Here is a 47385-nt window from a genome sequence, read left to right as displayed (position 1 = left end):
ACCTCGCGCGAGGTTGCTGGGCCGCCGTCGGGTAGCAATTAGGAGCGGGCGGCTGCTAGGTCGTTGCGGAATGCGCGGCCTGCGGCACCCAAGTCACCGGCAGACGTGATGAAGCGGAAGCCCTGCTCCTTGCGCAGACGCGCCTCTTCGCCGTCGCCGCAATGGATTCCCGGGATCACCCCGGCGGCATCGGCGGCCGCGCGGATCCGCACGAGCGCCTCGGCGTGGGCCTCATTCGGCTGCCCGGGCAGGGCACCGACTGCGAACGCGAGATCAGCCGGACCGACATAGACCCCGTCGATGCCGGGTACGGCGCAGATGTCCCCGACCGCAGCCAGGCCCTCCTCGTTCTCGATCATGACGAACAGCAGCGGCCGCTCATCGTGCGTGTCCTGTACCGCACCGTGCATGATCTCGACGGTCGGCCCCCACGAGCGATCCCCGCCCCGCGATGGATAATCGAGCGCGGCCACCGCGGCCTGCGCCTCGTCGACCGAGGACACGAGCGGGACGATGATCGCCTCGACTCCCGCGTCGGCGAGCGCCCCGATCTCCGTGAATCGGTTCGCCGCGACCCGCGCCGTCACGAGCGCGTCCCCGCTGGCGCGCACGGCATCGGTCAGCCGCAGCACATCGGTGGGGCGGACGAGACCGTGCTGCAGATCGAGGCAGACATAGTCGAACCCGGCCGCCGACCCGATCTTCGCCAGCTCCGGGCTCGTCGACATCATCCACAGGCCGTTGTAGATCTCGCCCGCGCGCAGGCGGACCCGATGATTCTCAATCGCAGCAGTCATGACTGCATCGAATCACGTCGTGTTCAACTTCGCCGCCGCTGCCCGCAGTATGAGCCGACAATTCCGGCGTATCGTCTAGCGAACCAAAGCGGGACGTTTCGGGTCGAACGTCCAACCGGGAATCAACGACTGCATCGCGATCGAGTCGTCCCGGGCACCCAGTCCATGGTCGAGGTAGAGTCGATTGGCCGCTTCCAAACGGTCACGGTCGAGCTCGATTCCCAGCCCGGACGCTTGCGGAACCTCGATCTCACCGTCAACGATCTCAAGTGGCTTCCGCGTCACACCCTGTCCGTCCTGCCAGATCCAATGAGTGTCGAGTGCAGTGATCTCTCCGGGTGCTGCGGCTCCCACCTGTGTGAACATAGCCAACGAGATATCGAAGTGGTTGTTCGAGTGAGAACCCCAAGTGAGCCCGAAATCGTTACACAGCTGTGCCACTCTCACTGAGCCGGCCATCGTCCAGAAGTGCGGATCGGCCAAAGGAATGTCCACCGATCCTTGCCGCACGGCGTGCTGCATCTCCCGCCAGTCGGTTGCGATCATGTTCGTTGCTGTTCGCAGGCCCGTCGCCCGTTTGAACTCGGCCATCACCTCTCGCCCGGAAAAACGTCCTTCCGCACCACACGGGTCCTCCGCATAGGCAATGGCGTCGGCCATGCGCCTTCCGTAGCGAATCGCATCGTCGAGCATCCATCCGCCGTTGGGGTCCAGGGTGATGCGTGCCTCGGGGAATCGGTCCTTAAGCGCGAGAACGGTCTCGACTTCGGCGTCGCCCTCGAGCACACCGCCTTTGAGTTTGAAGTCGCGAAAGCCGTACTTCCCCTGAGCAGCCTCTGCGAGCGCAACCACGGAATCGGGATCGAGCGCCTTCTCTCTTCGGAGTCGATCCCAACCAGTGGCGTTCGATTCCCTGATATAGCCGAGATCCGCGGCGTCGGGATCGCCGACGTAAAACAGGTACCCGAGCATCGGGACGCTCGCCCGCTGCTGCCCGTCACCGAGGAGCTCAGCGACAGGCACCCCCAAATACTGGCCGTGGAGGTCGAGAAGGCAGGATTCGAGTGCTGTCACCGCGTGAACAGCTGTCCGCAGATCGAATGTCTGATCTCCCCTCCCTGCCGCATCTTGAGGTCCGAAGACTTCTCGCGTCTCTCGCAGGAGAGTGCGATAGAGGGATACAGGACGGCCAATCAGACTTGAGGCTGCTTCCGCAATGGTCGCTCGGATAGTCTCACCACCGGGCACCTCGCCCAGTCCGGTGCGGCCATCGCTGTCCGTCACAATGGCGATGTTCCTGGTGAAGTAGGGGCCGTGGGCTCCCGAAAGGTTCATCAGCATCGAGTCGTGTCCCGCGATGGGAACGACTTCGATATCGGCAATGGTGGGACTAGTGGTGGTGTTCATGGGTTCAACCTCGTGTGATTTTGCCGTCGATCTGACGGGGTACAGACCATGGATTCGAATCCTGGACAGGTTCGGGCTGCAACGCCACAGGCACGGACTGGTATGCGACTGGACGCAGGAAGCGTTCGATCGCCAGACTACCCACTGATGTAGTTGCCGGCGCCGATGTAGCAGGGAACGGACCACCGTGAACCATTGCATGACCGACTTCGACGCCGGTTGGCCAGCCGTTGAACAGAATTCGTCCGGCCAGGTCCTCAAGTACAGGCATCAGACTGGTCACCGCAGCGTTATCCGCCTCCGAAGCGTGAACCGTCACCGTCAGTTGACCTTCAAGCTCGTCAAGAGCTTCAGCCAGCGATTCGACATCCGAGTACCGAACAATCACCGAGGCAGCACCGAAGACCTCATTGCGGAGGACTGGGTTGGAGCGCAGTTCAGCCAGATCTGCCGAGAAGACCACCGGCGCTGGGGCGTTCTCGCCTTCGCCGGGGACACCACGACCAACAGTGGATACATTCTCCTCGTTCTCCAGATCGGACACTCCCTCTGCAAAGGCCTCCGCTATGCCCGGAGTCAGCATCGTCTGCCCGGTCTGTCCGTCGAGCCCCGCGGACACGGCTGCCACGAATGCATCGCCGCGTCCGCCGGCGGGAACGAACACGAGGCCAGGGGCGGTACACAATTGGCCACTGGAACCGGTCAGCGACCCGATAAACTGCTCAGCCAGCTCCGGCGCCCCGGATGATTCGGAGTCCAGAGCTCCCTCGAACATGATCACCGGGTTGATGGAGCTCATCTCAGCGTAAACCGGAATCGGGACCTCCCGCGCCGCCGCCGTCGCCGCCAGCGACAGACCTCCTCGGCGGGAGCCAGTGAATCCGATTGCCCTGACCAAGGGATCAGCAGCGAGTTGCTGGCCGATTTCGGACCCAGAGCCATAGAGGAGAGAGAAGACCCCGGAGGGCATATCGGACTCGAATACCGCTTCGGCGATCGCCTGCCCCACCAATTCACCAGTTCCGGGATGGGCGTTGTGCGCCTTCACAATGACAGGACAGCCAGCAGCCAGCGCTGCAGCCGTGTCGCCGCCTGCAACAGAGAACGCGAGCGGGAAATTGCTGGCGCCGAACACCACGACCGGGCCGAGCGGCACGCGACGCTGACGAATATCGAGACGTGGGGCGGGAGAGCGCTCGGGCTGTGCAGGGTCGATGCGAACGCCGTGGTAGTTGCCCTCTCGGACTACGTCGGCGAAGAGGCGAAGCTGTCCGACGGTACGACCGACTTCGCCGTTGAGGCGAGCATGGGGAAGACCAGTCTCCGCCATAGCCCGGCCGACGATCTCCTCGCGCTTGCCATCGATCCTCCGGGCAATGGCTTCAAGGAAGGCCGCCCGTTCATTCGGATTGGTTGCACGGTATTCGCGGAAAGCGTCGGCCGCAGCCTGAGTGGCCCGCTTGACCTGCGTCGCATCGAGCTTGCTGTATTCGGGATCGAGTGAAGAGTTGGTGCTAGGGTCGATGGCCTTTGTTGTGCCGTTAGTTCCCGGCACAGACTGCCCTGCGATGATCGATGTTCCTCTGAGTGCCTGTGTCATGACGTCCTTTCTCGACGGTTGGCTGGTCAGCGGCTGGGAAGGATGTCGGCTTCGCGGATAAGAGCTTCCAAGTCAGCCAAATCCTGCGGACGAAGATCTTGCAGCGGGGTGCGAACCGGCCCGGCGTCTCGGCCGATCGCCTTGAGCCCGGCTTTGACGATGGACACGCCGTACCCTTTGGCTCGGTCGCGGATGGCGCCATATGGAAGGACGAAGCGATTCAGCTTCTCTGTCACCGCGGCGTGGTCGAAATTCCTCACGTCCCGGTAGAAATCGAGGGCGAACTCCGGTACGAAGTTGAACATCGCCGACGAATAGGTGCTCATGCCGAGCTGCAACAGCGGCAACGCGTATGTCTCTGCGGTCGGGAGCCCGCCGAGATAGAACAGGCGGTCACCGTTCTTGGCGACGACCTTGGTGAGATGCTCGATGTCGCCGATAGCGTCCTTGAATCCGATGAAGTTGGGGTAGTTGTCCGCCAGCCTGGCTACTGTGTCGGCCGCGTAGATGGCATTGGCCCGGTTGTACACGATGATGCCGATCGTTGTCGCTTCGCAGATCGCGGCGACATGGTGGTAAAGACCGTTCTGATCACACTCGGTCAGGTAAGGGGGCAATACGAGTGCGCCTTCGGCCCCAACGGCTTCGGCGTCCTTGACGTTCTGAACCGCCTGAGAGGTCGAACCAGCTGCGGAAGCGAGTACCGGGACTTCGGGACGAGTCTCGGCGACCGCGAGCTCGACCACGCGTGCAGCCTCCCTCGGGGTGAGGCTGAAGCCCTCACCTGTGCCTCCGGCGGCGAACAGACCGGCCACATTGAAACTCGACTGCCAGGACAGATGCTCCCTATACCGGTCTTCGTCGACTTGGAAATCGCTGTCGAAGGCTGTGACGGGAAACGAGAGCAATCCTTCCTTCAGGTGCGCTGCCAGGGCTGTGGGTGAGAACTCTGCCATAGTTATGTCCTTTATTCGTTCGCTGATATCGCAACTGACTCTACGAACGCTCAACCATGCATGTCCAAGCCTATTTAACTATCGAATAATGCTGTTATTGCATCGTTCGTCATCTTGACTCCACCTGTATGACATACAGTAAGTTGTCATACATCTAGATTCTGGCCCGCCGCCCAGGATTTACTTCACTCCAGCCGCAAAGGACCGTTATGACCTACCAAGCCGACTCCGTCACTTCGCTCACTCTCTCCGCGATTCCACTGCCCCTCGCTACTCCCATCTCCGACGCTAAGGTGTTCACCGGCCGACAGAAGCCGATGACCGAGGTCGCCATGCTCTTCGTCGAGATCGAGACTGCACAAGGTCATACGGGCATCGGCTTCAGCTATTCCAAACGGGCAGGCGGTCCAGCACAGTATGCCCACGCAAAAGAAGTTGCCGAGGCAGTCATCGGAGAAGACCCCAATGACATCGATAAGATCTATGTCAAGCTCCTCTGGGCAGGAGCCTCAGTTGGGAGAGCCGGACTCGCTACCCAAGCGCTGGCAGCGATCGACATCGCACTCTATGACCTCAAAGCGAAACGAGCCGGCTTGCCCTTGGCCAAACTCCTGGGAGCCCATCGCGACTCAGTGCGTACCTACAACACGTCTGGGGGCTTCCTCCACGCGTCCATCAACGAAGTGAAGGATCGCGCCTCACAGTCCATCGAGGAAGGCATCGGTGGGATCAAGATCAAGGTCGGACTTCCGGATTCCGCAGAGGACATCCGTCGCCTCGATGCAGTCGCCGAACACATCGGGAGCACGCCGCTGATGGTCGATGCTAATCAGCAGTGGGACCGGCCCACCGCACTGCGGATGGGACGAATACTCGAGAAGTACAATCTCGTGTGGATCGAGGAGCCGCTCGACGCCCACGATTTCGAGGGCCACGCCCGCCTCACCGCGGCATTGGACACACCGATCGCCACCGGCGAAATGCTCAGCTCGGTGGCAGAGCACAGACGCCTCATCGAGAACCGTGCATGCGACATCATCCAGCCAGACGCTCCGCGAGTGGGTGGGATCAGCCAGTTTATGCGCCTGCTCCATCTCGCAGACGAGGCCGCTCTCGATGTCGCCCCCCACTTTGCGATGGAGATCCACGCTCACCTTGCAGCCTGTTATCCGCGTGAGACCTGGGTAGAGCACTTCGACTGGCTCGATCCCCTGTTCAACGAACGAATGGAGATCGCCGAGGGCCGAATGATCATTCCAGACCGGCCAGGGCTGGGAATCACCCTCAGCGAGCAAGCCCGACGCTGGACCACAGATTCGGTCACAGTCAGCTGACGTCGCGACCCCAGCGGTCGAGGAACTGAGAGACTGGGACCATGGCCTCGAATCTGTCCACCGCCGTCTCATCGACCCTCCGCTCGGAGATCGTTTCCGGCTCACTGCCCCCTGGGTCACGGCTGCCCAGCGAGGCTGCGCTCATCGAACGCTTCTCGGTGAGTCGCACGGTGATCCGCGAGTCCCTCGGACGCCTGCGGGCCGAGGGACTCATCCGTTCGGTCCGCGGCAGCGGCAGTTTTGTCCTGGCCCAGCCTCAGGTGCCGGGGAGATCGCCGTCCGGCACCGAATTAACACCTCCGATCGACCACTCCTCGTTGCTGGAGTTCAGAATCGCAGTCGAAACCGAGGCCGCTGCGCTCGGCGCGAACCGCAGGACCGCCGCCGAGCTGGAGGCGATCGCAGGAGCTCTTCAAGCCCTTGAGGCCTCAGGCGCTGATCCCGCTGCTTCACTGCAAGCTGACCTCGACTTCCACCGAGCCGTGGCCGAGGCGAGCCACAACACCTATTTCACGACTGCTCTCGATACTCTGGGTCCGGCGATGATAGCTATGCCTGACGAACGCCTCCGAGCTCAGCCCCAGCACATGCATCGGGTCACTCAGGAACACCATGCCGTGCACGACTGCTTCATCAGTGGAGATGCCCTTGGTGCGGCAGCAGCTATGCGCACACACCTGACCCAGTCACTGCTCCGTCTTCGCGCCGTCGACGACGAGGGAGCGTGAATCCGTCACCGCTCCGCCAGCCTGGTCGAGCCCACCTGTACGAATGGATGCCACCACACGATGCAGAGCCTCATTCGGCGATTCAGGATCCCAGATGGCTCGCAGCTCAACAATTCCCGGTGGGAGGTCGACGACATCGACATAGGTCACTCCCGACATCTGCAGCTTCCGCATCGACGAAGGCACAAAGGCGATGCCGATTCCAGCGGCTACCAGGTTGAGCATGGAGGTCATCTGACTCAGCGACTGCACCACCAGGCTGTGATCGATTCTGAAGTGACGGACAACAAGATCATAGAAGTATCGCGCCAATCGGGGAGAGTGCATGATGAGGGGCTGTCCCTCAATATCGGCGGCTTTCACCGGCTGTCGCGACTCCAGTAATGCGTGTCCCTCAGGAACCGCGAGCACGAGGTCTTCCCGCTGGAGCAGCATTGCCGCAAGTGGCTCTACGTGGTCCGGCGGTCGTCCGATTCCGAGGTCAACCTGCCCCTCGGTGATCGCTTTGATCTGTTCACCGGTGACCATCTCGGTCATCGACAGATCAACTCCGGGCAGACAGCGAGCCAGCCCCGAGACCAACGGTCCCAGCAGAGACATTCCGCTGCCAGTCGTGAACCCGAGAGAAACGTGTCCCTCGACGCCCGAGGCAATAAGTTGAGCCTGCTCGGGCGCCCGGTCGGCCAGCGCCAGCAGCTTCCTCGCCTCCTTGAGGAACTGCCTGCCAGCCGGTGTCAGCCTGACGCTGCGGTTGTCGCGATCGATCAGCTCAACGTCAACTGACTTCTCAAGCTTCTGCACCTGCCTGCTCAGAGGCGGCTGCGTCATCGACAGACTCTCGGCAGCCTTCCCGAAATGCAATTGTTCGGCGACCGCGACAAAGCAGCGCACCTGATCGAGAGTGAACATCCAACCGCCCTTGCTCGACTGCGTTTCGACCTGCACTAGACTCCGAATACAATACCCTAAGAGCATCAAATGATGTTTATTAAGGCTTGGACAGAACTACTTCGACTCCAATAGTGTCGGTCCCAACCACCTTGGAAATGTGACCCGAACAACTTCACAATGTCGGCTCGCCTCCCTCGCAACGAGGAGTCGGAGGACGGGAGCAGACACCGGGAAACGTCAGGTCACGAAGACAGTCGAGACACGAGAGTGACCTTCCAAGACATCTCCAGCAGGGGACACGGTTTACAACCAACTGAGGAAGTGACATGAAAAAGAAGCTGGCAGCACTCATCACCGCTCCGATTCTGGCCCTGTCAATGACCGCCTGCTCAGACGGCGGCACAGGCGACGATGGCGGCGTAGATGTCAATCGGGTACGAGTTGTACTTGGCTCGAGCTCCACAACTGCGGATACGTACCAGAACGCCCACGCGTTCACTGAAAACGTCGGTCAAGCCCTAGACGTGAACATGAAAGCGGATGCCATCGGCGCAAACAAGGCATTCCAGGCGCTTGATAAGGCCAAACCCGACGGAAGCACGATCATGTTCTTCCATGACATGGCATATCTGTCAGTCAAGTACGGCAGCCAGCCGGAGAAGTTCGGCCTCGACAACTGGACGGTCGGCCCCGTGGTATCGCTCAATCCAGGAGCAGCATTCCTCGCTAAGCACGACGCTCCTTACAATGATCTGGTTGAAGCGGCCGAGTGGCTCAACGACAATAAGTCAGAGACTCTGACCTTCGCCGTCGAAGCCGGAGGAACTTCCGAGCTGTCACTCGACGCGTTCTACCTCTGGGTGGCAGACAAGTACGGCGATGACGTGGCCGAGCGCATCAAGGTCTTCGCCACCGGATCCGACGAGGAAAAGAACCAAGCACTTTGGTCCGGCAATGTTGACATCATCTACGGTTCCATCGGCGGCAACGAGCAGTACACGAAAGATGATGTCGAGGACAAGGTCAAGGAGAAGTTCCTCGCGATCACTGCGAGCGAGCGAGTTGAAGGCTTCGACATTCCGACCTTCGCCGAACAGGGCATCGAAGTCGACGGAGAGCCTTTTACCTTCGACAAGGAGTTTTTCGTCCTCATGCCCAAGGATGTTGAAGACTCGTTCGCATCGGCACTTGACGATGCTACCGCCGAAGCAGTCGAGACCGACGCCTATGTTGACGAGCTGTCGAAGAATCATTTCCAACCGAACTATGTCCCACTCGACGAGAGCACCAAACATGTTGAGGAGAAGCGCGACCGGCTTGAATCCATCATCGATCAAGCCCCGGACTTCGACGATCTGGCCTCCTGATCGGCTTCTCGTGCGGCCCCACAGCTGGGGCCGCACTTCCATGCAAATCCACAAAGCCGTCGTCAAGGAACCACGCACATGAGCAATTTTCATACGCTCGACATCGATTTCAGCAATTATCATCTCGTCTTCCCATACGCGATCGGCACCCTACTCGTTGTTCTGCTGCTCGCAATGGGCATCAAGAAGACGGTAAGTGCAGTCTCTGCCAGGTCCGCTGAATCAGATGCGGCAAAAGCGCGATTCAGGTTCTTCGATGCCGACTTCGATTGGAAGAAGCTCTTCGGCACCCTGGCTTGCACTGTCGCGTACGTTCTGCTGCTGGATCCGCTCGGCTTCCTCTTCTCCAGCGTTCTGTTCGTCTTCGTCATATCACTGGTGTTCAAGCCGAAATTCACTCCGCGCGCGCTGATCGGACCGGCCGCCAACGCTGTCCTGACCCCGCTCGTCCTCTGGCTGGTGTTCGGCCAGATGTTCGACATCACCCTGCCCTAAGGAGCACTCATGGAACTCTTCGAGATATTCACTCCCATGGCGTTCGTGCTCGTCATCTTCGGTGTCTTCGTCGGCATCATCTTCGGCTCGATCCCCGGCCTCACCGCAACTATGGCGCTGGCGGTGTTCTTGCCACTGACCTTCGGCATGGACCTAGGAGAAGGTCTGGCCCTGCTCATCGGACTCTATGTCGGCGGCATCAGCGGTGGCATGATCCCGGCGGCGCTACTGAAGATCCCCGGCACACCATCGTCGGTGGCAACGACATTCGATGCATATCCGATGGCGCAGAAGGGCTATGCGGAGAAAGCCCTGAAGATCGGCATAGTCGCCTCAATCATTGGTGGCTTCATCAGTCTTGTGGTCCTCTATTTCTTCGCTCCAGTGCTCGGCACCGTGGCGATCAACTTCACTCCCGTGGAGAAATTCCTCATCATCCTGTTCGCGCTGACGATCATCGCCTCGATCTCCGAGAAGAGCATGCTCTCAGGCATCTTCAGCGGCATGCTAGGAGTCTTCGTCAGCCTCATCGGAGTTTTTCCCACCAACAACGAACTACGCATGGTGCCGTCGTTCCTCGAGGACTACCTCTGGGACGGATTCTCCCTGCTGCCGGTGCTCATCGGACTGTTCGGCATCTCTGAGATACTTCGAAATTCCGAACAGGGCCTGAAGACCGATACTTCCAAGAAGATCACCCTCAAGAAGGCGAAATCGGATCCTGAAGCGAAGTTCACCCTCAAGGAGTTCAAGGGTCAGACGGTCAATACGATCCGCTCGTCGATCATCGGAACCATCCTGGGCATCCTTCCAGGTGTCGGTGGCAGCGCCGCCTCGCTTATGTCTTACTCACAGACAAAGAACTTCTCCAAGCAGCCGCAGAAGCTCGGCAAAGGCTCGAACGAAGGCATCATCGCCAGCGAAGCTTCGAACAATGGCCTCACTGGCGGCGCGTTGGTTCCCCTGCTGTCCCTGGGCATCCCAGGCGACAGCACGACAGCAGTGCTTCTCGGCGCCTTCGTCTTGCAGGGGATCCAGGTCGGGCCGCTTTTCATCGGCGACAACCCTGACCTGTGGGATGGCATGATCATTGCCCTGCTGATTGCGAACATCGTTATGTTCCTCATGATGTTCACATCAATCCGCTACTTCGCCAAAATCATCGAAATACCCAAGCACGTTCTGTTCCCAATCATTCTGGTGATGTGCGTGGTGGGCTCGTTCGCGATCAACAACGGCGTGATGTTCGATGTCTGGACCGCGCTGATCTTCGGGGTGCTCGGCTTTGTGTTTATGAAGATCGGAATCCAGATCACCACCTTCCTCATCGGATTCATCCTGGGAAGGGACCTCGAGTCGAACTTCCTCGACAGTATGCAGGCGTCAGGAGGAGACCTCTTCGTCTTCTTCACCCGAAGCCCCATCGACTTGGCGCTTTGGGCTCTCATCATCGGTTCCGTGGTCTTCGGCGTCATCAGCACTCGGAAGAATTCCGACTCCGAACCGAAGAACTACCACGCGCACGCTGCCGATTGATTCCGACATGCTCGATGACGGGACTGAGTTCTTCCGACAACGGACAGGAGACTGTTCACATACTGCGACTCCTTCTGAACGACGAAGCATGCAACACTGGGTGGTCATAGACCGAAGGTCCAAGGGTTGACAGCTTTGGCGATCCCTTTCGATCGCCCCTCGCGATCATCCGTGCGAACCACACTCCCCCTCGTCGAGGCGCCCCTGTCCTCCCGTACTTGGGATCCTCCCGTACGCACCGTCGTCCCGCCTCGGCGAGGGGAATCACTCAGCCGGGCTGTCCTCGAGGAGAGGCCCGATGACTCGGTGGCGGGCGATGACGAAGGGGGCACTGGACCCGACTTCGAGGAGTTCGAGGTCGAGGCGACGAGGCAGCAGCGGCCGCCCCTTGCCGAGGACCACCGGCGCGGTCCACGTGATGATCTCGTCGAGGAGTCCCTCGTCGGCGAACTGCCCGGCGAGGTCGCCGCCGCCCATCACCCACAGGTCACGGTCGCCGGTGGCGGTGCACATTTCGAAATAGTGGTCGGAGACAGAGCCTTTCGCGAATCGGATGTCGGGGCTCTTCCCTTCCTTCCCGGGTTCGGGCAGGCCGAGCTTCCGGTGGGTCATCACCCATGCGGGAACCTCGTAGGGCCACGGTCCGTCGAGGTTGCGCAGCACCCATTCGTACGTCGTCGCACCCATGACGATCGCTCCGACCCCGTCGATGAACCCGTCATCCGGCGGTTCTTCGGTCTGACGCAGCAGCCATTGAAGCGAGTCGTTCGGGTCGGCGATGAACCCGTCGAGCGTGGTCGCGGTGTAGTAGACGGTGCGTGCCACAGGCAGTCTCCTCCTAGTTGCGTCTCTCTGTCATCCTATTGCGACAACGCTCTCTCACAGCAGATCGGCGTCGATTCCATCCGTTGACAGAACCGACGCCGATCGATGCGACAATCCTTCACGCCTCAGATTTACTGAGCCTCTCGCGCCTCAGTCGTCCTGAGCCGCGCCGCGTCTCACACCTCCCCAGTCCGCAGCGCCTCGGCGATGTATTCGGCCTGCCGGATCGCCAGCGCCACGATCGTCAGGGTCGGATTCGCCGCGGCACCGGTGGTGAACACCGATCCGTCGGAGACGAAGAGGTTCTTCACGTCGTGGGTCCGGCCCCACTTGTCGACGACCCCGTCTTCGGGACGTTCGCTCATCCGCGCCGTGCCGAGGTTGTGCGTCGACGGGTACGGCGGAGTGTGGTGGGACGTCTGCGCACCGACCGCCTCGTAGACTCTCTGACCTGCGGCGTAGGCATGTTCGCGCATCGCCAGGTCATTCGCGTGATCGTCGTAATGGACGTTCGGCACGGGCAGACCGTTCGTGTCCTTGACCGTCGTATTCAGCGTCACCCGGTTACTCTCCTGCGGCATGTCCTCACCGACGATCCACATTCCCGCCGTGTTGAGATACCGGTCGAGCAGCGCCACGAAGTCCGGTCCCCAGCCGCCGGGCTCGACGAAGGAGGCCATGAACGCCGGACCCAGCGAGATCGTCTCCATGTAGTAGCCGCCGGAGAATCCACGGTCGGGGTCATGGATCGACTCATCAGCGATGACTCCGGCCATCGTCTCCCCGCGATACATCCGCACGGGTTTGTCGAAGTGGCCCCACACGGTGCCGGTCAGGTGACGCATATAGTTCCGGCCCACGTGTCCGGACGAGTTCGCCAACCCATCGGGGAAGGACGGTGTGCCGGAGAGCAGGAGCAGCCTCGGCGTCTCGATCGAGTTGCCGGCCACGCACACGAGCTTCGCGGCCTGCCGGTGGAGGTTGCCGTCCTTGTCGAGGTAGAGAACGGCGTCGGCTCTGCCGTTCGCATCGTGGGTGATCTGCACGGCCTGGGACTCCGGCCGCAGATCGAGCAGCCCGGTGTCTGCCGCCCGCGGCAGCTCCCTGACCAGCGTCGACCACTTGGACTTGTTCTTGTCGCCTTGGAAGTTGAATCCGTCCTGGATGGAGGCGGGGCGTCCGTCGTATTCTTCGGCGTTCGTGGCGTACGGGCCGGTGGCGTAGAACTTGTAGCCGACTTCTTTCGCCCCTCCGGCGAAGACCTTGTAGTTGTTGTTCGCCGGCAGCGGCTTCCGGCCGTGGACATGGGTCGAGCCCATCGCCTTCTCCGCCCGGTCGTAGTACGGGGCCAGTTCGTCCAGGGTGATCGGCCAGTCGAGGAGGTTCGCTCCGTCGATGCGACCATAGACGCTGCGGGCTTTGAACTCATGGTCTTTGAATCGCGGCGTTGCCCCCGACCAGTGGGTCGTCGTCCCGCCCACGGCCTTGACGATCCAGGCCGGCAGGTTCGGGAAGTCACGGGCGATCCGCCACGATCCCGTCGTGGTCCTGGGGTCGAGCCAGGCCATCTGGTTGAAGGCCTCCCACTCGTTGTTGACGTAGTCCTCGTTGCGCAGATACGGCCCGGCTTCGAGCACGACGACAGGGATGCCCTTCGCCGTGAGCTCGTACGCCAGGGTTCCCCCGCCGGCGCCGGAGCCGACGATGACGACGGCTTCCTCGTCCGGGTCGATGCTGTATCCGGTCACACTGCGTCCGGCCTCGGCACCGGCACCGCGTCCTGTATTCTCAGCGGTCATCACTTCTTCACCTCACCCATCTCGGCGCGCTGCGGCGCGGGCTGATTGGTCGATTCGTCACCGGCAAAACCGCCGCTGCGGGCACCCATAACACCGTCACCGAGCTCCGGAATCGGCTCGTCCTCGGGGTAGACGATGCGCGGTTCGGGCAGCCAGTCGAGATCGTCGAAGCCGCGGTTGATATAACCACCTTTGTCGAACGACGGCCCTTCGTAGCCAAGCGTCTCCCACACCTCCGTATCGTCATAGAGGTTGAGCACGGCGGTGCGGCGGACGAAGCCGAAGAACTCGGTGGACTCGACCCGGCGCAGCACCTTGAGCGCGGAATCGTCGTCGAGCCCGCAGAAGTCACCATCGGAGAGCTGATCTAACGACAACAGCCCTTGGATGAGGGCCACCCGGAACCAGGTCTCTTCATCGGCAGCGATGAGGATCTTCTCCGCGGTGCGCACATACGGCCCGTCGGGGAAGTCTGCGTGCGGGAATGCCACGCGCAGCACTCGGATGAGGCTCTGCTTCGCCTCATCGGTCATCTCCATCGCATTCAGCGATGGGTACTTTGCAGGGAATGCCATCGGATGCTCCTTTGCTCCACTCGGCCGGCGGCATCGACGCACGCCCGCCACTGACCTGACACAAGCAACCTATGTGATCCACAGCACCATGGACTACCCTCATTCTCATCACATGAAAAAGTCGATCGCCGAGGCGGCTCCACCGTCCCGCACCCACGACCGTTCCCGCCCGGCCGCCTCCGTCCACGGCCCGGCAGCCGGGGCCGGATGCCCACCGCCGAGGCGATCGCACAGTCAGGAGTCCGCGTGTCCAACAGTGCCGTGATCCAACGAACCTTCGCCGTGCTGGAGGCCGTCGCCTCTTCGGGCAGCGCATCAGCGAAGACCGTGGCCACCCGCCTCGAGATCCCTCTGCCCACCGTCTACCGGCTCCTCAACGAGCTCGCCGATTCCGGGTATCTCGTCTATCTCAAGGACACCAAGCGTTTCGAGCTCGGTCCCAAATGCTTCGAACTCGGGCTGTCGTTCCAGCAGCGCCTCGTCGCTCCGCATCCGATCCGGCAGATCACCGATCAGCTCCATCGGTCGCTGGGCACTGCCGCCTATTTCGCGATCTACCGCGGCTCGGACATCATCCTCACCTACTGCTCCGACTGCGAGAAGCATCCGCGGCTGCGGCCCCTGCGCTTCGGGTTCCACGAGGCCGCGCACGCCACTGCTTTCGGCAAGATCCTCTTGGCCGGAATGCCCGAACCGCAGCGCACCGACTACCTCGAGGCGCGCGGAATGCAGGTGCTCACCCCGCAGACGATGATCAGCCGAGAGGCCCTCGACCCTCACCTTGTCGAGGTGGCCACCCGCGGAATCGCATGGGAGCACGAGGAGTTCCTGCCCCGTCAGACCTGCGCGGCCGTACCAGTGCGCAATGGCACGGGAATGCAGGTCGGGGCGATGGCGATCAGCACTCCCTCGTCGAAGATGGCGGGGAGGGTGAAGTTGGTCGAATCGACCCTGCGTGAACATGCGGGCCTGGCGTCGAGCTACCTGCGCGGCGGGTCGGTCACCGTCCCCGTCGTCGAGCACGCGTGAGCCGCGACCGTCGGTGAATGCACGTGAGCGGTGCCCAACCGCCGAGCACGCGTGGGCCGCACTCCCGAAGGTGACCACATCCCCCACAGCCGGCCGCCGTTGGACTCCAGCTTTATCGCCACATGAGAAGAACCGTGTCCTCCGGCTGCCGATTCTGCTGAGAATGATCGTGCTCGCTCACAGTTGAGAACTCAAGGAGGAGACATGGGCACGAGCAACAGCGTCGCAGTCGTGACGGGGTCCGCACGGGGAATCGGTCAGGGCATCGCGCAGAGGCTCGGAGCCGATGGCCATCATGTCATCATCGCCGATCTGCCGAGCATGCAGGACGGGGTGGCGGAGACCGTCACAACGATCGAAACGGCAGGTGGGAAGGCCACCGGCGCCGAGGTGGACGTCACGGACGAGGATTCGCTGAGCCGCCTCGTCGAGGTTGCCGTCGCTGCGGGAGGAAAACTCGACGTCTTCGTCGCGAACGCCGGAATCGCCCAGGTCGAACCCCTCATCGACTATTCGAAGGCCGACTTCGAGAAGATCGTCGACGTCAATCTCACCGGCGTCTTCCTGTCGTATCAGGCTGCGGCGAAGCAGATGATCGAGCAGGGCAACGGCGGCAAGATCATCGGCGCTGCCTCGATCGTCGCGTTCCGTCCCTTCGCGCTGCTGTCACCGTATTCGGCGACGAAATGGGCGGTGCGCGGACTGACCCAGGGCGCCGCGATGGAGTGGGCCAAGCACGGCATCACCGTCAACGCCTACGGGCCCGGCATCGTCGGCACCGCGATGTGGGATCTCATCGATGAGAAACTCGCCGCCGAGGAGGGGCTGGCCAAAGGTGAGGCGATCAAGAACTATGCTGGTGACATCCTCATGGGCCGGGTGTCCGTGCCCGAGGACGTCGCGAACCTCGTGTCGTTCCTCGCCAGCGAGGACTCCGATTACATCACCGGACAGACCATGCTCGTCGACGGCGGAATGCAGTTCTCCTAACGTTGTCGCTGAGAGCAGAAACCGACACCGCCACACCCACATCTCCACCCGAGAGAACAACCACAGAGAGAAGGAAGAAGACATGATCTTCATCGTCGTAAAGTTCCCCGTCAAGCCCGAACTGGCCGACCAGTGGCCCGAGCTGACCCGCGAGTTCACTGAGGCGACCCGTGCCGAACCGGGCAACAAATGGTTCGAGTGGTCGCGCAGCCTCGATGACCCGAACGAGTACGTCCTCGTCGAAGCCTTCGACGACGATGCCGCGGAAGCGCATGTGAAGTCCGATCACTTCCAGGCCGCGACCGCCACGGGCGGGCCGATGCACTCCGCACTGACAGCGACCCCGAAGATCATCTCCCGTCAGATCGACGGCGACGATTGGGATGCGATGGGCGAGCTGCAGGTCGACTGATCCCCCACCGAGGCGGCCGTCCCCGATCGGGACGACCTCATCCGCCGAGACAGCCGCGCGGGTCCGCTGATGCGTTCAGCGGACCCGCGCCAGGTTCCGGGCACCGGCAAACTCACCAGCTTGGTGAACCTGCAGCAGCTCGGTGCAGGCACCAAGCCGCTGCAGGTTCACCAAGCTGAAGGCTCACCTCTGCGGCAGGTAGGCCTTCTGGCTGCCGACCCATTCGTCGAGCACGTCTGCGCGGTCATCGAATTCTGCGGTCGAGAACGCCAGACCCTTCGTCGGCACGCTGGCGCCGAGTTCGACGAGCAGCGGTCGCAGGGTCGTCTCCACCGCCAGGGTGTGCGCCGGGGATCCGATGGTGAAGACCGGGATCGCGGTCAGCCCGTGCAGACCATTTGCGTCATACCGGTCGAGGAAGGCTTTGAGCAACCCTGTGTAGCTGGCCTTGTAGGTCGGCGTGGCGATGACGGCGAAATCAGCAGTGGCCAGGCGCTCGGTGAGTGCGTCGAGACGGTCGGACTTCCAGGAGAAGATCTCATCGGTCACCTCGGCGAGCTCGATCGTTTCGTCGATCTCGGAACCGGTCACCTCGGCGATCTTACCTGCGAGGTCCTCGGCCACCTGACGGGTGCGCGAGTTGGGGCTCGGGTTGCCGACGACGACGGCGATGCGTGTGGTCATAAGGGGTCCTCTCCTCGAGTGTTCACCGGGTCATTGCGCCCAGACACCCACACTAGAAGCGGTCAGCCATTGCGAAAGCACTGCCGTTCATCTGGCGTCATCGCAGTGATGCTCGGGATCGCACACGTGGTTCCCCGAATCAGCGGGATCAGATTGTCGTTTCACGGCTCGAAAATCTACATTCTGCTCCCGCAGAATCGGACCGATCCGGCTCCGGCCGACCACCCGCGACCGACCACCTGCTACCTGCCGCCACCGCCTGCCTTCTGCTCGAGGTGATACCGAATCTTCCGCTCAAGCTCCGCCCTGCTCATCTGGCTCGTCACCCTCAGCACCTCCCAGCCCTCGTGCCGCAGAGCCTCGTCTCTGGCGATGTCACTTGTCCATTGTGATTTGGACAGCAGGTGGTGTTCACCTTCGTATTCGAGCGCCAACTTCACGTGGGGATAGCCTAAATCCGGCTCGACCGTGCGGTTGAGCAGACGACAGTAGACCTGTGGATGGACCACAGGTTCCGGCAGTCCACGGCTCAGTGCCCACAGTCGAAGGTTCGTCTCCTGCGGCGAGTCAACGTCTTCCCTGATCAATGACAGTGCTGAGTCGACCTGCGCTCGCTGCCTCAGGTAATTCCGCTGTGTGATCTTCGTCCTCAGGAACTCGAGGCTGCACAACGGCGGTCCATGCCATCCGCCGACGATCGCATCACCGAGGGCAACGAGCTCGTCACGGGTCAGCTCGGCGCTGAGATCGAGGAAGACCCCGACCGGCGAATGCATCGGCAGCTCAAGCCAGTACCCGGCTTCCTCACGCGCGTGGCGGCGTACGGTCGTCCCCTTCCGCGCCACCTTCCTGCCCGGGTCGAAAGTGACCAGGTGCAGATGCTCATCGATGAGTCTGTGCGGCAGTGGCAAACCGAACAGTCGCGCGGCCGTGGCACCCCCTGCGACGATCCCGGGAACGACCATGGTCATCGCCCTGAGCCGAAGGCTCTCCTCCATCCACTTCTCATCGGCCCAGCTCGGAGTCGGGTGCTCGACACATCGCACCTCATCCCGGTGGATGCCCGCCGTGACGGCACTGAAACGCGGATCATACCGCAGATGATGCCGGCTGATCCCCCGTTCCTCGGCCTCACTGGTTCTGAAGAGTGACGGATAGCTGCGTTGCTCGATGAGGAGGTCCATGACCAGTAGGAGAGTCGGATACGCGCCCGACCGCAAGGCACCGGCTTCCACCCTGTGGACGCCGCTGACGTCTCCACAGGGCGCCGACACGCGAGTCCGGAGCCGTCCACAGCTCTTCGACGCACGAGTGACGCCACCTTCCCTTCCCGCCAGAACCGGGCCTTCAGGCAGATTCTTCAGGATTTCCCGGGAGAAGAATGTAGAGATTCCGAGCTGAAACCGACATTCTTCTCCCGCCGAAGCCCAGGCCCCCACCGGAAATGCTTGCTCTACCCACAGGCATCCGCGCTTGAGTGGGCACTCGCACCCTCCGGCAGGAAGGAACAGCCCTACTCCCCCGCCTGCTTCCGCGCGCCGAGTGCCAGTCGGGCGATGTCGCGCAGCACTTCGAGCTCCTCACTGCCGTCGAGCAGCGCCCGCAGTTCGACGGCGGCCCGGCTGAGCAGGGTGCGATAGGCGCCGGCGACGTTGTCCGGCTCCCGGGTCAGTGGGTAGGACACGCAGAGGGCGAACACGATCGCACCGACGGTGAAGGCCACACTCGCCGAGGCGGTCCCGGCCACCCGTGCCTGCTTCGTCGCGTAGAACTCCCCCGGATTCCCCGGCCCGCACAGCGCCAGGGCCGCCGAGCCGCCGTCGACGAGCGGCAGCACCGCCCCGACGCCACGAGAGACACGCAGCTCATGGTCGGCTTCGACATTGCGCACGCACACCCGATCCTCACCGACGCGGACCCACAGCTGCACGGACTCCCCGGTCATCGTCCGCAGATGGTCGAGCACCGAGTTCGTCGTGACGATATTGCGCCGGCCCGGGAAGGGACCCAACCGCAGCAGCCCCGAGGAGTCACGGACGATGAACTTGTGCGCCCGCAGATCGGTCAGCAGCCGGTACGTCGTCGACTTCGAATAGCCGAGGCGGCGGCACACCTTTGCCGCAGTCATCGGCGAGTCCTGGAGGACGGCGAGGATAGCCGCACTGCGGTCGATGACACCGATCTCCGCCGGCGCCTGTTCAGAACTCTTCATCCCCACTCCTCACGACACCGTCACATCGGCGAGCAGCTTCCTGCGGCTCACCCACCACCGGACGATGATGGGTCCGATGATGCCTGCCACCATGAGGATGATGATCGACAGCGACACCGGCCTGGTGACCAAGGGCGCGAACGAACCGCCGGAGATCTGCAGCATGCGCCGGAAATTGTCCTCGAGCAGCGGCACGAGCACAAGTGCGAGGATCGCCGGGGCCAAGGGGATCCCGCCCTTCTCCATGAGGTAGCCGATGACTCCGAAGATGCCGAGCATCATCAGGCCGAACAGGCTGAATTCGATGGCGTAGGCACCGATGACCACGAGCACGAGGATCGCAGAGAAGAGGATCTCCTTGGGCATCTTCAGCAGTTTGACGAAGACTCCGACCAGCGGCAGGTTGAGGATGATGAGCGCGATGTTGCCGATGTACATGCTGGCGATGATCGTCCAGATCAGACCGGTGTCGTCCCGGAAGATCAGCGGCCCGGGCTGCAGACCGTACATCGTGAACACGAAGAGCAGCAGCGCCGTCGTCGCCGAACCCGGGATGCCGAGGCTGAACAGCGGAATCATCGCACCGCCGACACCGGCATTGTTCGCCGCTTCGGGACCGGCCACGCCCTCGATGGCGCCGTGACCGAATTCGTCCTTCCGCTTCGAGATCCGCTTCTCCATGATGTAGGACATGAACGAGGCCAGCGAGGGACCGACGCCGGGCAGGATGCCGATGATGAAACCGAGCACCGAACCGCGGGCCCACGGCCCGGTCGACCGCTGCCAGTCCTGCTTCGTCATCCACTTGTCTTCGCCGAAGCCCTGGATCTCGTCCTTGGCCCCGCGCCCGAGCGCAAGATTCCGGATCGCCTCGGGGATGGCGAAGAGCGCCATCGCGAAGATCGTGAAGTCGATCCCGTCGGAGAGCAGATCGATGCCGAAGGTCTGCCGGGGCAGTCCGGTCTGGAAATCCAGCCCGATGAGGCCGACGGCCAGGCCGATGAAGATCGAGATGAGCGCCTTGGCCCGCGAACCCGCCGACATCGTCGACGCGAGCAGCAGGGCCGTGGCCATGAGCAGGAAGTATTCGGTGGCGCCGAAGACGTTCGCGAGTTTGACGAGCACGGGCGAGAGGAACGTCAGCCCGATGATCGCCAGGGTCCCGGCGAGGAACGACCCGATCGCCGCGGTCGCCAGCGCCGCCTTTCCGCGACCTCGGCGAGCCATCTCGTAGCCTTCGATCGCGGTCACCGCACTGGCGACCTCACCAGGGGTTTTGATGAGGGTCGCGGTGATCGAGCCGCCGTACATCGACCCGTAGTAGATTCCGCACAGCAGAATGAGACCGTGGACCGGTTCCATGCCGAAGGAGACCGGAATGAGGATTGCGATCGCGGAGATCGGTCCGATTCCCGGCAGCACTCCGACGACGGTGCCCAGCAGCACGCCGAGGAGGGCGAAGGCGAGGCTGGCCGGCTCCACCGCCGAGGCGAAGCCGCCTCCCAGATCGATGAGAGTATCCATGTCCGCCCCCTAACCCAGAATCCCGACAGGCAGGTACACGGCCAGTCCGTAGACGAACGCCGCGTAGACCAGGCCCGCGAAGACGACGGAGAAGATGAGATTGCGGATCCACTTATCCGGCGCGTAGATGCTGGTCAGTCCCATGAGGAACGCTGCCGTGGACAGCAGGAAGCCGACGGGGATGAGGACGCCTAAATAGACGAAGAAGAGCGCGAACTGGAACACGACCTTGCGTACCTGCGGCTCCGGCGGAGCATCGAGGACGACCCCGCCGACCGCTTCGTCCGTACCGGCCGTCTCCAGGGACGACTCCCCCGCCGAGGCGGCGCTTCGGTCCGTGTCTCCGCTCACCGAGGCGGTCCCGCCGCCCGCGCCGGGGCCGGGCACGGACCCCGTGCCCGCCTCAGCGGACCCCGCGGACCCGGGCCCCGCCTCGGCGAGGGTGTCCTTCCGGTGCCGGACGACGGCCTGGCCGGCGAGGAAGAGGCCGAGCACGACGAGCCCGATGCCGACGATGGCGGGGAAGGTGCGCGGGGTGACGATGTTCGCGGTCTCCTGGATGGAGAACGTCGCGATGTAGTAGACCGCGCCGATGACGGCGATGGCGCCGCCGGTGACGAGGTCGGTGCGGAAAGCGGTCATTTGCTATTACCCAGGTCGGTTTCCTTCACGCCTTCTTCCACCGTCTTCGCAGCGTCGTCGACGTAGGCCTGAGCCTCGTCTCCGGTGTGGAATTCGGTGGCCCACTGGTTGTTCTTCACCGTCTCCTGCCAGGCGTCTGACTTGCTCACGTCCTCGAGTGCTGTGGCCCAGAAGTCCACGGCCTCCTGCGGCATTTCGGCGGGTCCGTAGACTCCGCGCCAGTTGCCCAAGGTCACGTCATAGCCGGAGTCCTTCGCGGTAGGAACCTCGTCGAAGGGGGCTGCGAGCGGCTTCTGCGCGAAGGTGACGAGCGGTTCGATATCGCCGGATTCGATGACGGAACGGAATTCGCTCATCCCGGCGATCGCGACCTTCGCGTCTCCGTTGAGCATGGCCGTGGTCTGTTCGCCGCCGCCGTCGTAGTTGACGAAGTTGATGTCGGCCGGGTCGATGCCGGCTTCCTTCGCGAACAGCGCGAACGGCAGGGTGTCGTCTCCGGCGGCCGCGACGGTGACCTTCTGCGGGTCGTCCTTGAGGGCTTCGACCAGGGCGTCGAGGTCCTTGAAGTCCCCGTCCTTCGGGGTCACGACCATGAAGTCCTCGACGTAGAGGGTGGCGATGAGGGTTGCGTCCTCGGGGCCGAACTTGCACAGGTTGCGCGCCTTCATCGTCTGGCTGGCCAGGGAGGTGATCGCGATCTGGTCGTCCTTGCCCTTCTCCTGCTGCATCATCGACGTCAGCCAGGAGCAGCCGGTGCCGCCGGGCTTGTTCTGCACGGGCAGCGGAGTGGAGACGATGTCTTCCTTCTGCAGCGCCTCGACGAGAGCGCGGGCCGTGGTGTCCCAGCCGGATCCGGGTTCGGCAGGAGCGGTGACCGAGACCGGCCCCGTCGGATAGTCCCCGCCTTCGCCCGGAGGCTGCGCCTTGTTCCCGCAGGCGGTGGCGACGAGGGCGACCGTGGCGAGCACGGCCCCGATCTTCGCCGCGCGCTTGCGCGTGTTCGTCTGCCCTGCCTTCGCCGAGGCGGCTGTCCGTGTCCGGGTGATCGTCGTTGATCGCATGAGCTGTTCCCCTTGTGTGTTCGGTTCTCGATATTTGGTGGTGTGCTGGTGGTGACTCTGACTGAGCTGTCAGTCCAGACGGTGCTCGTCGGGCTGGGGTCCGTCGGCTGGTGGACCCGTCGGCACTGCCGGACCGTCCCGGTAGTGGCCGTTGTGACGACCGGGTTCGGGCACATCGCTGCGCAGACCCAGCCGAGACCCGTCGAAGGTCAACGGCAGCAGCGGCACTTCGACGCTGGTCCCACTCGGCAGCCCGGTGTGGGCGAGCGCTCCGGAGGCCACGAGGTGCGGATCAGAAGTGAGGTCGGCCGGGGTGTTGACCGGGGCGACGGGCAGGCCGCGGCGCGTGCATTTCTCTTCGATCTCGGCCAGGCTCAGTTGGGAGAGTGCGGCTTGGAGGTCTGTGTGGATGCGGTCGCGTTGGTCGACTCGGCCCTGGTTGGTCAGCATGTCCGGGTCGGCGGCGAGCCCCGTCAGCCCGAATTCGTCGCAGAGGTCGCGCCACTGCCCGTCGGAGACGGCGGCGACGAAGACCTGGTTGTCGGCGGCGTCGCGGAAGATGTCATAGACGGCCCAGGTGGCCTGCCTGGTCGGCATCGGTCGGGGTGGTTCGCCGCTGATCTGGGACTGCGCCATGTGGGTGCCGACGAGGAAGGCGTTGTTCTCGAACAGTGCGGAGTTGATGAGTTTTCCGCGGCCCGTGGTCTCGCGCACCCGCAGTGCCGACTGGATGCCGATGACGCCGAACATTCCGCCCATGATGTCGTTGACGCTGGCTCCGGCGCGCAGCGGCTGCCCCGGCGGGCCGGTCATATAGGCCAGGCCGCCGAGCATCTGCACGACCTCGTCGAGGGCGGCCCGGTTTCCGTAAGGGCCGGCGAGGAACCCTTTGAGGGAGCAGTAGATGAGTCCCGGGTTGCGGGCGGACAGCTCCTCGTATCCGAATCCGATCGATTCCATCTTTCCGACGCGGAAGTTCTCGAGCAGGACATCGGCGGAGTCGACGAGGTCAAGGACGCGGTCACGGTCGGCCGCCTCGGCGATATCGAGTTGGACGCTGTGCTTGTTGCGGTTGAACGCGGGGAACAGCCCGGATCCGGACCCGGGCAGGTAGCGGGTCTTGTCGCCGGCTCCGCGGGGTTCGACCTTGATGACCTCGGCGCCGAGGTCGGCCAGGATCATCCCGCAGCTCGGCCCCATGACCATGTGGGAGAACTCGATGACGCGGATGCCTTCGAGCGGCAGCGGTTCTGCGGTTGAGTCCGCAGGGTTCACGGCGGGGGTGTCGGCGGTCATGTGGGAAGCCATTTCAGACTTTCGCCGAGGCGGCCGCGAACCGGTCGTCGAAGACCGCGGGGGTGGCGGGGATGTCCGACAGGCTCGAGGTCAGGTCGTGGCCGACGGCGGCGATGAGGGGGTCGCGCACCTCGGTGAGCGCTTCGACGTCGACGCCGGTGGCCACGCCTTCGCGGTGGAGGAGGTGGACGAGGTCGTCGGTGCCGATGTTGCCGGCAGCGCCCGGGGCGAAGGGGCAGCCGCCGAGTCCGCCCATGGCCGCATCGAAATTCGCGATCCCCAGATCGAGGGCGGCGATGACGTTGGCCATGCCGAAGTTGTAGGTGTCGTGGAGGTGGAGGTTGACGGGTTTGCCCGGGAAGGCGGCGAGGACCGCCGAGGTGTTGCGGCGGACCAGCGATGGGTTGGCGTTGCCGATGGTGTCGGCCACCCCGATTCCGTGTGCTCCGGCGTCGACGAAGGGGCGGAGGACCTCGACGAGGTGGTCCGCCTCGGTGATGCCGTCGAAGGGGCAGATGAAGCTCACGGCGGTCGTGATGTCGAAGCGAAGTCCCTGGTCACGGGCGAAGACGGCGGCGCCCATGAGGCGGTCGGACGCCTCGGCGATGGAGGCGTCGGAGTTCGCTTTCGAGTGTCCTTCGGAGGCCGAGAGGACGAGTTTGATGTTCTTCGCGCCTGCGTCGACGGCCCGCTGGGCACCCTTGAGGTTGAAGACGAGGGTATAGAACTTCACCCCGTTGTCTTGGTGCGGAGCCAGGCGGCGCAGCAGTTCGTCGGTGTCGGCCATCTGCGGGACCTTCTTCGGATTGACGAAGGAGCCGACCTCGATGTGGTTGAGGCCTGAGCCGATGAGCTTCTCGGCCAGGGCGACCTTGACGTCGGTAGGCACGATCGCCTTTTCGATCTGCAGACCGTCGCGCAGAGTGGTGTCGAGGATGTCAACGGTTGTGGGCCGGACCATGGGACTCCTTCACGCAGGCTCCCGGTGAACGGGAAACGATTCGTCGTCGCGCGACCATGCGCGACTCCACTCTCGTTATATAACGCGCTCAGTCCAGTGGACAGGCTTTGTTCGGCATATGAGAGATCCGGGTGAATTGCCTGAGTTCAGTCCCGTTTATCGGGAAATCCGGTTCTTTGGCCGATACGTCTGGATCGCGTGGCCTGCTTCGAGTTCGCTGCGGTCGACGAGTTCCAGGTCGACGACGTCACTCAGTCCGGCGAAGAGGTAGGGGCCGTGACCGGCGATGCAGGGGTGGACGACGAATTCGAACTCGTCGATGAGGCCGAGTTCGGCGAGCGCGAGCGGCAGCGTCACTCCCCCTGTCGCGAGTCCCGTCACCGACTGTTCTTTAAGCTCGCGGACGGCGGTGGCGAGGTCGCCGCGGATGAGTTCGGAGTTCCAGTCGACGCTGTCCAGGGTGCTCGAGACGACGAATTTGCGGGCCGGATCGATGGCCGCAACGAACGGGTCGAGGTCCGCTTCCGGTATCGTGTCACCCTCCGGTCGGCGCCAGGCGTCTTCCATCATCTGGTAGGTGATTCGGCCGAAGATCAGTCCGTCGGCACGGTTGAGATTGTCTGCGTGATGGCGGTGGAAGTCCTCGCTGATGACTCCCACGCGATGATCGCAGCAGCCGTCGACGGTGACGTTGATCGAGTACCTCAGCTCGGCCATGGCATAAGAATAGACCTGGGAGGTCGCCGCCGGAAGAGGTCTTCGGAGACAGCCGTGGCACGGTCGTGGCGTTCAGTCCTCGGCGCCGTCCTGGTCTGGTTCCGGGGCGGAACCCTGTTCCGACGCCAGCCCCAGCCACGACAGCACTTCCTCGGTGTGTTCGCCCAGATCGGGCCCGAGGTGGTCAATGGCGATCGATTCGCCGCCGATGACGGGGGTGATGCCAGGGAAGGCGACGTCTTCGAGGACTTCTTCGCCGGTGGAGACGTCGAGGTTCTGGATCATGCCGCGGGCGTTGAGCTGCCCGTCGGCGACGAGGTCTTCGGCGGTGTAGATGGGCCCAGCCGGAACGCCCACTTCCTCCAGAGTCTCGACGACGTCCTCGACCGAGCGCTGCGCGCACCACGCGCCGATGGCTTCGTCGAGTTCGTCGCGCCGCTGCCAACGGCCGGCATTCGTCTGCAGTTCGGCATCCTCGGCGAGGTCGGGACGCTCGATCGCCGTCATCAGGCGGGGGAAGATTCCATCCCCGTTCCCGGCAATGACCACGGATTTCCCGCCGGCGCACAGGTAGCCGTTCGACGGCGCGATACCTTCCATCCGACCGCCGGTGCGGGTGCGGACCTCGCCGAACGCGGAGAAGTCGGGGACGAGGGATTCCATCACGGAGAACATCGCCTCGTTGAGCGCGACGTCGACGGTCCGCTCCGACAGCGGGCCCTTGCCTTCGAAGCTGTGCGCGGATCCGACGACCGCCTCGGCGGCTCCGGCGATCTTCTGCCGCTGTCGGTCGAAGAGCATCATCACGGCACCGAACGCCGCCTGCATTCCGGCGATCGAATCGCCGATCGAGATGCCCACGCGCACGGGTGGTCGGTCGGGATCGCCGACGAGTTCGCGGAAGCCCGAATATCCTTCTGCCACGGCGGCGAATCCGGGGCGCGACGACATCGGTCCGGTCTGGCCGAACGCGGAGATGCGCACGAAGACGAGATCGGGGTTGGCCTCTTCGAGCACGTCGGGGCCGAGTCCCCATTTCTCGAGGGTGCCGGGGCGGAAGTTCTCGAGCAGGATGTCGCTGCGGCGGACGAGCTCGAGCACGGCCTCGCGCCCCTCGTCGCTGCGCAGGTCGAGCACGACCGACTTCTTGTTGCGGTTGATCGTGCGGTAGAGCATCGAGGTGGTCCCGGCCTTGAGCCGCCAATTGCGCAGTTCGTCGCCGGTGCCGGGACGTTCGACCTTGATCACCTCGGCACCGAAGTCCGCGAGCATCCGCCCTGCGGTGGGTGCGGCGATGTAGTTGCCGAGTTCGAGGACTCGCACACCGGAAAGGGGAAGTCGGTGCGTGCTCATGACGATGCTCCTAGTCGTGCGTGGGTCGGTTCTCCCATGGTGCCAGGTGTGGGGACCACATTCCCGGATATCCGCATCTTCAGATGATCCCGGGCCCACCTCGCCGAGGCGGTGCTCAGCTGTTCCGCAACGTGACCTACGCGCGTTGACCGATGGATTCGGTCGGAATCTCAGCCTGCGACCGACCGACCCCGGCACGCACGGCTTCGCAGACCGCAACGACGAGGATGTTGACGCCGAGGCCGATGATGCCTTCGCTGATCGCCCACGGCAACGGCAGCCAGAACGTGTAGGCGATGACGACGATCAGCCCCGCCGCGAGACCAGCGATGATCGAGCGAACACTGAGACGACCGCGGAAGAAGAGAGCAGCGGCGATCGCCGGAGCGAGCTGGTCGAGGCCGGAGAACGTCAGCAGCAGGAGGTTCGCTAGCAGGTCGGGCATGACGATGGCCAGCAGCAGCGACAGCCCGGTGGCGACGACGACGATGATCTGAGTCGCAGTGAACTGATGCCGTTCGGATTTGATCCGGAAGACATTGCGTGAAGCCAGGGTCGAGATGCCGATGAGCAGCGCGGCCGAGGGCACCATCGCAGTGGTGATTCCGGCGACGGCGAGGACTCCGATCACCCAATCGGGGAACATCTGTCCGGACAGGTGGAGCAGCGCCGAGTCGGCGTCGGTGTTCCGGCCGAGGATGACGACGGCGACGTAGCCGACGATGAGAGGCAGGACGATGAAGGTGTTGTAGATCGGCAGCCACAGGTAGTTCTGGCGCAGCACGGCGGAGCTGCGGGCTGCGAGGATCGGCGGCCACATGTGCGGGAGAGTCACGAAGGCCACGCCGATGGCGCTGATCGCCATGTTCGAGATGTACCAGGGGATGCCGTATTCCTCTGTGCCGTGGACGCTCAGGAGGTCGGGCATAGTGTCCGCGACGGTGTCGAAGACGTTCGTGAATCCGCCGGTGAAATGAATGGGGATCGAGATGCATACGACGAAGAGCATGACGAGCATGAGCGCGTCTTTGAAGTACGCGGTCGTGGCCACTCCTCGCAGTCCCGACCACAGGACGAAGGCGACGACGAGGATGAAAGCGATGACCATTGACCACTCGCCCGTCGTTCGGTTGCCGGTGACGAGCTGGACGATGAGGCCGAGTCCGGTGATCTGCAGCTGCAGGTAGGGCAGCAGGAAGATGACTCCGCATATGCCGGCGATGACGCCGAGGGTGCGCGAGGAGTGGCTATGTTCGAGGAAGTCTGCCTGTGTCAGGTGTCCGCGTGCTTTGGCCATGCGCCAGATCTTCGGGCCGATGAAGTAGAGGACCAGGTAGCCGAGGGGTACGTAGGGCATCGAGTAGAAGGCTGCGGCGCCTCCCGAGACCACGAGCCCCGCGGTACCGAGGAAGGTGAAGGTGGTGAAGGTTTCGCCGGCCTGAAGCAGCCAGGTCGTGGCCACGCCGAAGCGTCGGCCGCCGACGGTCCACTCGGAGAGGTCGGCATTGGGCTTCTTGCGTCCGATGAAGCCGAGGATCGCGACGAGGACGATTCCGCCGAGGGTGACGATCTCAATAGTGCTCATCTCAGCCCTCCCGACCGTTGTCCGGGCGTGCCTGCACTTCCGGTCGGTCTCCGACTTGGGCCGATTCGAGCCTCTCGGCTTCTTCGAGAGCAAGGTCGTCGAGGTGGCCCTGTCGCTCGAGGTCGGGGCGAGTCTTCTCGATGATCAGGAGGATGCCAGTGACGAGAAGGCTGCCGGGAACACAGGTCCACCACAAGATGGTCGGCAGTCCGAGAAACAGATGCGGGCCATTGAGAATCGGCAGCCACTGGAGGACGAAGGCGGCGATCACCGGGATGAGACAGAGAATCGCCCAGACCGTGACGCGACCTTTCGTCACCCGTCGTGTGTCGGAATCGAGTGTACTCATTGTGCCTCCCGCACTCGTTCGGCCGGTCTGCTCGGCCGGCGGTCCGACCACCATGGTCACGACCACGTCCATCTTCTCTCCACAATCGGTGCTGGCCGGTGACGAAATGCCGGTGACAGCAAAGTCGCGTTGAAAAGCTGCCTTGGCTGAACATCAGCTGCGGCTTGAGTGAACTTCGCGCAACATTCCTTGAACTCTCTTGTCAGCCAGGTTCCGGGTGCCGAAGACTGGCAATCGAGTCGCAGACAGCGATGATTCGTCACCGAATGAGGAGTTGAACATGGAATCGAACGATTTCGCAGGCAACAACGACAGCGGGCAGAACGACTTCGGCAATCAGCAGCAGGGCGGTCCCGAGGGCCAGCAGAGCGGTTTCGGCGATCAGGGCAGCCAGCAGGGTCAGCCGGGTCAGCAGGAACAGAACCAGCAACAGGACGACTTCGGCGGTCAGGGTCAGGGCGGTCAGCCCGACGGTGGCTTCGGCCGCGGCGATGATCGCGGCCAGCAGGAGCAGGGACAGCAGACCGGTGGCTTCGGCGGAGACAACGACCGCGAACCGGGCGGCCAGCCCGGCGGACAGGATGACAGCGGCTTCGGCGGCCAGGAACAGGGTCAGAGTGGTTTCGGCGGCGAGCAGGGCGGCTTCGACGAAAACCGCTGATCTCAGCACCCACCCGATCTGGCGTCACCATTGAGACGCCGATCCACACACAAGCGGCGCACCAGTCATCGGTGCGCCGCTTCGTGCATTCACCCCGTGACGGTCACGACCTGGCAGTGTCGGCCGAGCCCCCTCGAGCTCGAGTTCGACGACGTCGCCGTCGGCCAGATACGGGTATTTGCCCGACAGCGCGACTCCCTGCGGGGTGCCGATGAGGATCACGTCTCCCGGCTCGAAGGCCATCGCCTGGCTGAGCTGGAAGATGATCTCGCCGACGGAGAAGATGAGGTCACTCGTCGACGGAGAAGATGAGGTCACTCCTCGACGAATCCTGGCGAGCTTCGCCATTGACCCAACTGCGCAGCCGCAGGTCACCGGGGTCCACCTCGGCGGCGGGACGGATCCACGGGCCGAGCGGAGAGAACCCGGGCAGGCAACGCAAAATCGATCTCCGAATTACAATGCACTGGACCGTAGAACGGCAAATGTCACCCACACGGGGTGGGGCTCATTTCAACTTCCCAGAAGCCTTCACTTTACCTGCAGAAGCTCCAAAATGATGTCTAGATCGATTTTTGAGTGCTCATAGGAAAGGTCGAAGGCCGCCTGCCTGTCACGGCTTCGTATCGCCTCGAAGATCGCAATATGATCCTCTAGAGCTCGACGCTGCATAGGCTCATGTTGCTCAATACTGCCCCAGATATGCAGGGGAGCACCGAGACTGATCTTGCGGTCGAGATCGCGGATGATGTCGTGGAGCATAGGCTGCTTAGCCGATTCGATAATTGCGTGATGGAATTTGCCGTCGGCTAGTTGAGCTGCACGTGCATCGCCGGTAGCGACAGCATCGTGAAATGAACCTAGCGCCACTGAGATACGCTCGAAGTCCTCGGGCTTCCCACGAAGGGCTGCGGTCTCTGCTGCCAGTGAATAACCGAGGGCTATGGCATCGATCGTTGCCTCGAGTTTCCCCAAGTCTGTTCCAAAGATCCTAACTACGGAATCGCGTAGGGCAATAGGTTGCCCCTGCGCCACGAAGGCCCCTCCGTTCCGCCCGCGACGAGTCTCCAGGAGCCCTTGATCGGTGAGTTCCTTGAGCGCGCTTCGCACAGTGTTTCGCCCGACCGCGAGCGATTCTGCGAGCGCACGTTCACTAGGCAGTCGCGTTCCGGGAAGGAAATCTCCCGCAGCAATCGCAGTCACAAGGCGATCAACAATTGCCGCAACTTTCGGGTTGTCTGGAAGCGGCGAAAATCGATGGCTGGGATCCGACACCACTGTCATTCACCGTCCCTGCTCGATCAACGCCATGTTCCACAGGTTATCAATTCACGAATTGGTATTGACACAGAACCATTTATTTCGCACTGTGGTTCATATCACTTTCAGTTGCGCCCGTTTCAGAACATGTCATTCCATTAGGAGCAGAATTGACCGAGCCCTGGACCGTCACCGAACGAACTATTCCCTTCCGCGCCTACGAAACATGGATACGCATAGCCGAGCCGAACACGCCCCGGCCGGGCGCACTTCCTGTATTCGTCCTCCACGGCGGCCCTGGGATGGCGCACAACTACATGTTGCCTTTCGAACGCCTCGCAGCGGCGGGCCGAACTGTCATCCACTATGATCAGTTGGGCTGCGGAAATAGCACTCACTTGCCCGACTCACCTACAGAGTTCTGGACACCAGAGCTTTTTGTCGAAGAATTTTTCAACCTAGCAGCTTCCATCGGCCTCGACGAATTCCACATCCTGGGCCAGTCATGGGGAGGAATGCTGGCGGCCGAAATTGCCATACGACAACCAACAGCACTTCGCTCAGTGTCGATTCTCAACTCGCCGGCCTCCATGGCGCTCTGGGCACAGGCGGCTGCCAAGCTGAGATCCGAACTACCTACCGGCATGAACGAAACTATGAGTAAGTACGAAGCCGCGGGTAAAACCAACGATGCCGAGTATCTCAGTTGCGTCGACGAGTTCTACAGGCGGCATGTCTGTCGAGTCGAGCCAACCCCTATGGAGTTCGTTGAGAGCACCGAACAAATGGAGGCTGAACCCACCGTCTATCACACGATGAACGGACCCAATGAGTTTCACGTCATCGGCTCGCTGAAGGACTGGTCAATCGTTGAGGAACTTCCTAAGGTCAACCAGCCCACTCTCGTCCTGGCTGGCGAATACGACGAGGCCACCCCTGCAACCTGGACACCTTTCGTCAACAAGATCCCAGACGTCCGGTCAGTCGTGATAGACGGCGCGAGCCACTGTGCGCACCTCGAACAACCTGGGGTCGTTCTTGGCGTCGTCAACGACTTTCTCGCGGATCACGACAGCTGATTCAGTATGTTTCGCCCGTTACTATTTCGCGTCTAAGGACTCACCATGAGCAGCTCAATGCAAAACTCAGTCGAATCGTTCGGCTACAAACAAGAACTGAAGCGTTCAATCTCGACTGTCGACCTCATCATCTACGGCTTGATCTTCATGGTCCCGATTGCCCCCTGGGCAATCTTCGGCACCGTCTACAACGAGTCGAAGGGCATGGTCCCGCTCGTCTACACAATCGGCCTAATAGCCATGATCTTCACAGCGTTGTCGTATTCACAGATGTCCCGTCGCGTTCCCCTCGCTGGTTCGGTGTTTTCCTATGTGGGAGCTGGCATACACCCGAACCTCGGGTTTTTCGCCGGGTGGCTCATGCTACTCGACTACCTGCTTGTACCGACGCTCCTCTATGTTTTCGCGGCTGAATCGATGATCGGCATCTTCCCAGGCACAGAAAGATGGGTGTGGGCTCTTGTCTTCGTCGCCATTAACACTGTCGTAAACCTCGCTGGGGTAAATTCCATCAAACTGATGAACCGCGTGTTCCTCGTCATGGAGCTATTCTTCGTCGTCACCTTCGTGATCATCGCTGTGAAAACACTCAACGGGGGAACTCTGCCAGCCGCCGAATGGTCAACAACTCCGATTTGGAGTTCAGCCGAAGTCACGGCTCCCCTCATCGCGGCCGCACTTAGTATCGCCGTGCTCAGCTTTCTCGGCTTTGACGGAATCGCGACAATGGCTGAGGAATCGACTGGCGGACATCGTTCAGCGGGGCGCGCAATGATCACATCTCTCATCGTCGTCGCAATCCTGTTCATTGGGCAGACTTGGCTCGCTAGCATGTTGGCTGGCAACACCGGTGCATTCCCAGACGACAAAGCGGGCAATGCCTTCTTCGATATCGTCGCAGCTGCCTCAAGCACTGGCTGGGCAAAGGCCTTCCTTGTCTGCAATGTTCTCGCGGTTGGAATCGCGAACGCCATGGCAGCTCAGGCAGCAACTTCGCGTCTTCTGTTCTCCATGAGTCGTGACGGTAAGCTTCCCGCATTTCTCAAACAGATCAACACCAAGCAGGTGCCACGGAACGCAATCCTCGTCGTCTCTGGCTTGAGCGCGGTCCTTGTCATCTTCTTCGTCGGCCAAATTGGGCTGATCTCTTCAATGGTCAATTTCGGCGCGCTGTCCGGCTTCCTACTTCTCCACCTAAGCGTCATCTGGGCCTATGCTGTCCGTGATGGCTCGAGGAACTGGCTGAGCCACGTTGTGCTCCCGGCAATAGGTTTTCTGATTATCGGTTATGTCCTTGTCAACAGCGATGTCCTTGCCAAGCTAGGAGGGCTCAGTTGGCTCCTGGTCGGCATAGTCGTATTTATCATCTATCGAAAGAAGGGTGCCGGGATCTCCGCACATGAATCCGAGGAGTCCGTACGAAAGGCAGGCCAATAATGCCTGATCACTTCATCAGCAACACCCATAGCAGCGGAGCATTCGCGGCAGGAGCCGAACCCGTGCTGAGGATCGCACCTGGAAGCGGCGAGACTATCGGTTTCGAAACCGACGATACCGTGTACGCTCAGCTGCACGAGCACGGCGACCTTGAGAAGGTAACCGCTCAAATCAACCCGATCACTGGGCCAGTGTTCATCGAAAATGCCGAACCTGGCGACACGCTTGCAGTCACGATCCACGACATCAAGCTCCTTGACCACGGCTGGTCCGTCTATCTGCCCGGCACTGGCGCACTGGCAGGCAAAATGGGTAATCAGGCTTTTTCCCGCCAGATCCCAATCCGGTCTGGCGAGGTGGTTCTTACTGAGCACTTGTCTGTACCCACACAGCCAATGATCGGTTGCATCGGAACTGCACCTGCGAGTGGAACCGGGTCAACGATCATGCCAACCTATTCATTTGGCGGAAATATGGACCTCACAGACGCTAAACCAGGAGCGGTTGTCTACCTCCCGGTCGAAGTTCCGGGCGCCTTGCTGTCAATCGGCGATATCCATGCGATCATGGCGAGAGGCGAGTCATCTTTCGTCGCTATCGAAGCGCAAGGGACCGCTATAGTCTCCGTCGATATCGTGAAGAGCAGCCCCTCTCAGAAGACCAACCACACCCAAACAGCCGGACACCAACGAATTCGCGCCCCACGAATCGAGACCGCCGAAGAGTGGATCTTCGTCGGACTGGGCGACCCAGTGCAGGAATCGATCAATCGCGGGTATGAAGACATGTTTGATTTCCTTGTCCGCGATCATGGTTGGTCCCCCTCTGATGCTTATGTTGTCATGAGCGCAGTAGCCCACTCGGAATTGGGTGGACCTACGGGCTCAACTGCCCCCGACCCACTTCACTCAATGACGGCCGTTGGCGCAGTAACCGTTCATCGTCTGCCAAAATCCGTGCTGCAAAACGATTGACCCCACGGGACCCATAAGCGCACAACCGTGTTTCGCTTAGCCACGCCACGAGCGGCGCACCACCTCGGTGCGCCGCTCGTCGCACTCACCATCCACGTCTGCAGGCGATACGACAACTCAGTCGGTGACGGTGACGACCTGGCGGTGCCGGCCCAGCCCCTCGAGCTCGAGCTCGACGATGTCCCCGTCGGCCAGATACGGGTATTTGCCCGACAGCGCGACACCCTGCGGGGTGCCGGTGAGGATCACGTCTCCCGGCTCGAAGGCCATCGCCTGGCTGAGCTGGAAGATGATCTCGCCGACGGAGAAGATGAGGTCACTCGTCGACGAATCCTGGCGAGCTTCGCCATTGACCCAACTGCGCAGCCGCAGGTCACCGGGGTCCACCTCGGCGGCGGGGCGGATCCACGGGCCGAGCGGTGTGAACCCGGGCAGGTTCTTCCCCTTCGACCACTGGCCTCCGGACTCCTCGATCTGCAGGCGACGTTCGGACAGGTCGTTGCCGAGCACGTACCCGGCGACGTGGTTGAGTCCTTCCCTCGCCGATACGGCCCTGAAGGTCCGTGATCCGATGACCACTCCGAGTTCGACCTCCCAATCGGCTTTCGTCGCATCCGGCGGCAGTTCGATCGGGTCGGTGGGCCCTGCGATGGTCGAGGGCATCTTGAAGAAGATGACGGGGCGCTCGGGAGGTTCGGCTCCGGCCTCACGAGCATGCGCGGCATAGTTCATGCCCACGCACACGATGGCAGAAGGCCTGGTCAGCGGCGCACCGATGCGCATCTCATCGGCACCGTCGAGTGGCTTAAGCTCTCCAGCGGCGAGCGCCTTTCGGACGTGTTCGATGCCGTCGGCGGCAAAGAAGTTCGGGTCGATGTCATCGGTCAGCGGGCGGAGGTCGAAGCAGACTCCGTCGTGGCGGACTGCCGGAACCTCGTGTCCGATCGGTCCCAGTCGCAGCAGTTCCATGCGGTTCCTCTCTACTAGCTCTAGGCCACGTCGTTGTGACCTGCAGCCAGGCTAGCGAGACAAACGGCGCTAATTTGGAACTGTTCAAGTATTGGACATCTGCGCTGAATGCCCGACCCACACGCTCACACGATTTCCTGCCATATCCGCGCCTCATTGGACGACCTGTAATCCCAATGCCCATAGCAGAGTCACCTCAAACGCCAGACTGGAGTCGGTCAATTGAGAGACGAACTTCCTGTCGGCCGACGCACAATCATCCCTGCTCGCCCATCGACGAGACTATACGCGCGATTCATTACTTGAACCGGCAAACGGCACCGAGGGTGCAAAGAGGGCCCAACACCGTCGAGCTGGACCCTCAGTCGAATACTGCATTAATAGCCAGGTTTCAGAATGCCACCTGGTCAGCGCCCTTAAGACCGAGCATTGCTCGAGCTTCATCGGGAGTCGCAACTTCCATTCCCAATTCTTCGACAATGGAGCGCATCTTTGTCACCTGCGCCGCGTTCGACTTAGCAAGTTTGCCGGGACCAATCCACAGTGAGTCTTCAAGGCCCACACGGATATGTGACCCCATCGTCGCACCCATAGTTGCCAGCGGCTGCTGGTTCTTTCCTGCCCCAAGAATCGACCATTGATAGTCGTCAAGAAGACGATCAGCCGTACGGTACATATGCATAAGATCTTCCGGATGCCCCCCGATACCACCGAGCAACCCGAACACTGACTGCACGAAGAGCGGGCCCTTCGCCAAGCCTCTTCCCTGGAAGTGCGCAAGATTGTATAGATGCGAAATGTCATAGCACTCGAACTCGAAACGAGTTCCATTCGAGTTTCCGATTTCCAGAATCCGCTCAATGTCGGCAAACGTATTCTTGAACACCAGATCCCTCGAATTCTCGAGATGCTCGCGCTCCCAGTCGTTCTGGAACGATGGATACTTGTCCAACATCGGAAATAGCCCGAAGTTCATCGAACCCATGTTGAGGCTGGCAAGTTCCGGCTTGAACGTTGAGACTGGCTGCATTCTCTCTTCAACGCTCATATGCGGCGAGCCGCCGGTGGTGATGTTGACGACCGCATCGGTGTTGCTCGACACCTTCTGCAGAACTGGTTCGAAGTGCTCCGGCTCCTGCGATGGTCGCCCGTCCTTAGGGTCACGCGTATGCAAGTGCAGAATCGCGGCTCCAGCTTCAGCTGCTCCGATTGCCGCATCTGCGATCTCATCTTGAGAGATGGGAAGATGAGGCGACATCGTGGGCGTATGGATTGCCCCCGTAACCGCCGATGTGATGATGACTTTTCGCGCCTGTGCCATTTGTGTCTTCCTTAGGTCTCAGTACAGCTTCTCAGTATTTCCATCCACGGCCATGGCCTGACCGTTGACATGCGATGCCATGTCAGAAGCCAGGAATACAGCCATGTCTCCGATATCGCGGGCTTTCGCGAGTTTGTTCAATGAAGACTGGCCCGTGTACAGCCCAGTGACTTCGTCGACACTCTTGCCCAACATTTCCGCTTTGGACTCAATGACTGCTTCGATTCGTGGACCACCTACGGCGCCAGGGCAGATTGCATTGCACCGGATGTTCTCGCTGCCAAGCTCGATAGCCAAGGTCTTTGTTAGCCCGACCACCGCCCACTTTGATGCCGAATAAGGACTGCGTCCTGCCATTCCTAGCCTTCCGGCGGCAGAAGACAGGTTGACAATCGACGCTTTCTCGCTTGTTCTGAGTAACGGGAGGAAGTGCTTGACGCAGTAGAACTGGCTGTGGATGTTGACGTCAAATGTCGACAACCAGGCCTGCGAATCAAGGTTCTCTATAGCGCCGGTAGGTCCTGCAATTCCTGCATTATTGACCAGCACATCGAGAGTTTCCCATGATTCTTTGACTTCTACTGCCAGAGACATGACCTGGCTTTCATCGGCCGCGTTGGAGACGGTCGCTCGAAGTCCCTGCCTGCGTGCTGACTCCACTGCGGCCTCCGCGATGTCAGTCACCCAAACCTCAGCGCCGACGTCGACGAATCGTTGTGCGATCGCACGTCCGATTCCAGCCGCACCCGCCGTGATGAGGACACGTGTTCCTTCTAGCCCAAGCATGTTCATTCTTCTGTCTTTCCTTTCATTTTCCCGACGGCACGGGTTGCTGAATCGCGGATTCTTGCCCCTGTTTGAGGAACGGAATCAGGAATGCTCCGATTGCGCAGACGCCGACGATAAGCCACAGTCCTGAGACTCCGGAGCCTGTGAGATCTTCCATGAAGCCCATAATGTAAGGACCGAGGAATCCGCCGAAGAGGCCGACTGTATTGACGAGAGCGAGTCCCGCTGCCAGCCCAACTCCCGAGAGCCTTGTCGCCGGGTATGTGAAGAGAATGGGCTGGAGCGCGAAAAAGTTGAACGCTGCCAGGCAGAACCCAATGAGGCCAACCACCGGACCACCAAGCGCACCGATGATGAAGCCGACGATGATGCCGATCATGGAACCAAGTGCGATCTTCTTCGACATGCTCGCAGTCTTTGCCAAGCGAGGTAGGAGCAGTGCACCAATGGCTGAGAACACCCACGGGATCGCAGTCAGCAAACCGATCTCCACCGAGCCCATTTGACTCCAACTACCGATGATCGATGGCAGAAAGAAGTTGAGGGCATAGACGGCAAGCTGATGGCCGAAATAGACGCCGACTACGAGTAGGATCTGCGGGTCGCGCACAATGTCGACTAGTCGGTAGTTGGATGCCCCAGACGCACCGGCTTGTTCTTCCTCCTCGATAGTGGCTTCAAGCCATGCGGCCTCTTCGGTGCTGAGGAACTTAGCTTGCCGTGGACCATCGGGTAAGTACTTCCAAACGAGAATTGCCAAGAAGCACGCTGGAACTCCTTCGATGAGGAACATCCACTGCCAACCGTGCATGCCAAGGAAGCCATCCATCGTCAGCAATATGCCCCCAATGGGTGCTCCGATGATGTTTGCAATAGAGACGCCAAGGAGGAACATACCGTTGGCTTTTGCTCTATGCTTCACCGTGAACCACTTGGTCAGGTAGTACATGACGCCCGGAAACAGACCGGCTTCGGCGATCCCAAGCAGCATACGCAGAATGTAGAACGACCACTCACCCTGCACGAACATCATTGCGGCAGAGATCAGACCCCAGCTGATCATGATGCGCATGATCCACCACCGAGCACCGACCTTATGCATGATCATGTTCGATGGAATCTCGCATAGCGCATAAGTGAGGAAGAACAGGCCCGCTCCAACACCGTACGCAGTGGCGGAGATCCCCAGATCGATCTCTAGCCGTTCCTTAGCCATCCCGATATTGCTTCGGTCCAGGAAAGCCAGAATGTAGGCTGCGATGAGCAGCGGCATCAACCGGGTGAAGATCACCCGATTGAGCACTTCAGGCGACCGCAGTGTCGCTGATTTTGACATAATCATCCTTACTCTCGAGGGCTGGGCGATTCGTCTGCAGTGCAGTCGACCGACTCATTCCCTGTGTGTACTCAGTGCGTTGAATGTTTCGGGATTGCATCCGCAGCTGGTCCCTATGTGGATGTGGTGTTGGCAGATAACCTCACGTACCCGAGTCCCAGGGTCTCCAATGTGGTCCAGCAGAACTGCGAACGCTTGTTTTGCCATTTCCACTACCGGTTGAACAATCGTCGTCATCCCCATCAGCGGGGAACGAGAACGCGCAAGACCGTCGCTGCCGACTACAACCAGTTCCTCAGGAATGCTGATCCCGTTGACAACAGAATGTTCAATGATCCCCAACGCCACTTCGTCGGAACCGCAGACAATAGCTTCGGGCCGATTCTTCGAATCACCGAGGAGTTCCTCCGCAGCAATTCTTCCTCCGTTGCGGTGCAGACGCGTGCTCACTTTCCATGCACCCGGGATAGTGATGCCGTGCTCAGAAGCAGTTTCAATGAAAGCTCGCTCCCTATCTGCAGAAGCGGTCGAGAATCGAGGGCCGATCACAGTTGCAATCTTGGTGACGCCGTGACCGAGGACATGCGTCATCAGTTCACTCGCCGCAAGTCCGTCATCGATGCCGATGAAGCTTGCGTCGGCATGTTCGACCCGGCGTGAGAGATTGACGACCGGTATGCGGGCGCTGTGCAATGTTCCGTATGAACGAGCGTCCAGTCGCATTCCTCCCGTCGAAATGACACCATCGACGTTCCGTGCGGACATAGTTGAAGCGACGTGTGCCAGCCGTTCCGGGTCATCTCCCGTAGTCGATACGAAGACGTCAAAGCCTTCCTCGTCGGCAGCTTCAATGATGGCCTGAGCCCAATGCATGTGCATGTAATTGACCATTGACGGGACAATCAATCCGATCACCCGGGTCAGAGATCGATTGTGCTTCGCGGAAGTCAGAGGTGACCGATAGCCGAGTTCATTGGCCGTGTCGATGACCTGTCGTCTTACTGCTGAGGAGACACCGGACTTCCCATTGAAGACGTAACTGACAGTTGCAGTCGATACACCGCAAGCACGCGCCACTTGAGCAGCGGAGACGCGAGAGCGAGACGCGGCATCTCGCGGCTCCTTTTGCATCGTTGACACCTTTACCCTCCACGCCCCTGTGCAGATCGAATACTGCAATTGGACGCCCGAGCCTCAATGTTAAGCAACGTTAAGTAATTCGAAGAATCCAGGTTGTGATCTAGGAAAAGCTACACAGCCGATTACCCTCTCGCCCGTATGCTACGGTGCGCAAGCCTGGTCAAACGCCCAACTTACTGGGCTGTTTCACAAAGGCCTGAACGAGTGCCCCCAACAGCGCAAACCCTGCCATCGTCAGGAAGCAATAGACGTACCCCGAGGATGCTTCCCAGCCGCCGCCCATCGTGACGAGTCGGCCGATAAGGACAGGGGCAATTCCTCCACCGATGAACATTGCAGTCGTAATGACACCGTTGGCTGTCGATGTACCCCCGTCTGGAGCAGAGTCTGACGCTGCCGCGTAATAGATGGGCCAGACAGCATTTGCAACCAATCCGAAGACCAGTTGGACGATCACTACCAGAAGAGACGTCGTTGCAAAATACAAGGCCGCAACGCTCACCGCCATCCAGACACCGCAGATGATGATGGTCGGCCTCCGACCAATTCTGTCGGACAGAGTTGGCCAGATGATTTGTCCGAAGATTCCAGTCAGAGCGAACACGACGCTGAGCCCAGCCGACTCAGCCAGAGAGAGTCCGACGATATTATAGAGGTAGGGAGGAAGCACGGTGTTCACACCCATGTAGACGATCTGAGTAAGCAGAGTAGTGACTGCGGTAACTGTGATAGCTGGAGTCGTCACTGTCCTTTTCAAAAGGCCCTTGGCGTGGCCTTGCAGGTTTTCAATTGCGTCTGGCCTAGTCAGTCCCTTGGCATCGAAGTCTTTGTATAGCGTGACTATCTTGTCCCGCGTAGAGTACTTCGCCCAAAAGAGCATCACCGGGACAGCAACGATAATGGCAAGAAAGAATGCATACGACCAGCCTTCAGGCCCGAACCAGCTGAGCACCGCCGCCGCCATTATGCCTGACAACAACGACCCGATCGGGTACCCGGTGTGGTGTGCGCCAAGAGCAAATCCGCGTCTTTCCTTCGGCCACCACTCAGCGGTATTGCTTACCCCCACCGGTTCACCCCAACCTGCCCCGAGGTTGACGCCAAATCTAAGCGCAAAGAACAAGACAATATTGTGGCTGATGAATTTGAGCCCAGAGACGAAAGACAGGACTGCCATACCGATCACGAGTGGCACCTGGAATTTGGCGCGCTTCTCACCACCGCCATATTTATCGCTCATTGCAGAGCCTGGGATCGGCATAACTGCCAATGAGAGCATTATGAGTGCGGCGATGACTCCCCATGCATCGGGAGAGAGGTCAAAAGACTTCGAGATCGAGGGCCCAAGGCGCAAGATGATCTCTCGGTCGTAGGCATTGATGACCCAGATCAACCAGCAGACAAGGAGCGACACCCATGAGTACCGGTGAATGGAGCCGAGAGATTTGAGGATCGTTGAGTTCATTTGCTGACCCTCACTTCCCGTACCTGGGTTCGGGAATTCCATTGACTCCGAGGCCGGTCACAGCAAAGAGCGAACCTCTCATCTGACTGTCGTCAGGGAAACGTGGCAAGGGCGGTTTTGCCATCGATGTGACAAACAAGGTGTCCAAATCAGGACCGCCGAAATTGAGACTAGTCGCTTTGAGGACTGGCATCTCGAGAACCCGGTCCACCTGCCCATCCGGGGCATAGCGAACAATGCTCCCGCTGTAGACCAGCGCCTGCCAAAGGTACCCTTCAGAATCGACCGTGGCACCATCTGCGGCGCCACCGGCACTAGTATCAACCGTCGTAAAAGTCCTCCGCTCAGATACTTTTCCCGTCTGCACGTCATAGCTGTAGGCCCAGATCTCACCTGTCCATGTGTCTGAGAAATAGAGAGTTGAGCCATCCGGGCTGAAACATGGGCCGTTCGAACAGATGATTCCTGTGTCGAGGACAGAGATCTGACCATCGACGCCATACGAGTACAACTTACCGGAAGCCTCTTCTTCCAAAGTGTCCATCGAACCGAATACAAATCGCCCCTGGCGATCTACTTTGCCGTCGTTCAGGCGATTCCTTGGGCGGTCAGGCTCTGGATTGACTAATAGTTCTTTTGCTCCGCTTCGCATGTCGATGCGATAGAGCCCACTTTTCAACGCAGCAAGAAAATAGGTGTTGTCTGCACCTACTGCTATGGATCCAACAGGCTCACCGACTTCCCAACACCGCAGTTCGCGGCCATCAACGGTGGAACGAAAAATTCTCCCATCGGCGCTGTCGATCCAATGTAGGCGCTGCGAATCAGCGTCCCAAAGTGGACCTTCACCCAACGTCGTCTTGATGTCCAAAAGCACTTCAATATTTGCTGCCATACTGGTTCGCTCCCTATGCTCATGTCCAGAACGCATGAAGCGTGACGCTCGTATCTGCTGTGATCGGCACATTGAAATTCGCTTCATTGCGGCGTGAGGCACTCCAATTAGAGAATGATCAGCCAGCATTAAGCAACATTAAGCAGAGGGCACGAAATCCCTCGAATGCTACTAGCTCTGCACCGACACATTTGAAGCTTCAGCCAGCTTGGGCAAGTACGCCATTAGTTGCAACCAGCTCGGATCCTCCGCTCAGTCGACGCGACAGCCAGAACCCCGAGTCTCCTGGTTCAACCCACCCCGTAACCAGCGAACGATATGTTCTTTCGCACTCCGCTTTGCTCGCTCCATCGCACCTCGCACCAAGGGGCTTCACACCGCGTCTTCACACGGTCTGCTGGCGGATGTAATCGGCCTTCGCACGGCGGGGCACGACGACGATCGGCACCGGAGAGTTCTGCAGGATCCGCATCGCATGGCTGCCCAGCGACACTCGCTTGAGCGCACCCAACCCGGAGGACCCGAGCATCATCACTTCCGGGTGCTTCCACTCGACAGCCCTGAGGGCCGCGGCCCAATCGGCGCCGGTTCCCACGACGACGTCCGTCTCACCAGGTTTGATGTGCAGCTGCTCGATCGAGCACAGGATCTTGTCCGTGTCGCGCTGGACGGTCTTCGTCCATTCGTCGATGACGCGCGACTCCATATCGAAGGGGACGTTCGCGGACGCGACGACTCGGGAACGCGGGGCGAACGAGGCGATGCGGAACGGCACGTCCGACTCCGCCGAGACCATCGCGGCGCCGAGAATGAGATCCGCCGAGGTGGACGACCCGGAATACGCGGCCGTGATCCGCTCCAGACGCGCGCCCTCCGACGCTTGGAATCCGGCCGGAGCCAGAGCCACCGGCAGCCTGGCGCTGTGCAGCAGACCGTTCGACACCGATCCGAGCGCGATCTTGCCCGGCTTTCCCTCCGACGAGGGGCCGACGACAAGGCGATAGGCATCGGTCTTCTCGCACATCTCGAGCAGTCCGCGCCGTGACGACCGCGCGGAGTGGAGGACGCATTCGGACTCAAGATCGCTGGGAATGAGCGCACGAGCTTCGTCGAGGGCCGCCTCGGCGACGGTGCGGAATCTCTTCTCGTACTGGCTCTCGAAGTGCACGGGTGCCATCGGGAACGCGGCGGAGTCGACGGCTGTCGCGACGATCCGGCGCCGATAGGTGCGGGCGAGGACGATACCCAGCTCGACTGCGGCGCGGTTGTCCTGACCTGGGGCGAGACCGACGACGATGCTCATTTGGCTCCTCCTGTGGAGTCCGTTCCGGCGGATTCGGGATTGGTGTGCCCCTCCTCGGCGAGCTGATTGCCGAGGACGGAGGACTTGCGGCCGAAGATGAAGTACAGGCCCAGGATGAAGGCGGTCCAGATGATGAAGACGACGATCGTGATGATCTGCAGGCTCGAGATGATCCAGAAGCAGCCGACGATCGAGAGCACCGGCAGGACGGGATAGAACGGGACCTTGAATCCGCGTTCGAGGTCCGGTTCGCGCACGCGGAGGATGATCACGGCCAGGGACACGACGACGAAGGCGACGAGGGTGCCGATCGAGGTCATCTCGGCGAGGAAGTTGAGCGGGATGAAGCCGGCGAGGATCGCGATGACGACGGTGACGACGATCGTGCCCTTGACCGGGGTGAGTGTGCGGGGATTGACGTCGCGGAAGAGCTTGGGCATCATGCCGTCGCCGGCCATCGTGAACAGGATTCGGGACTGGCCGTAGATGGAGACCAGGGTGACGGAGAAGATCGAGATCACCGCACCGGCGGCGACGATCGTGCCGGGCCACTGCGAGCCGACGATGTTCTCGAGGATTGCGGACAGGCCAGCGGTCTGCCCCTCGAATTCCTCCCAGGGCTGGGCAGACAGCGCGGCGACGGCGACGAGGACGTAGACGGAGGTGACGATGATGAGGGCAGCGATGAGGGCTCTGGGCATCGTCTTCTTCGGGTTCTTCGTCTCATCGCCGGCGGTGGCGACGGCGTCCATGCCGACATAGCTGAAGAAGATCAGGCCCGATCCGGCGACGACTCCGGAGATGCCGAAGGGAGCGAAGTCGGCGAAGTTGTTCGAGTCCCAGCCGGTGACGCCGACGCAGATGAAGAAGATGAGGACGCCGACCTTGAGACAGACCATGATCGCGTTGACGACAATGGACTCGCCGGTGCCGCGGACCAGCAGGAAGCAGCACATCGCGAGCAGCAGGATCGCCGGAAGGTTGACGATTCCGCCTTCCTCGGGAGCGTAGGCCAGGGCGTGCGGGATCTCGAAACCGAAGAGGTTGAACAGCAGCTGGTTGACGTACTGCGACCAGCCGACCGCGACGGCAGCTCCCGCGACGCCGTATTCGAGGAGGAGGCAGGCGGCCACACCCATCGCCGGCAGCTCACCGAGGGTCGCATACGCATAGGAATAGGAGGACCCGGACACAGGGACGGAGCCGGCGAGCTCGGCGTAGCAGATGACCGCGAGCCCGGCGACGACACCGGCAATGACGAATGACCAGATCACTGCCGGTCCTGCCACCGGAACGGATTCGGAGAGGATGAAGAAGATTCCGGTGCCGATGGTCGAGCCGACGCCGACCATCGTCAGTGAGAACAGCCCGATGGTGCGCTTGAGATCGGTTTCGACATCTTCCTTCTGCCGCGGAACCGGTTTGATCCGGAACAGCTGCTGTCGCAGTGTGGGCATGGTCAACTCCTGACATCATTGTCGGTTCGGTTCACCTCGTCGCTTCGACTGTACTTCAGGTTCGCAGCTCCGGCGGCGTCGACAAGGTGAAATCGTGGGCAGGGGCGGTTGGGCCCGCAGACCTGCGGTTTGTGCGGATCATGCTGCTCGCGACTCCCTCCCCGCATTTGCTACCCGACGGCGGCTGAGCAACCTGGCGCGAGGTTGCTGGCCCGCCGTCGGGTAGTCCTGAAGCGAAGCGGACGAGCCATCCGAACTTTATTCAACCAAACAGTTGACTACCATGCGCAGCCAGGTCTACGCTTCTAATCAACCGAAAGGTTGAATATCAGTTTCGATTGCGCTGCACGGGAGGCTCACGTGGCCGATCAATTGTCCAAGGTCTTCGCCGCCCTGGCCGATCCGACGAGACGGGACATGGTGGCCAGGCTCAGCGTCGCCGATGCGACGGTGAACGAACTCGCCGAACCCTATGAGGTGAGCGTGCAGGCCGTATCGAAACATCTCAAGGTGCTCGAGGACTCCGGACTGGTCTCCCGCACCCGTGACGCCCAACGCAGACCGGTCCACCTCGAAGACAATGTGTTCGATCTGATGACGAAATGGATCGAAAGATACAAGCAGCAGGCAGAGGAACGCTACCAGCGCCTCGACGCCGTCCTCGAAGCGATGAACGCGGACGAGGCAACGGACGATTCGGACCTGAGCGCCGCCTCGGCGAAGGGATCCGGTGACTCAGCACCGTACTCAACCGACAGAAAATCACGCAAAGGAGCATGACATGACCACCACAGACACCGCAGCCGATTATTCGACTCTCAAGCTCGACGTCCCCGAGGGCGTGCAGACCGTGTCGATCACCCGCGACTTCGCCGCCACGCCGGACAAGGTGTTCCGGGCCCACATCGATCCCGAGCTCTTCGTCAAGTGGTGCGGTCCGGACTCGATCACGAACACGATCCGCGAATGGAATGCCACGACCGGCGGGAACTGGAGCTACGTCTCGACCGATGATCGCGGCGCGTACGCGTTCTTCGGTTCGTTCCACGAGGTACGGGAGAACGAGCGCATCGTCCAGACCTTCACCTTCGAAGGTTTTCCGGACGCGGTCAACCTCGAGATCCTCACGCTCACCGACCTCGGCGACGGACGGACCAGGCTGACGTCGACCTCGATCTTCGACTCGGTCGAATCCCGCGACGGTATGGTCGCCTCGGGCATGGAGCACGGCATCGTCGAGGGCTACAACAAACTCGACCGCCTCCTCGCCTAATTGCTACGTGACGGCGGCGCAGCAACCTGGCGCGAGGTTGCTCAGCCGCCGTCGGGTAGTTCTAGCGGGAGTGATCGGACATCGTGGCGAAGTAGGAATCGCGGCTGCGGCGCACGTGCCGGGCCATGGCCTCGGCGGTCCGGTCGACCTGTCCGGCGTCGATGGCGGCGATGATCTCGCGATGCTCCGGCCACGCCTGCGGCCCCCGGCGCATGAGGTTGAGCGAGTACAGCCACTCGATCTTGCCCGAGATCTGACGCAGCAGGCTGACGAACGACAGACTCCCACTGAGCTCAGCGATCGCGAAATGGAATCGCATGTTCAGCACCGCGAGATCCTCAAATCGCTCCTGATCGATGACGGCGTCACCGGCCTCGAGGATCTCATTGATCTCTGCGCGGATCTCCGACCACCGCACATCGTGCTCGCCGCTGGCGCTGAGCCCGGCCGCCCGGCGGGCGGCGCGTTTCGCCGTCGCCGATTCGAGCACGATGCGGATCTCGAACAGGTCCTCGGCATCGTCGGCCGGCGAGGGCGCGACGACCGAGCCACTGTATTTCCGCGACTCGACGAGCCCGTCGGCCTCGAGCGCACGCAGCGCCTCCCGGATCGGAATCCGCGAGACCTCGTATCGTTCGGCCAGGGCGACCTCCCGCAGCTTGGCCCCGGGCACCAGCCTGCCCTTGATGATGTCGGTGCGGATCTTCGCGGCGACATCCAATTGCGCATCGTGTGCATCAGCCATGGTCACCGGCCCGCTGCATAACCCTGCGCCCCACGCGGATTCGCTCCGGCGCTCAGCCGCCCGGTCGCCGGATCCCGGGTCACGCACGACAGCCGCCCGAGCTCCCACTCCCCCGCCCTGGTCACGTCGTGACCGCGGGCAATGAGTCCGTTGATG

At 61.3% G+C, this 47385-nt stretch carries 46 protein-coding genes and 1 pseudogene (1 of these 47 running past the window's edge); 13 read left to right on the top strand and 34 right to left on the bottom strand.

Going from position 1 to position 47385, the window contains the following annotated elements:
- Positions 1 to 38: 38 nt before the first annotated feature.
- The 4 genes from AD89_RS0104850 to kdgD form a co-directional block, all read right to left on the bottom strand.
- Entirely contained in the window at positions 39 to 797 is a 759-nt protein-coding gene (locus AD89_RS0104850) for an HpcH/HpaI aldolase family protein (RefSeq protein ID WP_025777485.1), read from the bottom strand.
- A gap of 75 nt (positions 798 to 872) precedes the next feature.
- Complete coding sequence (locus AD89_RS0104845) at positions 873 to 2204, bottom strand: enolase C-terminal domain-like protein (RefSeq protein ID WP_025777484.1); 1332 nt, start codon at positions 2202 to 2204, stop codon at positions 873 to 875.
- A 4-nt stretch (positions 2205 to 2208) separates the two neighbouring features.
- Complete coding sequence (locus AD89_RS0104840; RefSeq protein ID WP_025777483.1) at positions 2209 to 3804, bottom strand: aldehyde dehydrogenase (NADP(+)); 1596 nt, start codon at positions 3802 to 3804, stop codon at positions 2209 to 2211.
- Between the two features lie 26 nt (positions 3805 to 3830).
- Positions 3831 to 4760 (bottom strand): 5-dehydro-4-deoxyglucarate dehydratase, encoded by a 930-nt coding sequence (gene kdgD, locus AD89_RS0104835; RefSeq protein ID WP_025777482.1) that lies wholly within the window; start codon positions 4758 to 4760, stop codon positions 3831 to 3833.
- Positions 4761 to 4969: 209 nt separating this feature from the next.
- On the opposite strand from kdgD, the gene AD89_RS0104830 reads away from it, so the two are divergent.
- Both AD89_RS0104830 and AD89_RS0104825 read left to right on the top strand, forming a co-directional pair.
- Positions 4970 to 6094 carry an L-talarate/galactarate dehydratase gene (locus AD89_RS0104830; protein WP_025777481.1) on the top strand — a complete coding sequence of 375 codons (1125 nt, stop codon included), beginning with the start codon at positions 4970 to 4972 and terminating at the stop codon, positions 6092 to 6094.
- 41 nt (positions 6095 to 6135) lie between these two features.
- A complete protein-coding gene (locus tag AD89_RS0104825) occupies positions 6136 to 6822 on the top strand; it encodes a FadR/GntR family transcriptional regulator (RefSeq protein ID WP_025777480.1) in 687 nt (228 codons plus the stop codon).
- Here the strand turns inward: AD89_RS0104825 and AD89_RS0104820 are convergent.
- Positions 6781 to 7731, bottom strand: coding sequence for a LysR family transcriptional regulator (locus AD89_RS0104820; protein ID WP_025777479.1), 951 nt, complete (start codon positions 7729 to 7731; stop codon positions 6781 to 6783). The genes AD89_RS0104825 and AD89_RS0104820 overlap by 42 nt on opposite strands.
- 308 nt (positions 7732 to 8039) lie before the next feature.
- On the opposite strand from AD89_RS0104820, the gene AD89_RS0104815 reads away from it, so the two are divergent.
- The 3 genes from AD89_RS0104815 to AD89_RS0104805 all read left to right on the top strand — a co-directional run bounded on the left by AD89_RS0104815 (position 8040) and on the right by AD89_RS0104805 (position 11111).
- On the top strand, positions 8040 to 9080 hold the full coding sequence (locus AD89_RS0104815; protein WP_081770339.1) for a tripartite tricarboxylate transporter substrate-binding protein: 1041 nt from the start codon (positions 8040 to 8042) through the stop codon (positions 9078 to 9080).
- A 78-nt stretch (positions 9081 to 9158) separates the two neighbouring features.
- Positions 9159 to 9575: a tripartite tricarboxylate transporter TctB family protein gene (locus AD89_RS0104810; protein ID WP_025777477.1), complete on the top strand. Its 417-nt coding sequence runs from the start codon at positions 9159 to 9161 to the stop codon at positions 9573 to 9575.
- Positions 9576 to 9584: 9 nt separating this feature from the next.
- Positions 9585 to 11111: a tripartite tricarboxylate transporter permease gene (locus AD89_RS0104805; protein ID WP_025777476.1), complete on the top strand. Its 1527-nt coding sequence runs from the start codon at positions 9585 to 9587 to the stop codon at positions 11109 to 11111.
- Between the two features lie 264 nt (positions 11112 to 11375).
- On the opposite strand, the gene AD89_RS0104800 is transcribed toward AD89_RS0104805, so the two are convergent.
- From AD89_RS0104800 to AD89_RS0104790, 3 genes are all read right to left on the bottom strand, one after another.
- Positions 11376 to 11936, bottom strand: a complete 561-nt coding sequence (locus AD89_RS0104800) for a dihydrofolate reductase family protein (protein ID WP_025777475.1) — start codon at positions 11934 to 11936, stop codon at positions 11376 to 11378.
- Positions 11937 to 12112: 176 nt separating this feature from the next.
- Positions 12113 to 13735, bottom strand: coding sequence for a GMC family oxidoreductase (locus AD89_RS0104795; protein WP_081770338.1), 1623 nt, complete (start codon positions 13733 to 13735; stop codon positions 12113 to 12115).
- Positions 13735 to 14310 (bottom strand): hypothetical protein, encoded by a 576-nt coding sequence (locus AD89_RS0104790; RefSeq protein ID WP_025777473.1) that lies wholly within the window; start codon positions 14308 to 14310, stop codon positions 13735 to 13737. The genes AD89_RS0104795 and AD89_RS0104790 overlap by 1 nt, the downstream gene beginning before the upstream one ends.
- A 246-nt stretch (positions 14311 to 14556) precedes the next feature.
- Here AD89_RS0104790 and AD89_RS0104785 point away from each other — a divergent pair, with 246 nt between their 5' ends.
- The 3 genes from AD89_RS0104785 to AD89_RS0104775 all read left to right on the top strand — a co-directional run bounded on the left by AD89_RS0104785 (position 14557) and on the right by AD89_RS0104775 (position 16741).
- The gene (locus AD89_RS0104785) at positions 14557 to 15339 is read left to right on the top strand and encodes an IclR family transcriptional regulator (protein ID WP_025777472.1); all 783 of its coding nucleotides are present in this window, start codon (positions 14557 to 14559) and stop codon (positions 15337 to 15339) included.
- 204 nt (positions 15340 to 15543) lie between these two features.
- On the top strand, positions 15544 to 16329 hold the full coding sequence (locus tag AD89_RS0104780) for an SDR family oxidoreductase (protein ID WP_025777471.1): 786 nt from the start codon (positions 15544 to 15546) through the stop codon (positions 16327 to 16329).
- 82 nt (positions 16330 to 16411) lie between these two features.
- Positions 16412 to 16741, top strand: coding sequence for a putative quinol monooxygenase (locus AD89_RS0104775; protein ID WP_025777470.1), 330 nt, complete (start codon positions 16412 to 16414; stop codon positions 16739 to 16741).
- Between the two features lie 183 nt (positions 16742 to 16924).
- Here the strand turns inward: AD89_RS0104775 and AD89_RS0104770 are convergent, their stop codons facing one another.
- The 15 genes and pseudogenes from AD89_RS0104770 to AD89_RS0104700 all read right to left on the bottom strand — a co-directional run bounded on the left by AD89_RS0104770 (position 16925) and on the right by AD89_RS0104700 (position 31070).
- Positions 16925 to 17425, bottom strand: a complete 501-nt coding sequence (locus tag AD89_RS0104770; RefSeq protein ID WP_025777469.1) for an NADPH-dependent FMN reductase — start codon at positions 17423 to 17425, stop codon at positions 16925 to 16927.
- A gap of 242 nt (positions 17426 to 17667) precedes the next feature.
- A complete protein-coding gene (locus tag AD89_RS19865) occupies positions 17668 to 18609 on the bottom strand; it encodes a hypothetical protein (protein ID WP_155807371.1) in 942 nt (313 codons plus the stop codon).
- Positions 18610 to 18938: 329 nt separating this feature from the next.
- Entirely contained in the window at positions 18939 to 19637 is a 699-nt protein-coding gene (locus AD89_RS19225) for a helix-turn-helix domain-containing protein (RefSeq protein ID WP_025777467.1), read from the bottom strand.
- A 9-nt stretch (positions 19638 to 19646) separates the two neighbouring features.
- Positions 19647 to 21161, bottom strand: coding sequence for a tripartite tricarboxylate transporter permease (locus AD89_RS0104755; protein ID WP_025777466.1), 1515 nt, complete (start codon positions 21159 to 21161; stop codon positions 19647 to 19649).
- A gap of 9 nt (positions 21162 to 21170) precedes the next feature.
- Positions 21171 to 21803, bottom strand: coding sequence for a tripartite tricarboxylate transporter TctB family protein (locus AD89_RS0104750; RefSeq protein ID WP_025777465.1), 633 nt, complete (start codon positions 21801 to 21803; stop codon positions 21171 to 21173).
- Positions 21800 to 22864, bottom strand: coding sequence for a Bug family tripartite tricarboxylate transporter substrate binding protein (locus AD89_RS0104745; RefSeq protein WP_025777464.1), 1065 nt, complete (start codon positions 22862 to 22864; stop codon positions 21800 to 21802). The genes AD89_RS0104750 and AD89_RS0104745 overlap by 4 nt, the downstream gene beginning before the upstream one ends.
- Positions 22865 to 22933: 69 nt before the next feature.
- Positions 22934 to 24160, bottom strand: coding sequence for a CaiB/BaiF CoA transferase family protein (locus AD89_RS0104740; protein WP_051505058.1), 1227 nt, complete (start codon positions 24158 to 24160; stop codon positions 22934 to 22936).
- A gap of 13 nt (positions 24161 to 24173) precedes the next feature.
- A complete protein-coding gene (locus tag AD89_RS0104735; protein WP_025777462.1) occupies positions 24174 to 25121 on the bottom strand; it encodes a hydroxymethylglutaryl-CoA lyase in 948 nt (315 codons plus the stop codon).
- A 156-nt stretch (positions 25122 to 25277) separates the two neighbouring features.
- Positions 25278 to 25838 carry a dihydrofolate reductase family protein gene (locus tag AD89_RS0104730; protein ID WP_025777461.1) on the bottom strand — a complete coding sequence of 187 codons (561 nt, stop codon included), beginning with the start codon at positions 25836 to 25838 and terminating at the stop codon, positions 25278 to 25280.
- Between the two features lie 72 nt (positions 25839 to 25910).
- Entirely contained in the window at positions 25911 to 27191 is a 1281-nt protein-coding gene (locus AD89_RS0104725; protein ID WP_025777460.1) for a CaiB/BaiF CoA transferase family protein, read from the bottom strand.
- A gap of 136 nt (positions 27192 to 27327) precedes the next feature.
- A complete protein-coding gene (locus tag AD89_RS0104720) occupies positions 27328 to 28776 on the bottom strand; it encodes a sodium:solute symporter family protein (protein ID WP_025777459.1) in 1449 nt (482 codons plus the stop codon).
- Position 28777: 1 nt separating this feature from the next.
- A complete protein-coding gene (locus AD89_RS0104715) occupies positions 28778 to 29125 on the bottom strand; it encodes a hypothetical protein (RefSeq protein WP_155807370.1) in 348 nt (115 codons plus the stop codon).
- A gap of 259 nt (positions 29126 to 29384) precedes the next feature.
- Entirely contained in the window at positions 29385 to 29795 is a 411-nt protein-coding gene (locus AD89_RS0104710; RefSeq protein ID WP_025777457.1) for a hypothetical protein, read from the bottom strand.
- A 15-nt stretch (positions 29796 to 29810) separates the two neighbouring features.
- A pseudogene (locus AD89_RS19580) lies at positions 29811 to 30225 on the bottom strand (fumarylacetoacetate hydrolase family protein); the annotation flags it as partial.
- 92 nt (positions 30226 to 30317) lie between these two features.
- Positions 30318 to 31070, bottom strand: coding sequence for a FadR/GntR family transcriptional regulator (locus tag AD89_RS0104700; RefSeq protein ID WP_081770336.1), 753 nt, complete (start codon positions 31068 to 31070; stop codon positions 30318 to 30320).
- Positions 31071 to 31216: 146 nt separating this feature from the next.
- Between AD89_RS0104700 and AD89_RS0104695 the strand changes: the two genes are divergently transcribed.
- The 3 genes from AD89_RS0104695 to AD89_RS0104685 are packed head-to-tail and all read left to right on the top strand — an operon-like array spanning position 31217 to position 34536.
- Positions 31217 to 32125, top strand: coding sequence for a proline iminopeptidase-family hydrolase (locus AD89_RS0104695; RefSeq protein WP_025777454.1), 909 nt, complete (start codon positions 31217 to 31219; stop codon positions 32123 to 32125).
- A 45-nt stretch (positions 32126 to 32170) separates the two neighbouring features.
- Positions 32171 to 33562 (top strand): APC family permease, encoded by a 1392-nt coding sequence (locus AD89_RS0104690; RefSeq protein WP_025777453.1) that lies wholly within the window; start codon positions 32171 to 32173, stop codon positions 33560 to 33562.
- Positions 33562 to 34536: an acetamidase/formamidase family protein gene (locus AD89_RS0104685; protein ID WP_035319900.1), complete on the top strand. Its 975-nt coding sequence runs from the start codon at positions 33562 to 33564 to the stop codon at positions 34534 to 34536. Before AD89_RS0104690 ends, AD89_RS0104685 begins: the two co-directional genes overlap by 1 nt.
- A gap of 117 nt (positions 34537 to 34653) precedes the next feature.
- On the opposite strand, the gene AD89_RS0104680 is transcribed toward AD89_RS0104685, so the two are convergent.
- From AD89_RS0104680 to AD89_RS0104640, 9 genes are all read right to left on the bottom strand, one after another.
- Entirely contained in the window at positions 34654 to 35505 is an 852-nt protein-coding gene (locus AD89_RS0104680; RefSeq protein ID WP_025777451.1) for a fumarylacetoacetate hydrolase family protein, read from the bottom strand.
- Positions 35506 to 35896: 391 nt separating this feature from the next.
- The gene (locus tag AD89_RS0104675) at positions 35897 to 36826 is read right to left on the bottom strand and encodes a 3-keto-5-aminohexanoate cleavage protein (RefSeq protein ID WP_025777450.1); all 930 of its coding nucleotides are present in this window, start codon (positions 36824 to 36826) and stop codon (positions 35897 to 35899) included.
- Between the two features lie 18 nt (positions 36827 to 36844).
- Entirely contained in the window at positions 36845 to 37618 is a 774-nt protein-coding gene (locus AD89_RS0104670; RefSeq protein WP_025777449.1) for an SDR family oxidoreductase, read from the bottom strand.
- 16 nt (positions 37619 to 37634) lie between these two features.
- The gene (locus AD89_RS0104665) at positions 37635 to 38951 is read right to left on the bottom strand and encodes an MFS transporter (protein WP_025777448.1); all 1317 of its coding nucleotides are present in this window, start codon (positions 38949 to 38951) and stop codon (positions 37635 to 37637) included.
- Between the two features lie 54 nt (positions 38952 to 39005).
- The gene (locus AD89_RS19575; protein ID WP_081770335.1) at positions 39006 to 40082 is read right to left on the bottom strand and encodes a LacI family DNA-binding transcriptional regulator; all 1077 of its coding nucleotides are present in this window, start codon (positions 40080 to 40082) and stop codon (positions 39006 to 39008) included.
- A gap of 169 nt (positions 40083 to 40251) precedes the next feature.
- Positions 40252 to 41556, bottom strand: coding sequence for an MFS transporter (locus AD89_RS18115; RefSeq protein WP_035319898.1), 1305 nt, complete (start codon positions 41554 to 41556; stop codon positions 40252 to 40254).
- Between the two features lie 10 nt (positions 41557 to 41566).
- Positions 41567 to 42451 carry an SMP-30/gluconolactonase/LRE family protein gene (locus AD89_RS0104650; protein WP_025777447.1) on the bottom strand — a complete coding sequence of 295 codons (885 nt, stop codon included), beginning with the start codon at positions 42449 to 42451 and terminating at the stop codon, positions 41567 to 41569.
- Positions 42452 to 42836: 385 nt separating this feature from the next.
- Complete coding sequence (locus tag AD89_RS0104645) at positions 42837 to 43754, bottom strand: universal stress protein (protein WP_025777446.1); 918 nt, start codon at positions 43752 to 43754, stop codon at positions 42837 to 42839.
- Positions 43751 to 45211 (bottom strand): APC family permease, encoded by a 1461-nt coding sequence (locus AD89_RS0104640; RefSeq protein WP_025777445.1) that lies wholly within the window; start codon positions 45209 to 45211, stop codon positions 43751 to 43753. Before AD89_RS0104640 ends, AD89_RS0104645 begins: the two co-directional genes overlap by 4 nt.
- Positions 45212 to 45571: 360 nt before the next feature.
- Here AD89_RS0104640 and AD89_RS0104635 point away from each other — a divergent pair, with 360 nt between their 5' ends.
- Both AD89_RS0104635 and AD89_RS0104630 read left to right on the top strand, forming a co-directional pair.
- Positions 45572 to 45991, top strand: coding sequence for an ArsR/SmtB family transcription factor (locus AD89_RS0104635; RefSeq protein ID WP_025777444.1), 420 nt, complete (start codon positions 45572 to 45574; stop codon positions 45989 to 45991).
- Position 45992: 1 nt separating this feature from the next.
- Complete coding sequence (locus tag AD89_RS0104630; RefSeq protein ID WP_025777443.1) at positions 45993 to 46484, top strand: SRPBCC family protein; 492 nt, start codon at positions 45993 to 45995, stop codon at positions 46482 to 46484.
- A gap of 61 nt (positions 46485 to 46545) precedes the next feature.
- Here AD89_RS0104630 and AD89_RS0104625 read toward each other — a convergent pair whose 3' ends face one another.
- Positions 46546 to 47229, bottom strand: coding sequence for a GntR family transcriptional regulator (locus AD89_RS0104625; RefSeq protein WP_035319895.1), 684 nt, complete (start codon positions 47227 to 47229; stop codon positions 46546 to 46548).
- 2 nt (positions 47230 to 47231) lie between these two features.
- On the bottom strand, positions 47232 to 47385 hold the 3' portion of the coding sequence (locus AD89_RS0104620; RefSeq protein ID WP_025777441.1) for a gamma-glutamyltransferase family protein. It continues 1652 nt past the right edge of the window; only the last 154 of its 1806 coding nucleotides appear in the window; its start codon lies beyond the right edge, outside the window; its stop codon occupies positions 47232 to 47234.

The organism is Brevibacterium sp. VCM10, assembly GCF_000583215.1.
GTDB lineage: Bacteria > Actinomycetota > Actinomycetes > Actinomycetales > Brevibacteriaceae > Brevibacterium > Brevibacterium linens.
This window is presented reverse-complemented; position numbering and strand designations above follow the sequence as displayed.

What these genes read in the sequence shown, in the direction of transcription:
- AD89_RS0104850 (WP_025777485.1), bottom strand. Translation starts at nt 797, where the DNA reads ATGACTGCTGCGATTGAGAATCATCGGGTCCGCCTGCGCGCGGGCGAG.
- AD89_RS0104845 (WP_025777484.1), bottom strand. Translation starts at nt 2,204, where the DNA reads ATGAACACCACCACTAGTCCCACCATTGCCGATATCGAAGTCGTTCCC.
- AD89_RS0104840 (WP_025777483.1), bottom strand. Translation starts at nt 3,804, where the DNA reads ATGACACAGGCACTCAGAGGAACATCGATCATCGCAGGGCAGTCTGTG.
- kdgD (WP_025777482.1), bottom strand. Translation starts at nt 4,760, where the DNA reads ATGGCAGAGTTCTCACCCACAGCCCTGGCAGCGCACCTGAAGGAAGGA.
- AD89_RS0104830 (WP_025777481.1), top strand. Translation starts at nt 4,970, where the DNA reads ATGACCTACCAAGCCGACTCCGTCACTTCGCTCACTCTCTCCGCGATT.
- AD89_RS0104825 (WP_025777480.1), top strand. Translation starts at nt 6,136, where the DNA reads ATGGCCTCGAATCTGTCCACCGCCGTCTCATCGACCCTCCGCTCGGAG.
- AD89_RS0104820 (WP_025777479.1), bottom strand. Translation starts at nt 7,731, where the DNA reads ATGTTCACTCTCGATCAGGTGCGCTGCTTTGTCGCGGTCGCCGAACAA.
- AD89_RS0104815 (WP_081770339.1), top strand. Translation starts at nt 8,040, where the DNA reads ATGAAAAAGAAGCTGGCAGCACTCATCACCGCTCCGATTCTGGCCCTG.
- AD89_RS0104810 (WP_025777477.1), top strand. Translation starts at nt 9,159, where the DNA reads ATGAGCAATTTTCATACGCTCGACATCGATTTCAGCAATTATCATCTC.
- AD89_RS0104805 (WP_025777476.1), top strand. Translation starts at nt 9,585, where the DNA reads ATGGAACTCTTCGAGATATTCACTCCCATGGCGTTCGTGCTCGTCATC.
- AD89_RS0104795 (WP_081770338.1), bottom strand. Translation starts at nt 13,735, where the DNA reads ATGACCGCTGAGAATACAGGACGCGGTGCCGGTGCCGAGGCCGGACGC.
- AD89_RS0104790 (WP_025777473.1), bottom strand. Translation starts at nt 14,310, where the DNA reads ATGGCATTCCCTGCAAAGTACCCATCGCTGAATGCGATGGAGATGACC.
- AD89_RS0104780 (WP_025777471.1), top strand. Translation starts at nt 15,544, where the DNA reads ATGGGCACGAGCAACAGCGTCGCAGTCGTGACGGGGTCCGCACGGGGA.
- AD89_RS0104775 (WP_025777470.1), top strand. Translation starts at nt 16,412, where the DNA reads ATGATCTTCATCGTCGTAAAGTTCCCCGTCAAGCCCGAACTGGCCGAC.
- AD89_RS0104770 (WP_025777469.1), bottom strand. Translation starts at nt 17,425, where the DNA reads ATGACCACACGCATCGCCGTCGTCGTCGGCAACCCGAGCCCCAACTCG.
- AD89_RS19865 (WP_155807371.1), bottom strand. Translation starts at nt 18,609, where the DNA reads ATGGACCTCCTCATCGAGCAACGCAGCTATCCGTCACTCTTCAGAACC.
- AD89_RS19225 (WP_025777467.1), bottom strand. Translation starts at nt 19,637, where the DNA reads ATGAAGAGTTCTGAACAGGCGCCGGCGGAGATCGGTGTCATCGACCGC.
- AD89_RS0104755 (WP_025777466.1), bottom strand. Translation starts at nt 21,161, where the DNA reads ATGGATACTCTCATCGATCTGGGAGGCGGCTTCGCCTCGGCGGTGGAG.
- AD89_RS0104750 (WP_025777465.1), bottom strand. Translation starts at nt 21,803, where the DNA reads ATGACCGCTTTCCGCACCGACCTCGTCACCGGCGGCGCCATCGCCGTC.
- AD89_RS0104745 (WP_025777464.1), bottom strand. Translation starts at nt 22,864, where the DNA reads ATGCGATCAACGACGATCACCCGGACACGGACAGCCGCCTCGGCGAAG.
- AD89_RS0104740 (WP_051505058.1), bottom strand. Translation starts at nt 24,160, where the DNA reads ATGACCGCCGACACCCCCGCCGTGAACCCTGCGGACTCAACCGCAGAA.
- AD89_RS0104735 (WP_025777462.1), bottom strand. Translation starts at nt 25,121, where the DNA reads ATGGTCCGGCCCACAACCGTTGACATCCTCGACACCACTCTGCGCGAC.
- AD89_RS0104730 (WP_025777461.1), bottom strand. Translation starts at nt 25,838, where the DNA reads ATGGCCGAGCTGAGGTACTCGATCAACGTCACCGTCGACGGCTGCTGC.
- AD89_RS0104725 (WP_025777460.1), bottom strand. Translation starts at nt 27,191, where the DNA reads ATGAGCACGCACCGACTTCCCCTTTCCGGTGTGCGAGTCCTCGAACTC.
- AD89_RS0104720 (WP_025777459.1), bottom strand. Translation starts at nt 28,776, where the DNA reads ATGAGCACTATTGAGATCGTCACCCTCGGCGGAATCGTCCTCGTCGCG.
- AD89_RS0104715 (WP_155807370.1), bottom strand. Translation starts at nt 29,125, where the DNA reads ATGAGTACACTCGATTCCGACACACGACGGGTGACGAAAGGTCGCGTC.
- AD89_RS0104700 (WP_081770336.1), bottom strand. Translation starts at nt 31,070, where the DNA reads ATGACAGTGGTGTCGGATCCCAGCCATCGATTTTCGCCGCTTCCAGAC.
- AD89_RS0104690 (WP_025777453.1), top strand. Translation starts at nt 32,171, where the DNA reads ATGAGCAGCTCAATGCAAAACTCAGTCGAATCGTTCGGCTACAAACAA.
- AD89_RS0104685 (WP_035319900.1), top strand. Translation starts at nt 33,562, where the DNA reads ATGCCTGATCACTTCATCAGCAACACCCATAGCAGCGGAGCATTCGCG.
- AD89_RS0104680 (WP_025777451.1), bottom strand. Translation starts at nt 35,505, where the DNA reads ATGGAACTGCTGCGACTGGGACCGATCGGACACGAGGTTCCGGCAGTC.
- AD89_RS0104675 (WP_025777450.1), bottom strand. Translation starts at nt 36,826, where the DNA reads ATGGCACAGGCGCGAAAAGTCATCATCACATCGGCGGTTACGGGGGCA.
- AD89_RS0104670 (WP_025777449.1), bottom strand. Translation starts at nt 37,618, where the DNA reads ATGAACATGCTTGGGCTAGAAGGAACACGTGTCCTCATCACGGCGGGT.
- AD89_RS0104665 (WP_025777448.1), bottom strand. Translation starts at nt 38,951, where the DNA reads ATGTCAAAATCAGCGACACTGCGGTCGCCTGAAGTGCTCAATCGGGTG.
- AD89_RS19575 (WP_081770335.1), bottom strand. Translation starts at nt 40,082, where the DNA reads ATGCAAAAGGAGCCGCGAGATGCCGCGTCTCGCTCTCGCGTCTCCGCT.
- AD89_RS18115 (WP_035319898.1), bottom strand. Translation starts at nt 41,556, where the DNA reads ATGAACTCAACGATCCTCAAATCTCTCGGCTCCATTCACCGGTACTCA.
- AD89_RS0104650 (WP_025777447.1), bottom strand. Translation starts at nt 42,451, where the DNA reads ATGGCAGCAAATATTGAAGTGCTTTTGGACATCAAGACGACGTTGGGT.
- AD89_RS0104645 (WP_025777446.1), bottom strand. Translation starts at nt 43,754, where the DNA reads ATGAGCATCGTCGTCGGTCTCGCCCCAGGTCAGGACAACCGCGCCGCA.
- AD89_RS0104640 (WP_025777445.1), bottom strand. Translation starts at nt 45,211, where the DNA reads ATGCCCACACTGCGACAGCAGCTGTTCCGGATCAAACCGGTTCCGCGG.
- AD89_RS0104630 (WP_025777443.1), top strand. Translation starts at nt 45,993, where the DNA reads ATGACCACCACAGACACCGCAGCCGATTATTCGACTCTCAAGCTCGAC.
- AD89_RS0104625 (WP_035319895.1), bottom strand. Translation starts at nt 47,229, where the DNA reads ATGGCTGATGCACACGATGCGCAATTGGATGTCGCCGCGAAGATCCGC.